The organism is Arenibacter antarcticus, from assembly GCF_041320605.1.
Classification (GTDB): Bacteria; Bacteroidota; Bacteroidia; order Flavobacteriales; family Flavobacteriaceae; genus Arenibacter; species Arenibacter antarcticus.
In genome coordinates this window covers 115343-173013 of the sequence record NZ_CP166679.1, presented here as the reverse complement: position 1 = coordinate 173013, position 57671 = coordinate 115343, and the positions used below count along the sequence as shown (strand labels likewise).

Sequence of the window (57671 nt, the reverse complement as noted above, 5' to 3'; positions counted from 1 at the left end):
ATGGGATTGGCAGAGCAATATACTGTTGGTTCTGGTGCATGGGAGGAAAGTGTTGTAGGTTATATGGCTAGAATAAATTATGGGTTCGACAGTCGTTACCTACTTACGGGTACCTACCGTAGGGATGGTTATTCAGGATTTGGGAAAAAGAATAAGTTTGTAGACTTCTTTGCGCTTTCCGCAGCTTGGAATGTTACGGAAGAAGTATTTATGAAAAGCACATCGGACTGGCTTAATACCTTAAAAGTGAGAGTCTCTCATGGTGAAAATGGTAACCAAGGGATTGGGGCGTACTCCAGTTTATCGAGGTTAAGTGCTAGATATTATGCGTTTGGTTCAGGGTCAGCCATTGGTACGCTTCCGACTTCTATGGGGAATGCCGGATTAAGTTGGGAAACCACTTTATCCACAAATGTTGGTTTGGATTATTCATTTGCAAATAACAGGATTTCAGGATCCATCGATGTTTATAAGGCGGATACAAAAAATGTGTTGGTGAATAGATCATTGCCAGGTGCCACAGGGTATAAAAGCGTATGGGCTAATATAGGGGAGATTGCTAATAAAGGAATTGAAGCTGAAGTATCGACCGTAAATTTGGATGGCCCATTGCGGTGGGAAAGTAGATTGGTGTTTTCGTTAAATCGAAATGAAATTATTGAACTCTATGGAGATGGTAGGGACGATGTAGGCAACAGTTGGTTTATTGGCGAGCCTATTGGAGCTATATACGACTATAAACGAACAGGTGGTGTATGGTCTGAGGAAGAGCTGTATGATGGAGAAACACTCGACAACTTTTATCCTGGTCAATTTAAATTGGCAGATCTGAATGGTGATAATAGAATAACTGCGGACGATAGGACCATTGTTGGGAATACGGAGCCTAAATATAGGTTCAGTATCAATAATAGCTTAGCATACAAAAACCTATCCCTGTCCTTCCTTATTAATTCCGTTCAAGGGGGGGATGGGTATTATATTGGAGATCTTAAGTACTTGCTAGAAGCCACATCCAGTTTTGATTATGCGCAAAGGGCCAATCAACCTGCAATTAGACAAAATTGGACACCTGATAATGGAGTTAATGATGCCCCAGCAGTATATAATTATCCAAGTGTATCCTCTGGAAATTATCAGGATAGAAGCTTTGTGAGATTACAGGACATCTCTTTAGGATATAAGTTTAACCAGAATATTTTAGACACCCTTAAGGCACAAGATTTTCAAATCTACTTGAGTGGGCAAAATTTGTACACATGGACCAATTGGGAGGGATATGACCCTGAAAGTGGGTACTCCTTAATGATAAGGAATATTAGTATGGGACTTAGGTTAAGTTATTAAAGAGAATGGAATTCAATAAGAAAATAAATAATTTGTAATGAGAAATATAGATATCTTAAAGGTTTTGGTTAGCAGTAGAGCATTGGCCGTAGCATTCATTTTGTTTGCCTTTTTTCTCTCTTGTAGTGAAGAAGAGTTTTTAAAGGAAGAGCCATTGGATTTTTTAACACCTGAAAATGCCTACAAAACGCCCGAAGGTATAGAATCTGGGCTTATAGGCATGTATTCGGACATTCGGGATAATTGGTTTAGATTAGCTAATCAGGCACATACATTACATGGTAATGGTACCGATGTGGGCTATGACGGGGAAACTCCGGGGGGGCAGCGGTTTTTAACAAATTATGAAACTAGTGTTACACCACAGTCACCAGAAATTAGAGATTGGTGGAACAGTGCCTACAGAAACATTCAGTCTGCCAATGTTCTCATTAGGGCAATAAATGAAGTTGATGGAGACTTGTGGAAAAACGATGCTCAAAAGAATTCATTATTAGCTGAGGCTATGTTTTTTAGGGCCTGGGCATATCGTCTTGCAGTTATTCTATGGGGCGATGTGCCTCTTATCACAGAGGTCATAGAAGAAGCGAAAGTTGATTTCATAAGGACACCCAAACAGGAGGTGTACAAACAGATGGAAGTAGATCTGACCTTTGCAGCTAAAAATTTACCTGCCCGTGGGCATGAAGCTTTACCCGGACGTTTAACCCAGGGTGCAGCGTATCACCTGTTGACAGAAGTATACCTTTCTCAGAACAAATGTGATCTAGCCATTAATGCAGCAACAACGGTAATTGAGAAATTAGGATATGGATTAATGACAGAACGATTTGGAGCACAAAATGATGTGTTGGGGTCTGGAGATGTTTATTGGGATCTTTTCCGATATGGGAACCAAAACCCGCCTTTAAATACAGAGGCGATTTGGACAATCCAATTTGAGCCAAAACTAGAACTGGGAGGCTCCGACCATTATTGGTCTGGAATCTATGGTCCTCGTATTTTTAGTTTGGGTGCCGCTCCGGATGGCAAACCAGCATTTATCAAAACTTTCTCCGATACATTAGGCAGACAGGTGGCTCGGACACGAGGGACTAACTTGGTGTTTTACGACGTTTGGAAAGGGAATTGGGATAACGATATACGAAATGCTGAACATAATATAAAGCGGAATTTCTATTACGAAAATCCGGAGTCCGAATACCATGGTAAGAAAATTGATCTTTCTGATTACGCACCAGGCTCCAGAAATCTATTGAAAGACACTACCAATTACATATATCCATTTTTCATGAAAGGCTGGGAACCAATAGTGCAGGCCACAATTGCCGATCCTAACCGAGGTGGCGGTGGTGCTGTTTCTACTGATTTCTACGCCATGCGCTTAGCGGAAACCTATCTTTTAAGGGCGGAAGCGCATTTGTGTAATAATAACGATCAAATTGCAGCGGCCAAAGATATTAATGAAGTCAGGGGTCGTGCAAACGCAATTCCTGTTTTACCAGCAGATGTAGATGTCGATTATATTTTAGATGAACGGATACGTGAACTCTATTTTGAGGAATGGAGAATTTTGACCCTTATGCGTACAAACAAGTTGATAGAAAGAACCAGAAAATATCATGATAATCCTATGTTGCCAGGGGCTAATATTCAAGATTATAATAATTTGTTTCCAATACCTCAAAGTGAAATCGATTTAAATATCGAGTCGGAATTTAGTCAAAACCCTGGTTATAATTAATTATCATCTAAATATTATAATAAACCTTGGAAGTATTAGATACAATCTGTAAATATGTAAATCAATAATTAAAAACTAATGGGAAATAATCGCCGTAATTTTATTAAATCAACAACATTGGCCGGAATAGGGTTAGGTCTCGCCGGTAACATTTCACTGTACGCCAATAGTAAAAGTACCTCAAAGGGAAGGATAGGGATCATTGGATTGGATACTTCACATGTCACTGCTTTTACTAAGTCCATCAATGATGCCGAAAGAGCTGAGTTTAAAGGGTTTTCCGTTGTTGCTGCTTATCCCACTAAAGGAAGTGCCGATATGCCAGCTAGCATAGATCGGTTGGATAAGTTTACTGAGGAAATTAGGGCTATGGGGGTCGAAATAGTCACTTCTATTGAAGAGCTTTTAACTAAGGTAGATTTTATTTTGTTGGAATCTGTCGATGGAAGAAGGCATCTTGAAGAAGCATTGCCAGTGTTAAAATCGGGTAAGCGAATGTTTGTTGATAAACCACTTTCAAACTCTTTGGAAGGGGCTGTAGCACTTTTTGAAGCTTCAAAAAAATATAATGCACCTATGTTTTCGGCTTCCAGTACTAGATTTGCTCCAGAATCCGTAGCTATAATTAAAGGTAATGAAGCTATTGGTGAGGTTTTGGGAGCCCATACCTATGGCCCTGCAGGAAAGCAGCTAGGGCATCTGGATATGGCATATTATGGAATTCATGGCATTGAGGCACTTTTCACTTTAATGGGAACGGGTTGTAAAGAGGTGACAAGATTTGACACCCCCAGCTCCACTGTGGTTACAGGAGTTTGGAGCGATGGTAGGATAGGGGTTTTTACTGCAACTCCCGAAGGTGGGAAAGCTTCATTTGGAGGAGTGGTCCACGGAAGCAAGGGAGTAGCGGAAAAGGTTAAGATCTTGGATGGATATGATCCGTTGATCGTAGAGATTATTAATTTTTTCAAGACTGGTGTAGTGCCAGTCAGTCGTACAGAAACCTTGGAGATTTTCGCCTTTATGGCAGCGGCAGACGAAAGCAAGCTAAGGAGAGGGAAGCCGGTTGTGTTGGAGGAAATGATGCGTAAAGCAGAAATGCAGCTACAGAAAAGGTAACAACCCAAAACGAATAAAGTAGGACTTTGTTGATGTCCGATTTTGTGTAGCGTGTTTTGGATTATACAGTCTACCTATATTTATAATGAACCATGGGGATTAGAATTAAATTATTGCTTTTGTCGATACTATTATTCAATAGTGGAATGGCGCAAAACCAGGAAAAATCGAAATTGGAATCAGGTGCTGCAAGGGTATGGGATATAATAGCCTCAGATTTCTCTGTGCCCGAGGTTTTTTCTGAAGATTATGGCCAATACCGATCGCCGTTGAAATTTTATAATGGAAAAAAGGTTAGGACACCTAAGGATTGGCAGAAAAGGAAAAAGGAGATTCGGCAAAGGTGGCAAGAAATGATGGGGCATTGGCCAGAAGTTATCACAAATCAGAAGCTTGAAATCTTGGATACGGTAAGGCGCGAAAATTTTATGCAGCATAGGGTGCGGTTTTATTGGCAACCCGGAGAGCAGACAGAAGGATACCTGTTGGTTCCTGATGGGGAAGGACAAAAACCGGCGGTCATCACTGTTTTTTATGAGCCAGAAACTGCCATAGGTTATTCTGATAAACCGTATCGCGATTTTGCCTATCAATTGGCTAAGCGGGGGTTTGTTACCTTATCGATAGGGACTACAGAAGCTACTAAAAATAAAACCTTCTCATTATACTACCCTAATATTAACAATGCACAGGTCCAGCCATTATCCATGCTTGGATACGCGGCCGCGAATGCGTGGGAGGTACTATCCAAAGTGGAGAAGGTAGATTCCGCTCGGATTGGTATTGTGGGGCATTCATTTGGAGGTAAATGGGCAATGTTCGGAGCTAGTTTATATGAAAAGTTTGCTGCATCAGTCTGGTCGGATCCTGGTATTGTCTTTGATGAGTCACGGGAATCTGTGAATTATTGGGAGCCATGGTATTTGGGATATCACCCCAAACCATGGCGGAAACGAGGACTAATTACAAAGGAAAATCCGGCAAGGGGATTGTATCCAAAATTAATAAAGGAGGGTTATGACCTAACGGAACTACATGCCCTTATGGCGCCAAGACCATTTTTGGTTTCTGGGGGAGCCGAAGACCCGGTAGATCGATGGAAAGCCCTAAATCATACCATTGCAGTTAATAAGCTATTGGGGTATGAGCATCGTGTAGGTATGACCAATAGGCCAGAGCATTCTCCAAACCAGGAATCCAACGAACATATATATCTGTTTTTAGAATATTTTTTAAAGTATGGTGCTCATCACCCAAAATAAATAAACAGGTATTTTAAAAATGACAAGGGTTAGAAGTATCAAATAATTTTGAACATCAAATATTAAAAAAGAATCACATGGAAAACAAAAGAAGGTCATTTATTAAAAAAACGGCGATAGGTGCATCTGCAGTCACAATTGGAGGTATACTGCCAGGGTTCAGTGCCAAGAGTTATAGTAATATTATAGGGGCGAACGAACGTCTTAAGGTGGCCAGTATGGGGGTAAACAGTAGGGGTCATGCCGTAGGTTCCAACTTTGCATTGCAGCCGAATTGTGAAGTTTTGTACTCCTGTGATGTGGATTCTAGAGCGTCCGAAAAATTCATCAATAGCATAGCCAAAATCCAGGGCAAAAAACCCAAACATGCCACGGATTTCAGGAAGGCCTTAGATGATAAGGATGTAGATATTTTAATTGTTGCGGCACCAGATCACTGGCATGCACCAGCTGCTATTATGGCGTGCAAGGCAGGGAAACATGTTTATTTGGAAAAGCCGGCGAGCCATAATCCTCATGAAGGGGAACTGGCAGTGGCAGCTGCAAAAAGGTATAATAGGGTGGTCCAGATGGGAAATCAGCGCCGTTCATGGCCAAATGTTATTACAGCTATCGGGGAATTAAAAAATGGAATTATTGGCCGTCCGTATTTTGCTAAAACCTGGTATTCTAATAATAGACCCTCAATAGGGACCGGAAAGATTACCGAAGTACCTTCCTGGTTAAATTATGATTTATGGCAAGGTCCCGCTCCTAGGGAGGCCTTTAAAGATAATATTGTTCATTATAATTGGCATTGGTTTTGGAACTGGGGTACTGGTGAAGCATTGAACAATGGCACTCACTTCGTAGATTTGGCAAGGTGGGGACTGGGTGTGGACTATCCAACCAAGGTAAGTTCTAATGGTGGTAGGTACCGTTACGAAGATGATTGGGAGACACCGGATACACAGGTTATAAATCTGGAGTTCTCCAATAATACCTTAATGTCATGGGAAGGGCGTAGTTGTAACGGACGCTCTGTTGAGGGAGCAGGCGTAGGGGTGATTTTTTATGGAGAAGATGGCTCTATGGTAATTGAAGGGGGCAATTCCTATAAAATTTATGATTTAAAGAACAAACTGATAAAAGAAGTCAGCGGAAGCCGGAAGATAGGCACAGGAAATTTATCAAATCCATCGCAGGATTTGGATGTGCTGCATATTCAAAATTTATTTGATGCCATCCGAAAAGGGACTCCCTTAAATTCAGATATTATTGGAGGACATCAAAGCACCTTGTTAGTTCAATTGGGCAACATCGCCTTGCGTTCTGGCAGTACGTTGAACATTGACCCCGAAAATGGACATATATTGAGTAATAATGAAGCAATGAAATACTGGAGTAGAGATTACGAGCCAGGATGGGAAAAACTCTTTTCCTAGTCTTTAGTGTCATTGGGAGAGTTTTAAGACGTTGGGAAGACCGCTTTTTGCCAATCTACTACAAAGGTGGGCTAGCTAGTGTTTGTTGCCTGAAATGGGTAAGTGAATCTAAAAATCACTTAATAACTTTATGAAGAATAATACATACGATGCTATTGTTATTGGGTCTGGCATTACCGGAGGATGGGCCGCTAAGGAGTTAACGGAAAAAGGGCTTGGAACCCTTGTTTTGGAAAGGGGGAAGGAAGTTCAACATCCTGAAGGTTATACAAATACGTATAAGGCCCCATGGGACTTTAAAAACTTTGGAGCGGTTTCACTTGAGGACAAAAAGGCCTACCATATCCAGAGTAAGAAGTACAATTTTAATACCGCGAGTAAGCCCTTTTTTGTAAATGATCTTGAGCATCCCTATACACATCCTGAAGATAAACCTTATAGATGGTTTAGAGGATATCAAACAGGTGGGCGCTCCTTAATTTGGGGACGGGGTGCCTATCGTTTTAGTGATCTTGATTTTGAGGCCAACCTAAAAGACGGGATGGGAGTGGACTGGCCAATAAGATATAAGGATTTAGAACCTTGGTATGATTATGTGGAACGTTTTATAGGGGTCTGCGGGTCAAAGGAAAATATTCATCATTTTCCAGATGGGCAATTCCTTCCTCCTTTTGAGATGAATCGGGCTGAAAAGGTAATAAAGCAAAGGCTAGAATCGCATTATAAGACCCGTAAACTAATACCGAATAGGGCTGCGCACCTTACCCAAGTAAAACCTGGTCAGTTTAAGGGGAGGTCGCAATGTATGACCCGTAATATGTGTCACACTGGATGTCCCTTCGGCGCCTATTTTAGTAGTAATAGTTCTACCCTTCCTGCAGCTCAGGATACGGGTAAAATGACATTGAAATCTAATTCTATCGTTATTTCCTTAATTTATAACGAAAGTAATAATCGTGTTTCTGGCGTTCGTGTCATGGATGGGAGTACCAAAGAAGTAACCGAATATTTTGCCAGAGTCGTATTCCTATGTGCATCTACCATAGCTTCTACGGGACTCTTACTAAATTCCAAATCGGAAAGTTTTCCCAATGGTTTGGGGAATTCAAGTGGAGTTTTGGGGCATTATTTAATGGATCATCATAAGAACATTTCTTCTTCGGGAACCCTTGAAGGCCATTTGGATAGTATATACAAAGGAAATAGGCCTACCTCGGTAGCACTTCCGAGATTTAGAAACGTAGACGGTAATAAAATGGATTTTCTAAGGGGATATGGTATGTGGGGATCGGCCCATAGAGTGGGTGTAAATCCAGATAAGGATGGGGTTGGAGTGGATTTTAAAAATTCTTTGGCCATTCCTGGACCATGGAAGATGTCTCTTTTAGCGTATGGGGAATGTTTGCCGTACTATGAGAATAAGGTGGAATTAGACCAAGAATTAACCGATCAATGGGGACTTCCTTTAATAAGAATATCAGCAGAATTTGGTGATAATGAAATGAAAATGCGCGAGGATATGAAAGAACAGGCGAAGGAGGTATTGGAAGTGGCGGGACTTAAAGAGGTTAAAGTCAGCGAAGGACCTAGTATTCAAGGAGATTCTGTACATGAAATGGGAACTGCTAGAATGGGACGGGATCCTAAAACTTCATTCCTTAATGCATATAACCAGAGCCATGACATTCCAAATCTTTTCGTGACCGATGGTTCCTGTATGAGCTCTTCTAGTTATATGAGTCCATCCCTTACTTATATGGCTTTAACCGCAAGGGCTTGCGATTATGCAGTAAAACAAATGAAAGACAATATATTTTAATGACAATTTAATGGGAAATCTAGGTTTATAGCGCATTAGGACAGCTATAATAATGAAACAATTATAAGATTATGGAAAGAAGGGAAGCGGTTATAAAAATATCATGGATTTTGAAATCTGTTTATTTGGCCCCCTCTATTTTTACAGGATTCCTAAGTTGTAAAAGTGAGGTTTCTAGTGCTAATCTTTATGTATTTAGTAAGGAACAGGACAAATTGGTAACTGCTATTGCAGATTCCATTCTTCCTAGAACGGAAACACCTAGTGCCTCCGATGTAAAGGTGAATCTATATTTGGATCTAATGCTTAATGAAGTATTTGAAGATGCGTATAAGAATAGTTTTTTAAAAGGACTGGATGAGTTTGATGAGAATTGTAAGGCTTTTACAGGTAATAATTTCCTTGAGCTTAACGAATCGGAAAAACAGGATTATCTCAATAGATTGGAGAAGGAAGCAAATGCGGTAGAAAAGGTCAATTTAGAACCTTTTTTTCGCAGATTTAAAATGCTTGTAGTTACTATTTACTTCTCAACAGAACAAGGGGTGAAACAAAACTTAGATTACGCTCCCATTCCTGGACCCTATCTTGGGGATGTTGAATTTACGTCAGAAACAAGGATTATGAAGGGGAATTAAGGATGCAACCAAATCATCTTTCCTTTAGAATAATTGCAAATATCATCCCTTTAGTTAGGCGGTACCAATAGGAAGATATGGTGTTGTGCTAATACTAGAATTACACCGACTAAAAATACCTTTCCTAGTTTTTCACTAGGTTTTTAAAATTAAAAATATATTTTTGGCGTCTCTTAAAATAGTTAAGCACTTGCACTTCAATTAATTATGGGAAGTGCAGAACTATTTTTTTGCCAACCAACCAATATGAATAAAAAGATTACTGCTTTTGTATTTATCCTGTTTTTCTGTATCACTTCTTTAGTAAAGGCCCAAGATCCATTTTTAGGTGAAATTAGAATGTTTGGCGGTAATTTTCCGCCACGTGGTTGGGCTTTTTGCCACGGACAACTTTTACCTATAAATCAAAACCAAGCCCTTTATTCTCTATTCGGAACTACCTATGGTGGTGATGGCCGAACTACATTTGCGTTTCCCGAATTAAGAGGTAGGGCCCCCATAGGTGCTAAGGAAAGGAATGGCGGGACCAACCAAAACCTCATGGTATATTTCTGGGGGGATTCAAGTTTTTGTACCTATAGCAAGCAAGAGTAAGGTTTCATCAGACAATCTGCGGTTAAGTGCTTATTACCCAGATATGAATATTGAAATAGACGATTTTCCAGAACATGGAATGGGGCAACTTCAAAACTGGTCTTACGAAACCGACAATCTATTGAAAATTGGAACTGCTTTAATAGCCGAAACAGGTATTGCTTTTGATATCTCTGATCGGTTTAAATTATATAGTGGAATTTATGCCGTCTACGGTTTATCCGATATGCGTAAAAATGAAAAATCCTCATTGGTGAGTTATCATACTACCAGTTTGGAAGGGAAGACCCAATAGTGCCATAGGTACAGAAGGAGTGAGCTCTGTATGAAAACCATTTAATCTAGGTGTTCAGTTGAAATTAGCTTTTGGAAAGTCCATAAGGTTAAAGGCAACAAAACAGGAAATGGAGATGAAGGATACTGAAGAATTGATCCTAGAAACTTCCAAAGGGGATCAAAAAAGTGAGTCTTCGATCATAGCACAGGATGAAACTGTTTTACCTGTGGAAAATGAAAAATTAATTACAGAGGAAGAGAAAGGGATTATTGAAAAAGAATTGATCTTTGGGACAATAAGTAATACGTCGCTCAATAACTCGCAAAGGGGAAATTTGGATGAGGTGTCTGATATACTGCAGCGACAGCCTGATGCTACTATAGAAATAATAGGACATACGTGCGCTATTGGAAGTCCATGGGATAATCATCTATTAGGTCTTCTTCGTGCAAAGTCGGCAGCAGATTATTTGATTTCTAAGGGAATTGCTGAGGATAGAATAACTGTTCTATCTAAAGCGGAAGTGGAGCCAATCGCTCCATATACTTATGAAAACGATCGTCGGAAAAATAGAAGGATAACCAAGTTTTTAAAATACGAATAGCCTTCCTTACTTTTATCTTAAATAAAGAGGTTATGCAAGAAGTTGGTTGGTCTTTGTCTTACAGAACTTTTGTGGGGATAGAGAAGAGTATCACCAACTTATCTTTAGGGACAGAGCAAATTAATTAAGAGCAAAAGAATGTAACTGCGAAACTCGATTCCCTTTCCACTAGAAGGCTATCAAGGAACAGATCGCTGAATTTGTGGCGCTGTTCTACAATATATTTTATCCGGAAAAGGAGCTAATTGAATAGGGAGGACGTTGTATGTTGAGCTAGGGAATCAAAGAAAGAAGGAGCTATTGGGCAACTTTTATTTTTTTTAAAACACTATTCAAGAGAAAATATTAAAAACAAATACATTCTTTTATGAAAATATATATACCGCTTTTGTATCTTGTTAAATTGATCCTGTTCGGTTTTATAGGAATCAGCGGAGAATTAAGATCTTAATAATTTGTGATTGTATTTTTTTATGAAATCCATATAACCTTTTGTCGAAGTCGACAAAAGGTTATAATATTAAGATTCTTTACGAACTCATGGATTTAAAAAAATGGAATAGTTAGATTTAAATATTAAATTATTACCATCAACGGACGATAACGCCTACATTTTAATAAATGAAATAAATTTAAGAAATGAGAATTATTACAAGAAGCTTACTCCTGACTCTAATCTTTGCATTGCTTTTTCTGGGATGTAAAACAAAAGTAGAAAAGGTAATGGTTACGGAGGCGAATCCCAAAAAACCCAATATTATATTTATTTATATGGACGATTTGGGGTACGGTGATTTAAGTGCTTACGGTGCAACGGAGATCAGTACTCCTAATATGGATGCCTTGGCTAAGGGAGGAATTCAATTTACCAATGGCTATGCTACTTCCGCCACTTGCACCCCGAGTAGGTATGGAATATTAACGGGTAGGTATCCCTGGCGCAACAAGGATGCCAGAATATTACCGGGTACCGCACCTCTGATAATTGATACGGCTCAAATGACTGTGCCTAAAATGTTGCAAGGAGAAGGTTATGCCACTGGTATTGTGGGTAAATGGCATTTGGGACTTGGGAGTGGAAATGTAAATTGGAATGAAAGGGTATCACCTGGACCAAATGAAGTTGGTTTTGATTATTCCTATATTATGGCTGCAACCCAGGATAGGGTACCAACGGTGTACATTGCAGACGGTCTTGTAGATGGGTTAGACCCAGATGACCCTATTGAAGTAAGTTATCACAAAAACTTTGAAGGCGAACCAACCGGCTTAGAAAACCCTGAATTAACTACTATGAAATGGCATCACGGTCATAATAACAGCATAGTGAACGGTATCCCTAGAATAGGGTTTATGAAAGGAGGGGAGGCTGCCAAATGGAGCGATATTGATATGGCCGATCATTTTCTGGCCAAGGCCCAACAGTATGTAAAAGAGCAAAAAAGTGCACCTTTCTTTCTTTATTACGCCTTGCAACAGCCACATGTGCCACGTACACCGCATCCGCGATTTGCAGGAAAAACCGGAATGGGTCCAAGAGGGGATGTTATTTTGGAGGCCGACTGGATCATAGGTGAATTCATGAAAACCTTGAAGGAGGAAGGCATTCTTGAAAATACATTAATCGTCTTCTCTAGTGATAATGGTCCTGTAGTCAACGATGGTTACTACGACGACTCCGAAGAAAAACTAGGTAATCATACCCCTTCAGGTATTTTACGAGGTGGGAAATACAGTTTATACGATGCGGGTACCAAGGTTCCATTTATCACGTATTGGAAGGGTACCATAACCCCTAGTAAATCTAACGCCATGGTATGTCAGTTAGACTTGCTGACCTCCTTGGCTGCCTTGGTGGGGAGTGAGGTAAAAGGAGAAGATAGTATAAATCTTTTGGATGAATTCTTGGGCAAGTCCAATAAGGGACGAGAGGAACTGGTTTTGGAAGCTACTACAAGAACGGCTTTTAGAAAGGGTAATTGGGCTATGATTCCACCGTATAAGGGAGCGGTAATAAACAAGCAGGTGAAAATTGAGTTGGGCAATTCCGAGGAATATCAACTGTATAATCTGGAAAAAGATCCAGGTCAAAAGGAAAATTTAGCCAAATCCAATTTAGATAAACTTCAAGAATTAGTTACTGATTATGAGAAAATAAGAAACTAGAACAATGGGGGGATCTAAGAATTAGACCTGAAGTAATGGCTTTTATATCCGAGTTAAATATTTGGAAGCGCTACTAATCTCTAGTGAGTTCCTCTTTTGGAAGCTGATGGCCAATAAGAAGGTTCTTTTTAAGGATATCGATTTTATTCCTTCTGTTAATTTCTCCTGTATTCAGGCAATGGAAAAGTAGGGATTTCGGATAAAGTTTCCAAGCTATGAGCAATGACGAGTGGAGATAATCTTTAAATAATACCATGCAGTTGTAGGCAACTTTATATCCCAAAATTACTCGTCCTCCTTCTTTACTGTCAAACATGGTATTCGTCCGGGCGGCTATATATAATCACTTTTAGGTTTTTTATCTATTGCGCTGATTACCATATATCTTTTTTAATCTTTTTACTTACCTTAGGTAACTGGTATTAGTAATATTGGTCAAATACTTCTCCTTAAAACATTGATTATTATAGGTGTTATCTATTTATGAAAAAGGATTAGCGAAATCACAACCGATGATAAAAAGGGAGAAATAACTTCCTGTTAATGTGTATTACTATAGCTTTTATACTTAAAAAAACAGGGATATGAAGAAAATTTTGGTGTGGTCTATTACGGCAGCTTTAGCGGGATTTTTATTTGGGTTTGACACGGTAGTGATATCCGGAGCCGATAAAAAATTGCAACTCCTATGGGGATCTTCGGATGTGTTCCATGGTTCCGTAGTAATGGCCATGGCCTTATGGGGGACCGTGGTAGGTGCATTATTCGGCGGAATACCTACGAATAGGTTGGGTAGAAAGAAAACCTTGTTTTGGATAGGTGTTTTTTATACCGTATCCGCCTTGGGTTCGGCTTTGGCAAATGACCCTACCACCTTTGCAATCTTTAGGTTTTTGGGAGGCTTGGGTGTGGGTGCTTCCACGATTGCCGCTCCTGCTTATATTTCTGAAATAGCCCCCGCAAAGGATAGGGGAAAATTGGTAGGCTTGTATCAGTTTAATATCGTCTTCGGGATATTAGTAGCCTTCTTATCCAATTACCTATTAAGTGGTATTGGTGAAAATGCCTGGCGATGGATGCTTGGGGTAGAGGCCATTCCTGCTGTGATTTATACCCTATTTGTCTTGACCGTTCCCCAGAGTCCCAGGTGGCTTCTGACCAAGTTGCGTACCACAGAAGCAAGAAAGGTACTTCAAGTGATACATCCAGGTCAGGATGTGGAAAAACTGATGTTGGAAATAAATCAGGAAAACGAGAATAAGGTTCCGGGGGAGAACATTTTTATGAAGAAATACCGGTTCCCATTGATCCTTGCCTTTTGTATGGCCTTTTTTAATCAAGCCTCGGGTATCAATGCCTTTTTATACTATGCCCCTAGAATTTTAGGAGAGGCAGGTCTTGGAGAAAGTACTGCCTTATTGAGCAGTATAGGAATCGGGGTTATCAATCTTCTTTTTACGCTCTTGGGCATTTTTCTTATCGATAGGCTGGGACGAAAGCAATTAATGTATATCGGTTCCTTCGGATATATAGTATCACTCACCTTAGTGTCATGTGCCTTTTACTTAGATTGGGAGGGGATGTCCGTAGCTATATTCCTCTTCCTATTCATTGCTGCACATGCGGTAGGACAGGGCACTGTCATTTGGGTATTTATATCCGAAATTTTCCCGAACCACTTACGAGGTTCAGGGCAATCTTTTGGTAGTTCCGTTCACTGGATCCTGGCGGCTGTTATTCCTTCCCTTATTCCTGTATTATTTACTGCAATAGGTGCAGGAACCGTATTTGCCATCTTTGCTTTTATGATGGTTTTACAACTGCTATTTGTGGCATTTTTTATGCCCGAAACGAAGGGGATTTCATTGGAAGTCCTTAGTAAATCCCTGAGTAGCTCCAAGGGGTCTAATACGGGGAAAGTAGTACTGCTTAAAAAAGATGAATAAGTTAAATTTTAAGCTCAATCTTTTAAAACATGAAAAATCATCACTTAAAATTTGTGCTAGTTCTTGCAGCACTTTGCCTAGTTTTAGCTTGTAAAGATCAAGGGAAGAAGGAGGATAAAGACCCCGCGGTCCATAGTGAGAATGCGTTGGATACGGAAGCGGAAATGTATCGTCCAAATTTTCATTTTACGCCAAAGGTAGGTTGGATGAATGATCCGAATGGAATGTTCTATTACAATGGATATTACCATTTATATTATCAGCATTATCCAGACGGTAATAAATGGGGGCCCATGCATTGGGGTCACGCCATAAGTACCGATATGGTAGCGTGGAAGGAGCAACCTATTGCACTTTATCCGGACGAAAAGGGATATATTTTTTCTGGAAGTGCGGTGGTGGATCTGGAAAATACCTCTGGCTTTGGCATAGGAGGGAAAGTGCCCATCATTGCCATGTTTACCTATCATAATACGGATATTAAAAAGGCCAAAGGAATAGATGTGGAATCCCAGGCCATTGCCTATTCCTTAGACGAAGGACTTACTTGGACCAAATATTCAGGTAATCCGGTTATAGAGAACCCGGGAATTAGAAATTTTAGGGATCCCAAGGTTTCTTGGAACAAGGAACAAAAAAAATGGATTATGGTCCTGGCTGCCAATGATAAAGTGATGTTCTATGGGTCCAAAGATTTAAAAAGCTGGGAGCTGTTATCGGATTTTGGCGGAGATTGGGATAGGGAGCTAGGAACACACGGAGGTGTCTGGGAATGCCCAGATCTTTTTCCCATTCCAGTAGAGGGTTCTGAGGAAACCAAATGGGTGCTCCTTGTAAGTATTAATCCTGGCGGACCTAACGGGGGTAGTGCCACGCAATATTTCATTGGTGATTTTGATGGCACAAAATTTATCATGGATACGGAATTTGAAGCTGTCCTGAATAAGGGACAGAACCATTGGCTTGATTTTGGGAAGGACAATTATGCAGGGGTCAGCTTTTCTAATGTCACCTCTAAGGACGGAGGAAAATTTTATATGGGCTGGATGTCCAATTGGGAATATGCCAATAAAGTCCCTACCGAAACCTGGCGTAGTGCCATGACCGTGGCCAGAGAAATAAAAATGTTCAAAGATGACAAATCTTACAGATTAGCTTCTCATCCAGTAGATGAAATTGATGCATATAAAGTGGGTAAGTATAAGAAAGAAAATATTCAGGTCGATGGAGAAACAGCTCTCATCAAGGTTGAGAAGGTTGATCTTTCACGCGCTGCGATCAACTTTACCATTTCAGAACTAAAAAAGGATAGTTTCACCTTTAAACTTTCCAACAAAGTAGGGGACGAGTTATCCTTTGGTTACGATGGGACCAACAATACTTATTTCCTCGACCGTAGTAAATCCGGCAAAACAGGATTTTCCACAACTTTCTCTAATAAGAGGAGTACTGCGGAACGGATTTCCAGTAGTAAACAACTGACTGGGACCCTACTTTTAGATAAGACCTCCATAGAGTTGTTTTATGACGATGGGTCGACGGTGATGACGGAAATTTTCTTTCCCAATGCACCATTCGAGACGCTTTCGGTAGCGTCGGTAAGTCAGGACTTTATACTTGATAATTTGGAGGTTAATCAGCTTAATAGGCACTAAATACTACATAATTATAAAGCTAAAACGCTCTTGGTGATAGAGACATTAAACTCATGGATGGATCAATTGTTTTTTTGTTGGTTAAAAACATAAGCGTTGGTTCTACGTAGTATCTATATGCGATGTTTATTCTCACAATATTTTTACAAGCGTTTGGTCTGGATAAACTGGCCATAATAAACCCAAAAAAGCACATATTTCATGATATTAATCTAGTTTATAAAGATATTTTATGAATATCTTAGCTTTAATATAATCATTTGTTAATTTTGGTTTTATCCTTTCAAAAGAGAAAACATGAAGCAGCTCGAAAAAATTCTGGTACCAATCGACATCAATGGCGATTACAGTGAACAATTGAACACGGCAATTAAAATTGCCCATGTTTATAATTCTGAGATTATTATTGTACATGTCCTCTCGGAAGAAGCTGGAAGTGGGAGTATCAGTATGAGAAAGATGCTGTTAGACAGTGTATTAGAGTCCTTGAACAAGATAAATGACACCCTGAAAAAGGAACGGATAATCACTAAGGATCCAATTATTAAGCACGGCAAGCTAATAGAAAATATTCTAAAAGTAGCCACTAAACAAGACGTTAATTTAATCGTTGCAGGATCTGGATATAGATTAAAAGACAAAGGTCATAAACTTGGCAATAATGCCGAAAAGCTTATGCGATACTCGCATATCCCAGTATGGGTAGCTACCACCAAAACGGAGTCGAAAATCAGCAATATAATTTGCCCAGTAGATTTTTCGGAGCCAGCTAGAGGCGCACTCAATAACGCCATTTCCTTAGCAGGGGATTTTAACGCAACCCTTAGGGTTTTGGGTGTTGTAGAACCTGTACTTAACCTTTCGCCAAGGTATCAGTTAGATGACTTGGAAGAGGAAAACACACGTAGGATGCAGCAGTTGGAAAAGGAAATGGGGGACTTTTTAAAAGATTTTGATTTTGCTGGTATAGACTACGTGGTAGACATTTATGCAGGAAATGTTCCTATGACTATATTGAATATGATTAAAAAGCACAACCATGACTTGCTTATAATGGGGACCACCGGGCGTTCTGGTTTAAAGCGCGTATTAATGGGGAGTGTTACCAATAAGGTTACCCGAGAACTTCCCTGTTCTTTTATCACTACAAAATCTAAAGACATTCTGCATTTACGGTTTTATAATGAGGTAAAGGAAATAGAAACCCATTTTAAAAAGGGTGTTAAATTGGCCGACAAGGGAGAACATAAAGGGGCAATACGGGAATTTACTGCCTGTTTGCGTATCAACACCATGTATATCCCGGCCATTTATAAACTGTCCGAAGTTTATAAACTTATGGGAGACGAAGCAAAAGCTATTTATTATGACAATATGGCTAAGGAATTATTAACCCGACTTTGGGACGAAAAACTAGAGGAAAAAATAAGGAAGCACTATAAATCCTCCTTAAAGTAATCGATGTTTTTCGGAATTCTAAGTTTTTAAGACCTCTATTTATGGGGTCATTACGTGATGCATCAAATTACCGTTATGTCTTCTTCAAAAAAAGACTTTTGTACGAATTAAATAGTTAAGTCTTTGAGCTTTTTAAAGTGAAATGCTGTAGAAATGATTCGTTGTCCATAACTGGAAATTAAATTGTTAGTCGCGTTTGTACTTATAAAATGAGGTTTATTATATAATATACTGGAGTTTAACAAGTTGGTTATTAGGTATTTCTTATCTTAGGGGTAGTGTTAAAGTTTTGTGTTTCCCCACCCTGACTGTCTCCCTGAGGTAGTCGATTACGATACTAATCTAATATTCCTAATTATGACCTTACCGTATCTTCCATACAATTCCTGGAAAGACACCAGGATTACCATACATTTAATTTTGCAAATAATTGGAAAAATAAGACTCGCCATCATGCCAAGAAAAAACCATTGGTGGTATGTTACCGAGTATGTTTCAATAGCGGGGTTTTCTACACATCCTATCCCGATGAATGACGGGTTAAATACCTTTGAAATCACCCTTAATGTTCATAAAAAAATGGTCCAATTTAAAAATAGTAAAGGGGAATATCGGGAGATTCTTCTGCAAGACGGCTACTCCGTAGGTCAATTTTATACTGATTCCATGGCAATTTTAAAGGGATGGGGGGTAACGCCCAAGTTCATAAATAAACCATTGGATATGGGCGTCGAGAAACCTTTTGATGAAATTTCTGAATTCCATCATTATGATTGGGCATCCATACACACCTTTTGGCAGATGATGCTTTGGAATGATGGCGTACTAAAAGAGTTTAGTGGCTTATTTTATGGTAAGACCTGTCCAGTACATATTTATTGGCATCACATGGATCTTACAGTCACCAGATTTTCTGGTAAATTGGCACCGCCTATGGATGTCAATGCAAGGATACTGGAAAAAGATGCTTATTCACATGAAGTAATTAGTTTTGGGTTCTGGGCCGGTGATGATAATATGCCCGAACCTGCGTACTATTCCTATACTTTTCCAGCGCCACCGAAATTGAAAAAAGAACCCCTAAAACCAAAAAGTGCTTTTTGGATGGATGCCAATGGAAGTCCAATGGCCATGTTAAAATTTGGGGATATTATAAATAGCAAGGATCCAAGAAATGAGGTTTTAAATTTTTTGGAAAGTGCCTATCAAGCTGGGGCAAAATGTGCCCAATGGGAGGTAGAAGACTATAAGGTTCCGCCTTTAAATGCCTTTTAAATCTATTCCCGAATTTCAAATTTCTTCCAACACTGATGCTATGGCATTCAATGCGTGTGGATTTATAGAATTATCAAAGGCAACTATCGTATTGTTCCACTTATCGTTTAAAAATCCAAAATCTACCCCATCAACAAATTGCCATTCCCATTAAAGTTTTTTTATCTTAGGGATCTCATAGGATATTGTAAAGCACAATAGCCTACTGCTGAATTTTAATGTAATAGATATAATGAAAGTAAAAGATTCTTTTGGTCCTAGGCCTTATAAGGCCGATGATACACGATACAACACAATGCAATACCGCCGTTGTGGTAATAGCGGCATACTATTGCCCCTTATCTCCTTGGGATTATGGCATAATTTTGGTCATACCAATGATTTGGAAACAGGACGTAGTTTACTGCGCTGTGCTTTTGATAATGGGATTACCCATTTTGATCTGGCCAATAACTACGGTCCCCCATACGGGGCTGCCGAAGAAAATTTTGGTCGGATTTTTAAGGAAGATTTTCAGCCCTATCGCGATGAACTTTTGATTTCCAGTAAAGCTGGCTGGGATATGTGGCCTGGGCCTTATGGAAATTTTGGTTCCCGTAAATATCTGGTAGCCTCCTTAGATCAGAGTCTTAAACGTATGGGGCTGGATTATGTGGATATTTTTTACCATCACAGACCCGATCCAGACACACCCTTAGAGGAGACTATGGGTGCGTTGCACCATTTGGTGCAAAAGGGAAAGGCACTTTATGCGGGCATTTCACAATACCCGGCAGATCTGACTGCCAGAGCAGCTAAAATAATGAAAGATCTAGGGACCCCTCTTTTGATCCATCAACCGAGATATAATATGCTGGACCGTTGGGTAGAAGATGGATTGTTGGGGGAATTGGAAAAACAAGGAATGGGGGCTATTGCATTTTCTCCCCTAGAACAAGGGATACTCACCAATAAATATCTAAACGGCATTCCAAAGGACAGTCGCGCAACTAAAGACGGACGATATTTAAAGGAATCCCAAATTACGCCTGAACTTTTGAAGAAGGTAGGTGCTCTGAACAATATCGCAAAAAATAGGGGACAGAGTCTTGCCCAAATGGCCATCGCCTGGTTGTTAAAAGATGAACGAATTTCTACGGTTCTAGTAGGGGTAAGTAAGAAAGAGCAATTGCTCGATAATTTGGAGGCCTTGAAAAACATAAAATTTTCTGAGTCCGAATTAAAAGAAATAAAATCAGTATTGGGATAGGAGCGAAGTGAAGGCGTAAGGATTTGTGTCTAGTCAGCTAGACCTTGACTTACGCTTTCTATCCCTTTCCATGCCTTTCTTTTGTACGTTATCAATTATCAGTACATATTTTTAAGATTTTCAAAGCTATTTCTATATGCCATATTTAACGTTCCTACGGAATAGTTGAATTAAAATCTTTTGTTAAAAAAAATAAAAAGAGACAAATTCCTTTCCTTTTAAGAGCCACACCTATAAGTCTGCTGAGGTACAGCGTTTTAAATTAAACATCCAAAAATCTTATAACACCATTAGGAAGTGACCATGCATCTTATTGTTTTAAAGATGATATATGTCATTCTTTAAGGGGTTTTTAAGCCTGTAATTTGCATCATAATACTAAAGAATACTATTATGATGAGATTCAATTTAAGCAGAATCGTAACAGGGGTTTTATTTATGTTTTTACTGTTTGGCAACAGCCTTACAGCACAAAAGTACCAATTGGTAAATGGGGAATCGTCCTTACTAGTACTCGGTACTTCCAGCATACACGATTGGGAAATTGTCGCTGAAAACCAGGCAGGAGTCTTGATACTTAAAAATGCAGAGACCGGGGAATTGGACCACTTAAGTCTAGAGATAATTACCGAAAGCTTAAAAAGTGGTAAGTCTGCAATGGACAAAAACACCTACAAGGCATTGAATACGAAGAGCCATAAAAAGATTCTCTTCCAACTATCCGAAGTAAAAGAAGTGAAACCAAACGGTAGCGGCAAATTTAAGGTAAAGGTATTAGGAGATCTGACCATTGCCGGTGTAAAGAGAGCTACTTCACTGGATCTTGATATGACAGTAGCAAGCAATAAGGTTACTCTTGTTGGAGCAAAGAAAATAAAAATGACAGATTTCAAAATTGACCCGCCTAAAGCGCTATTGGGAACTATTACCACCGGTGATGACATCACCATAAAATTTAATACCGTTTTAACTAAATAGAATTATAATCAATTAAATATAGAAGTATGACATCAATAATTAAAAATGCCGTTTGTGCAGTAGTAGTTTTAGCCGGATTCGGTTTAAATGCACAGGATCGTAAACTGGATAATTTCAGACAACCCGATAAAAGTGGAATTAATGTATTTGAGGCACCAAAGGATTCCGTCTCCACATTCGATGGGGTAAAAGTAAGAATAGGGGGATCGTCCACCCTACAATATCAGGCCGTAGACCATAGTAATTCTGGTGCTGTAGCCCTAAAGAGTATAGGTTATAATTTTAATTTGGCAACTGCCAACCTAGATTTGGATGTTGCTTTGTTTGATGGGGTAAGAATGCACTTGAGAACTTATTTGTCCTCAAGACACCATCCTGAACCATATGTTAAGGGAGGGTATTTCCAAATAGATAAACTAGATTTTATCCATGAAGGGTTTATGGAAAACGTTATGCAATACGTTACTATTAAGGTAGGGCATATGGAGAATAACTATGGGGATGCTCATTTTAGAAGAACAGATAATGCTCAGGCCATGTACAATCCATTTGTAGGAAACTTAATTATGGATGCCTTTACTACAGAGGTAGGAGGGGAAGTGTACTTCCGTAAAAATGGTTTTATAAGCATGTTGGGAGTTGCCAATGGTAAATTAAATCAGGCTGTGAATAAGAGCGACGGGACAACTGGTGGTGCCTCTTTCATGGCGAAATTGGGATACGACAAGCAAACCAGTGAAGATTTAAGATATCGGATCACTGGATCTCTATACACTACTGGGTATGTGCAAACTTCTTACTTGTATAGCGCAGACCGTGCGGGATCTAGGTACTATTTCGTGATGGAGGATGAAAACGCTTCTACTAGTGGTAATTTCAGGTCAGGAAGATATAATCCTAACATGAAAAACCAAGTAACAGCGGTTATGATCAACCCATTTGTTAAATACAGAGGATTGGAATTTTTCGGAACTTTTGAGCATACTAGCGGAAAAGCGAATACAGAAACCTCCAACAGAACAGCAACGCAATACGCTGGTGAATTGATCTACAGATTTGGCCAAGATGAAAATTTATTTTTGGGAGGCAGATATAATGTGGTAAATTCAGAGGAAATGAGTGGGGATGAAATCGATATCTCAAGATTCCAATTAGGAGCTGGATGGTTTATGACGAAAAATATTCTTGCCAAACTAGAATATGTAAATCAACAATACAATGATTTCCCAACTGCTAGTATCCTAAATGAAGGAGAATTTAAAGGATTGATGCTAGAAGCGGTTATTAGTTTCTAAATAGTATTGGGTCTAACCCAAAGACATAGTTTTTATTATAGTTTGCCCGGGCACAAGAGTAGGATAATGCTCGGGCAAACTTTAAAAAGCAGATGAACAACTTCCTAAACACAGATAATGAAAAAGGTATTGGGCTTCACTACAATTTTATTACTACTTGCTTTTAATTTCAAAGATTCTCCAGTAAACCATTCGGTAATTACCATTGCACCGGAAAGTAGGTTAATGATATCTGGGACTACCAATATCAATACCTTTAGCTGTGATTTTGACACCGATAGATTAAAGGAACCTATCCCTGTCCATTTCGAAAAAATTGGTGAGAAATATATTTTCCAAAAAGCTACTTTAGTATTGAACAACTTTGGTTTTGACTGTGGTAACAGAGGTATAAATAGAGACTTCCACGATCTTTTAGAATCTGAGGAATATCCACAGATAGAATTAAAACTCAAAGAGATTATAGGAGACATATTAAACGCTTCGGCATTAACGGCTGTGGTAGAAATAAAAATTGCAGGCATCAAAAATTCTTATAGAATTCCAGTCGCCATAGCGGATAACAAACCTAGTTGTGTTTCAGGTGCATTAAAATTAAGTTTGGGCGACTTTAAGCTCAAAGCCCCTAAAAAAGCACTAGGTCTTATTGTGGTCCACGATTCCATTACCATTAATTTCGATTTGGAATTACAAATGGGATAGAATTCCGGTACTACTAGATTGGCCAAGTATCAAAAGCCAATTACGTTTATGGTGAGCAAATCTTCCCTATTTCAGCTATTGTAAAGGCGGTTTTAAATACTACTTCTCAATAAAATAACCTTGAGATTACTTTTGAATAGATAGAATTAGAAAAAGCAGTACTTTTTTATAAAACGATATCGGCTTGAATTTCTTTATGGAAGTTCAAGCCGTTTTGTTTTACTGCTCTGAGTCCGATACCAGGAAGGCGATGCTACATTCTCACCATTTTGGGTGTGACTCGGGCATATTCGTATTTACACCTAAAAGTTAGGCTTGCCTGTGAAGGGTTGCTTTCTATGCGCATCATGTTGGTGCAGGGAAATTAGATTTAGACATGCCTCGGTGAGACCATACCCCTGTTGGATAGGCACTTTTTTAGAATGAAAGGACTCCATTAGATTTAAGGGGATTTGAAGATTTTTATTTTATACAAAAGGGTATAGTTCATATTTTATTTTTCTTAAGCTCACTCAACAAATAAACAATAGATTTGAGGTAAAACTTAAAAGATGAATAGATTAAAGGGTAAAGTGGCCGTGATTACTGGAGGTGCAAATGGAATTGGGAAAGTAACGGTGAACAAATTTTTGGACGAAGGTGCCATAGTTTTCTGTTGGGATATCAACACCGAGGCAGGAAATAGGTTGTTGGAGGAAAATAAGGGCAGAAACTTAAAATTTAATAAAGTCGACACCATAAAAATCACCGAGGTAGAAAAGGCCGCTGCTCAAATTATGGAGGAATATGGTGCCATAGATATTCTAATCAATAATGCTGGGATTACTAGAGATGCTACCTTAATGAAAATGACCCAAGACCAATGGCAGTCTGTTTTGGATGTTAACCTTACTGGGGTATTTAATTGTACTCAGGTAATTTCTGGACATATGGTGGAAAAGGGAAGTGGAAAGATTGTTAACGCTTCTTCCGTTGTAGGACTGTACGGAAATTTTGGACAGAGCAATTATGTGGCAACAAAAGCGGGAGTTATTGGACTTACTAAGGAATGGGCTAGGGAATTGGGTAGAAAGGGGATCAATGTAAATGCCGTTGCCCCCGGATTTATTGCTACCGAAATGGTAGAGACCATTCCCAAAAAGCTAATTGCCGATCTAGAGGGCAAAACTCCGCTTGGGCGTTTGGGTAAACCTGAGGACATTGCCAATGCCTATGTTTTTTTATCGTCCGAAGAAGCCAGTTTTATTAATGGGACCACCCTAAGCGTGGATGGAGGACTGGTCATATAATTTTATAGGAAGTATAAAGTACTCGCAGCCTATGATCTGGATGCAGTTGCGATGAAATGAATGTAGTACCTAGAACTACTATAAGTGTTTAAATTACTTGGATAATAAGGTTAAGCTAGGTACCGTTTCCACCCAATAGGGGAACGCCCAGAATAAAACTATTATTAGAACGCGTGTTATGTGACCTTCTAGCAGAAAATATTCACTTATAAAAAATCCTTGGGATGCGGATGTTTCCAAGGTGCTCGGTACTCCCGTTGTAAAAGAGCGGTCGCTTCCTGATCGTTCACCACTATAATTTTATGGGGATCATAGATTAACGGGCGGCCGGTGGCCATGGAAAGGTTGGCCAAAATACAGCTGGCGGTAGAGATATGGCCTTCACGGATATCAGCAATGGGCAAGGTGTTTTGGTCTATAGCCGTCAAGAAATCCAACATATGCCCCCTAGTAGCAGGAGCCGCATTTAATTCTATGCCCTTTTCCGTAAGATCTTCAGGATATTTCTCCTTTTCGTAGACTACATCCATATGTATTTTTTTTCCTTCGCCATGGGGAATAAAATCGTACTTCATAGTACTGCCCATAAGGGTACCCTTCTCGCCATATAATTTAAAGGACCATGGATACTCTGGATCTGCAGGGGTGCCCCAGGATCGGTGCTGCCAAACGCAATTTAGTTCTTCAAACTCGAAGATAGCGGTTTGGGTATCGGCAATGTTAGATTTCCCCTCCTTTTGCACGTAGATACCGCCGGTAGAGCTTATTTGTTTTGGCCAATCCAACGCTAGCATCCAGCGCACGGTATCTAGCATATGTACACACATATCGCCCATAATACCATTTCCATATTCCATAAATGTGCGCCACCACCTTGTATGGGGAAGGCCGTCATAAGGTCTTAGAGGGGCTGGGCCGGTCCACATTTCATAATCCAAATACTCGGGGATAGATTGTATGGGAGGGTTGTCATTGGCTCTCATATGGTAATAGCAGCACATCTCTACATGGGACACTTTGCCCAAAAGGCCTGCATCTACTATGTTTTTCTTGGCGTCTATTAGGTGGGGCGTACTTTTTCGCTGGGTGCCCACCTGTACAATTTTATTGTATTTACGTGCTGCGGCAACCATGGCTTCACCTTCTACAATATCGGTACTTATAGGTTTTTGCACATAAACATGGGCGCCAGATTTCAGGGCTTCTATGGTCTGTAGGGCATGCCAATGGTCCGGAGTACCAATGATTACAATATCCAGATCTTTTTCCGCGAGCATGTTTCGGTAATCCCCATACATTCTTGGCGTTTTGCGCGATTGCTGCCTTTGACTGATTAGGGTAGCGGCTTCGGTGAGTAATTTTCGGTCTACATCGCAAATGGAAATTACCTCTACCTGGGTCACCTGCATCAATCTAAAAAGATCGCTCTTTCCATACCAGCCAGTTCCAATAAGACCAACACGCCACGGCTTTGCTCGGTGCATCAATTCAAAGCCATAGGCGCCAAAAGAAGAGAGCACCATGGCAGCTGTGGTCCCTTTTAAAAAATGTCTCCGATTAATGTTAAATATGTTTTGGTCCATACTATTGTGGTTTTAACTTCCTTGCAGTTGATTTAGAAGATGGTTATTTTTTAGTATTTAAATACGATTACCTAAAAGAAATGAAACGTTGGGTCTTTAGCTTTAAAGATACCGAAAAATTAAATTAAGCGGATAACAGCACTTATAGTTTCTGATGCCCTTTAATTTGAACCATAATATCATTCATCATTTCTATTTGAATTTGCTGGATGGTTAATAATTCTTCCTGTTGATGAATGATTAGGTGGTCTATTTTTTCATGAAGCACTCGGATCTCCAACTCCGATTTTAGGTTGATCATATAATCTTGTTTTGCCCGTTCCCTGTCTTTTTCCTCTTGTCTGTTTTGGCTCATCATAATAACCGGGGCCTGTAGGGCAGCTAAACAGGACAAGATTAAATTTAATAGGATAAAGGGGTAGGGGTCAAATCCCTTGTTGAATAAGAATATTATATTGATCAACATCCAAATAAATATGAAAATTCCGAAGAGGATAATAAATTTCCAACTCCCTCCAAAGGTGGCTACCTTATCGGCCAAACGTTGTCCATAGGAGTAATTTTCCCAATCATCCAATCCGTCCCTTTTGGTGGAAATGGTTTTTTCATTGTGGATGGTTTGTAGCACGTCTTCTTCTAAAGTGCTTAGTTCACCAACTTCTCGAACAAGGTATTCCGAGAGGTATTTTTGTCGGTATTGATTAAGTTCGGATACGGAAATACAACTTTTATAAGTTAGTTTAGGGTGCTCCTTTTGCATTAAAATAAAAATAGACTTTCTAATAGTCTTTGCGGGAATCAGCTCGCTGATGGGATATTCTTTTTCTGAAATTCCGCTTATAAATGTTTTCATAGGTAGCTATATATTGTTCTTTAACGGTCATACTTCGACTGCCTTCGGCAGGTAAACTCCAGTACAGGTAGGTAAACTTGCCTAACGACAGTTAGGTTCGCATACCTTCATTTGTATTTGCGACCAATTTTTGGTCATACTCATTTCGTGATCAGATGTTTTATACTTTAAATGTAATGCATTTTTAAGCTCTAATAACCTTTATGTCATTGATTTACCCGTACCTTTAAGTAGGAATTCTTTTCTGTAATCGGTTTGTAGATGAAGAAAAAACTCAATGAACTTGAAGCTACCGCAATTTGCGGCAATGATATAAGCTCTTCCTGTTTGTATGTTTCCGCTTTGGCCATTGTCTATGCAGGACAATATGCCTGGATATCCCTTTTGATGGTGGCAGGGGTTTTATTTCTATTTCGGAGGATTTATGGAGAAGTAGTAGGTGCGCTCCCATTAAATGGGGGAGCCTATAACGCCTTATTGAATACCACCAAAAAATCTACAGCCTCATTGGCCGCTTCGTTAACCGTGTTATCCTACATGGCCACCGCGGTCATATCTGCCAGCGAGGCGGTAAAATATGCCTATAGTATATGGGATGTTTTTCCAGTAGTCCCCGTAACTATAGGTCTCTTAGCAGTCTTTATGGGACTGGTTATTATAGGGATCAGTGAATCTTCAAAAGTAGCTGTAGTCATTTTTATTTTTCACCTCTTTTCATTAACCCTCTTATGTACTTTCTGTATCGTTTTTTTTGTGGAAAATGGATTAGACATCCTTCTGTTAAACTTTAGAAGCCCCATAAAAGGAAGTATTTTAAATGCGTTGTTTTTAGGATTTTCTGCAGCCATGCTTGGGATAAGCGGTTTTGAGAGTTCCGCTAACTATGTAGAGGAACAACAAGATGGGGTATTTCCTAAAACTTTGCGGAATATGTGGGTGGTAGTAACCGTTTTTAATCCGTTGATTGCTTTTTTGGCCTTGGCCATTGTCCCAATGACTGATATCAACTCCAATCAAGATGCATTGTTATCCTATTTAGGGGGTGTGTCGGGTGGCAATTGGCTATCGCTGCTTATTGGCATAGATGCGGCGCTGGTGTTAAGTGGCGCTGTGCTTACTTCTTTTGTAGGGGTAGGTGGATTGATGGAACGTATGGCGTTGGACCGTATTTTACCCAAATTTCTCTTGAAGAAGAATAAAAGGAAGAGTCCTTATATGATCCATATTATGTTCTTTTTGTTATGTATATCCATCTTATTGGTAACTAAAGGAAACCTCGCAAAATTGGCAGGGGTTTATACCATTGCCTTTTTGTCTGTTATGATCCTTTTCGGAATCGGAAATTTGATGCTAAAGATAAATCGTGCAAAATTACCACGTCCCGAAAGGGCTAGCTGGCTAGGACTTCTAGTGGCTATACTTGCAGTAATTGCAGCATTGCTTGGGAATATTATCTTAAACCCCTATTATTTGGCGATTTTTACGGAGTACCTGATCCCTACGCTAGTGGTAGTGTTCTTTATGTTATACCGGACCGCTATCTTTAAAATTATTTTAGTAGTCTTAACCTATATTTTCCCCGATAGGGGCCCCTTATTTAAAAAGCTGCACCAACATACCCAAAGGGTATTGACCTCGATAAGAAAACAACAATTTGTTTTTTTTACCAAAAATGACAATGTAGCCACCCTGAACAAGGTTATGCTTTATATTACCCAGAACGAACCTACCAGAAACTTGAAAATTGTTGCTGTATTGGATAAAAATGATACCATCCCTATCCGATTAAAGCAGGATATAGATGTATTAAATAGGGCCTATCCAGAGATCGATATTCAATTCATTGTGGAGGATGGGGTGTTTGGTCCCGCCAAAATAAAAGAGTTTTCCAAGCGATGGGACATTCCCACTAATTTTATGTTTATTGGTTCTCCTAGTAATAAGTTTCCCTATAAGATTCAGGAATTGGGAGAGGTTAGGATGATTGTTTGACCGAAGCCAATAACCTTTTCAAATTGTAGCCCTGCTCTGGCCCTTTGGATTAGGGTAAATACCTCCGCTTAATGGGCTATTACTGGTCTATCTGTGTTTATGGATAATTACTTCCGACTCCATTAGTGTAATTCTATAAAATACACGGTAAAAGGTATTTCCTAATTTTGTATATTTATATAGAGGTGGTCTATGAAGTTATTTTTCCATAAAGAAGGATGGTATAAACCACCCCAAGTCCAAACCAGTATTAATAAACCATATACAGTATGAGCTTTGTATCAGAAAATGTAATTCCTGGAAATCATGGTAAAATCTTTGGAACGGATGCCAAGGAGAAAAAGGATTTGGACATGATTAAACAGCAATTGATGAAGATAGAAGGCATAAAGGAAGTGCTCTTTAATGATGGTTTTCCAAAAGAATTTAGAGTCCACACCTCCAAAGTTGTGCAAATAAGCGATATTGAGCGCAAGGTAAGCGCCTTGGGTTTCCATGCCGTACGCAAGAGTTTCTTTTCTCTTTAATCTATTCAATTCTTACCGCCCCATATTTCTTAGGGCTCTGTTGGGCCTATCAAAAAATAACGATGAGCATTAACCATTAAAAATATTCATTAATGCACTCTTTCTTGGTGATGATATAGCGTTATTTATGGTTTACAGCAGTGCTTATAGGTCGTGTATATTAAAAATAACGCCACTTAAAAAGTTGGTTTTAAGTGGCGTGTACATCTAATATTAATCTATATCTTTTAATAAATTAGCAACCAAGGCAGTCCACCCTGTTTGGTGAGAGGCACCGGCTCCCCTGCCATTATTCCCATCAAAGTATTCATAAAAAAGGATCAATTCCTTAAAATGTGGGTCTTGGTACTTCTCTTGGTGTAATTTATGAATAGGACGATTGCCCTCAGAATCCTTTTCGAATATTTGGATCAACCGCTTTCCTATCTGGTCACTTATATCTCTTAAATTAAGGTTGTTATCGTTTCCTGTTGGGAAATTAAACTTAAGTTTATCGCCGAAATAACTATGATATTCCCGTAATGAATCTATAAATAAATAATTCATTGGCATCCAAATGGGCCCACGCCAATTAGAATTGCCTCCAAAGAGTCGTGTTGAAGATTCTGCAGGTTCGTAGTTAATACTATAATTGGTCCCTTTTATAGAGATGTTATACGGTTTTTCATGTACTTTGGACAAGGATCGTATACCGTATGGGGACAAAAATTCTTTCTCATTTAAAACACTGCTCATCAATATGTTTAATCGTGCTTTGGGCACTAGTGACAACAGCACATCTTCCCCTCTAGTGTACTCCTCCATTACTTGGTATTTGGAGTTTTCTATCCGGTGTTTTCGGAACCACTCCATACTTTTACAGAAGCGCGGAAGCTTTTCTAAATATTCTTTTTTAATATTCAATACCGCCGCTAAGGAGAGTAGTCCAGATATAGACCTTACCTTTATGTGGAACGATTCTCCAGTGGGTAATATTAGGTTGTCATAGAAAAATCCGTCGTTTTGGTCCCATGAGCCTTTATATCCTTCTTTTATAGTATTCAAGGCTTCTGCTATAAATACAAAGTGTCCAAAATATTTCATGGCCATATCTTCGAAGGACTTGTCTTCCAAGGATATTTCCAAGGCCATTTCCAACATATTAAGACAGTATAGTGCCATCCAAGATGTGCCGTCTACCTGTTCTAAGACACCACCTCCGGGCACCCCGTTGCTTCTGTCAAAAACTCCAATATTATCGAGGCCTAAAAACCCGCCCTCAAAAACATTTTTCTCATCCCTATCTACCCGGTTCACCCACCAGGTAAAGTTCAGGGCCAATTTGTTGAACATCCTTTTTAAAAATTCAACGTCGCCTTTTCCTGTCTTCTTTTTTTCAATTTGGAATACCTGTAGGGAGGCCCAAGCCTGTACCGGGGGGTTAACATCGCTAAAATTCCATTCGTATGCGGGAATTTGACCACTAGGGGACATATACCATTCCTTGGTAAATAAAAGCAATTGGTCTTTGGCAAAATTGGAATCTACCAGTGCAAGGGAAACACAGTGAAATGCAGTGTCCCAGGCTGCAAACCAAGGATATTCCCATTTGTCTGGCATGGCAAGTATATCGTGGATCCTAAGTGTTTTCCACTGGTTGTTCCTACCGTTTAATCGATTTGGGGATGGAGGAAATTCTTTAAAATCGCCCTGAAGCCATTTCTCTACCTCGTAATTGTAGTATTGTTTAGACCAAAGTAGTCCTGCTACGGCCTGTTTTTGGAGTTCCAAGGCTTCTTTGTCCGAATTTGGAAAAGTTGCTTCCAAAAACTCTTGAGATTCCGCTATCCTTTTGGCGAAAACCGAATCGAATTCATCGTCAAAAGGGGTTTCCAAGGTGCCGTTGGTAAGTCTTACTTTAATTGTTTTGGTTTCCCCTGCCTCCAACTGCATTTTATACATGGGCGAAAATTTGGTGCCCTCCTGTTTCTTTTTCGTTTTAGAAAAATCCCCATTGATTACCATATCGTGAAAAAGATCCTTTTTATAGGGGTGATCATTGGCCTGAACATAGATTTTTTCCATGTTGGTCTCGTTCTCGGTAAAGAGCAATTGGGAAGGCTCCTCAAAATACATATTGTATTTGCCAACGTAGATGTGGTCTATGGATACATAGGGAATTCCCTTGTGAAGTTGTTTTTTTATACTGGGTTTTTCAGGCATTCCAACAAAACTCCAAAAATTGCGTATCCATAAGGTGGGCAATAAATAGAGTGGGGCTGGTTTTGAACTTCTGTTACTGACAGTTATTTTTATCAGTATATCTTGGGTATCGGCCTTGGCGTATTCCGTAAAAACATCAAAATATTCGTTATTGTCAAAGATACCGGTATCCAAAATTTCGTATTCCAGATCTTGTTTCCCTCGTTTACCGTTTTCCTCTACCAATTCTTTGTAGGGAAATTCATTTTGTGGATACTTATAGAGGTGTTTCATATAGGAATGGGATGGCGTACTCTCTAAATAGTAGTAGAGTTCCTTTACATCTTCCCCATGGTTCCCCTGCGGACCTGTCAGTCCAAAAAGGCGTTCTTTAAGGATACTGTCCTTTCCATTCCATAGCGCCACTCCAAAGCAAATATTGCAATATCTGTCCGAAATTCCTGCAATACCATCCTCTCCCCATCGATAAGTTCTACTACGAGAGCTATCATGTGAAAAATAATTCCATGCATCTCCATTTGGACTATAGTCTTCCCTCACGGTGCCCCATTGACGCTCACTTAAATAAGGTCCCCATTTATGCCAATCTTTAGAATTGATCAGGTTTTCCTCTAAGCGTTTTTCTTCTTCAATAATCTTTTTCTTTGCCATCTATGTTTTCTCTCTATATAAAAAGGTATTCCCCTGTAATAGAAGCTTTCTAGGTCTCTAATTTCAGGAATCAAAGATACTATTAGTTTAACAATATAGAAACCTAAAATTTATGTGGCACTTGAATATGTCGGAAATTATCCACTGTGTTGGCTTGTATTTATTAGTTGGTATTCTCGGGTCTTACACAAAAATATCATTGCCTAGGGTATTGTATTTGATCATCTGTAAAGAAGTGAAATGCGTAAAAAGATCTGATTTCCAACAAGGGCTAATAGGGGGTGAATAAAATTTAAATGTAAATTGTACGTTTCCCAATTAATACCTACCTTAACTGCTTGTATTATGCCTTCATGGTCTTAGTAAAAATCATTCTGGGTATATTAGGTGTTAAATAAATAAACCTTAATAGATGAAAATTGATAATAATTCTAAAGAACCTACTGCTAACACGAAAAATAGCAGAAGGGATTTTTGTAAGAGTAGCGCTTTGGTTACAGGGGCTATGATCTTGCCTGCCATGCAAATGAACGCCATGGTAAATGGTGCCAACGATAAAATGTTGAAAATAGCCTTGGTGGGTTGCGGTGGTCGAGGTACTGGTGCTGTAATTCAGGCTTTAAATGCTGATCCAAACACGGAATTAGTAGCCATGGCAGATGCATTTGAAGATAGGTTAGAGGGAAGTTTAATGAACGTGAAAAAGGCATTTGACGGTACCAAAAGAGTAAATGTTCCCAAGAAAAATCAGTTTGTAGGCTTTGACGGAGCGGAAAAAGCAATGGCGCTGGCCGATGTGGTTATCTTGGCCACTCCTCCAGGATTTAGGCCTCAACATTTTGAATTTGCCGTAAATGCCGGGAAACACGTGTTTATGGAAAAACCGGTAGCAACAGATGCGCCCGGGGTACGCAAGGTATTGGCAGCAGCAAAAATAGCTAAGGACAAGAAGTTAAATGTAGTAGTAGGGCTGCAAAGGCATTACCAAGACAACTATTTGGCTGGACTTCAGCAAATAAAGGAAAATAAGATCGGAAAAATAGTTTCTGGACAGGTATATTGGAACAGTGGAGGTGTATGGGTTCGGGAGAGACAGCCTGGACAGTCCGAATTGGAATACCAGATGCGTAATTGGTACTATTTCAACTGGTTATGCGGGGACCATATTTTGGAACAACATATTCATAATATAGATGTGGCCAATTGGTTTATTGGAGAGTACCCAATTTCCGCCCAAGGGATGGGAGGTAGACAGGTCCGTACTGGAAAAGACCATGGGGAAATATTTGACCATCACTTTGTGGAATATACCTATCCTAGTGGTGCGGTAATTGCCAGTCAATGTCGTCATCATCCTGAAACAATGAGTAAGGTAGCCGAGATGTTCCAAGGTACTAAGGGTACTATTGAGACGTATGGCGACAATACTTTTGTTAAAGACTACGATGGAGGAGAAGTATTTACCCATAGGGGCAAGGACGATCCTAATCCATATCAGGTAGAACATGTAAAACTTTTTCAATCCATTAGAAACAATGGGGTAATTAGTGATGCGGAAAATGGTGCCAAGAGTACTATGAGCGCAATTATAGGTCGTATGGCCACCTACTCTGGGAAAATCATTAAACTGGAAGAGGCTATGGGGTCTAACATAGATTTGGCTCCGGATGATCTTACCTGGGATTCCCCAGCTCCAGTACAGCCAAATGCAGATGGAACCTATACTATTCCAACACCAGGAAAGACGGTTGTAATATAGTTTGGACTAATTTATAAATTAAAAATCCCAAGTAATCTTACTGTTTAAGAGGACTTGGGATTTTTTTGTTTAATCGCAGCATACTACTGTCCAAGCAGTACTATACTAGGGCCTGATAAAATAAAAAGCCGCTACGTATTTAATACGTAAAGGCTTTTCTAACTATCTCAAAAGGATAAATGGTTTAGTTCTTCAACTAATTAAATTTTTTACTTGATAGTTACTGTACTGAAATTTCTTTTCGTTCGCCATCATAGCCAACTGCAAATATTTTGTCGGTAGGGCTAAAAGAGGTAACGGTAAAGGCATCTCTAGGTGATATATGTATAACAGCACCCCCTCGCTCTTGTTGATAAACTGCAGCGTTATTTGTTCCAGAAATAGTAATCTTTTTATTAGATACATATGCTTTTCCAACACTAAGAGCTCCTTTGTTTTTAAAAATATGTAAATTTTGTTCATGTAAAAATTGCAATTTCATCTCAGGTTCTGGATAGCCTTTAGATTGGATATAGGATATGGCTTCATCTACCATAGACTGTGTTACGGTAATGGTTCCTTGACCATAATCATCTAGATCAGCATTTACTGCTTTAAGAAAGCCCCAAGCGGTAAAGAACGCTGTTAAATCTGTTTCTGCAATATCAGAACAAATTTTAGCAAACTCAACTTGTGCAGCCCCATGAGAAGATGGATTGTCGCTTACTCTAATTCTTTCATGTACGTCTTTATAAAAATCTTCGTTACCTAATACATTTGAAAAATATAGTTGTAATTGCCAAAATGGTACTAGTTTACAAAACACATCGCCATGCTCACCATGAGCAAGATTATCAGCTATAATTTCTGTAAAAGCCTTTTCATAACGATTGTTGTATGGATTAAGCTGCTCTGCATCAATTCTGGCATCATTTCCCCAGGTGGTCTGTACATAAAGGCTATAAATGTTATTGGAAACTTCGGTCATTCCCAACCATCTTAATCCAGGTCTTGTTTGATTTACATGCCCTACCTCATGTGCAGGTCCCCAAGGTGACGCTTTTAATGTACTGGGGTTACAAAGTGCTGGCATGGTTCCTTTATGATACTCAGTTCTATACGAAGTTGCATACATATACATATCCTGATGCGTATTGGTTCTAAAATACATACGCGTCTTATTGGCTCTATCGTATTTGTATAGGCCTAAAAAGTCTTGTTCTAAATCAACTATATCATCATAAAGACCAATGAGTTCTGTAATATCGGGAGTATGTTGACGAAGATCGTCCGTAGTAAATGTTAAGTGTGCAAATTCGCCTAACACATCAAAAAAGCTATACTCTGCATTCGTAATTAATTCTTTCCAATCATCATTTGTATGTTGGGCAATATCAAAATAACCGTTGATTTTACCTGTGGCAAAGTTGGCCTTTACTTCGTATTCATTTTCATCTTGATACATTAAATAAGCAAGTCCTTCCGTATCCACTTTAAAACGATTAACCCCAGGTTGCATTACATAATCTATACCGCCAAAGCCTTCATTATGGTTAACAACACGTAAGGATATTTCTCCTTCAAAGTCATCCATAAAAACTACCATTTCCGTACCCCGTCTAACGTAAATACCAGTAACATTATCATAAATACCATAGGTGCTTGTTTTGTTTGTGCTAGCAATAATTCCGGGATAAGGATAACTTTTAAAGTTGCCTATTCTGAATTTATCATAAACCTTATTGTAAATAGCAAGCGCCATGTTTTGAACAAATTTATTCTCAATCGCCATAATATCGTCTTTAGTGATGCCCGATTTTAACTCAGTACAAGCCTTGTCATTAAAAACGCTAAGACTAGCTTCTAAAGAAGTATTTCTTTTGTAAAACTCTATTTCAGCTAAGCTCACAAAGTCATTAACTCCTTTGGTAACTGATAATTTAATAGCTCCTGGGTTTTCAAAACCTTCAGGAAATGTTATGATCTTTGGTGTGTTTCCACTCTTAAATACAAAATCCTTAAATTTTTTGAATTCACTTTCTCCTTGAGCTTTAGTATAAACCGTTACCTCTAGGATTATTCCGTTATTACTATCACTTCTTGGGTAAAGCACAAAATAATCAATCTGTTTGTTCTTTTCTTCAAAATTATAGATCAGATCAACGGGGTATTTGGTTTGGTTTCCCCATCTACTGTGATAGATAGTTTTTTTATCTCCATCAAGTGTCTTTTCTATATCTGATCCATTTTGATGTTCGCTAGATGATGCTGTATTCGCAGATATCAAGTCATCTTTATCGATAGCACTTGCACTAGTGGGTGCATAATAATCAGGGTCTTTTAGAGAAGCAGAATTATCTGTTTCCGGTTCAACTATTGGGTCGCTCTTATCTGAGCAACCAATGGAAATAAGGAATACTGTTAGTAGTAAAAAGAATAGTTTGGTTTGCATTTTATTTTGGTTTTAAATTTGAAAAAATGTACATCCGTATTGTAGTGTAATGAGGTCGGTGTATGATTTGGAAGTTCATTGTAATGAAATCGCAGGGAAAGTTTGGTATTTTAGCACAGGAATTGCTCCCTTAAGAGGAAGCAACCACTTTAAAATTGCTAGAATTGTAGTTCCTTAAACTATGGATGCAATTGCTGTTACCCAGCAAGGCTCTAAACTGTGTGCGATGTTTTTTTGATTTACAAGGAATTATCTATCCCTTTATTGCTGTCTTAGGGGTTTCAACTTCTATTTCTAGTACACTTTCCTTTTTTAGCACCTTTCTACTCGTTTTAAATGCTATTCCGATAAATATTAGGATGATACCAAATATAAGGTAGTCCCATTCTCCCCCCACTCTAAGGTTAGGTAAATTTGAATTCCGTCTCATTTGGGAAAAGATTACACTGATAATATTAGCGATCACAAAACCGAATCCGCCTATGAAAAACAATTTATTCATGACGATTAAAAGTGTGGTGAAATCTTGCTTTTTAGGTTCAGTTGTTTTATTGATGAATTTGTCTCGCAAAAAATTCAAGATTGAAAGGAGGGTACAAAATAGGATGATAGTGAGTACTAATTTCACAAAAAGCACATCATATCCTTCTATAAAAGGCACATTCATGTTAAAGGATTGTTGTTTTTCCATGATAAATAATGGTTATAAAAATTTCAGGAAATGTTGGTTGTTTTAAATTTCTGTATTTATAATGACAATGGTAAGCGTGTCCACTTTTCATCTATCCAATCAATATCATTAGGACTCCATGACATCAATAATGTTTTACTGTTAATCAATTCAAATTTGATAGTACTGTTTTTTCCATTCAATTTAGGATTCATGGTATGTTCTATGATTTGCTCGGCCATAAGGTTTTCAGAAGTAATTTCATAAGTACCATATTGTGCGATTGTGGTGTCGTTTGTTGGATTTCCAGTTCCCCATGTTATAAAAGTATAATAGGTGCCATCTGCATTGAGTACCTTATAATTACCGGTTTGAACTTCCATTATTTTTCCGGTTTTGGGATTGGTTATACCAGTCTGTTTCCAGATCCCAACTAGGGTGTTGGAGACGGGAATGTGGGTTTCTTTTATCTGTGCCGTTAATGGTAGTGATAATGAAACAAGTAGAAATAAAGTAAATATGTTTTTCATTGATAATCGATTTTTATTTGAACTCCTATAATTAAGACTCAAGCTTCATGCCTAGATTTAGACAAGGTAAGCGCCCTATGGTAAAGTTTAGTTTCCATGGTTTTATATGGAGAACAGAATGTAATTTTTTATAAAAAAATGGGGAGAGACCTAAATCACTCCCCATTCTTAATAAATGGTATTAATTATTCTAAGCCATACACATTTACCTCACCCAAGTAGGCGAAATTGGTAGGGCCTTCCACTGCCACATATCTAAAATATCTGGCTGTTGGTGCAGATTTGATAGCAGATACCTGCCCATCATTAGTTTTGGAATCCACACTAAACTCCCCTAGATCTGTCCAAGTCTCTCCATCGGTACTTATTAAAAACTTAATTTTCGTTTGTCCGTTGCCGTTTCCTTGTCTTCTAAAGGTCTCAAAACTTGCAATCGTTTTTTCGGCTCCCATGTCCACAGAAAAATGATGTGGGAATGGTGGAGAGGCGCCTCCCCATTGTGTATGCCAAAATGTATTTACATCACCATCAATAGCTGCAGTAGCATAACCATTAACTAGGCCTTCGCCACCGGCTTCCTCTGATGAGAAATCAAATATTGTCCACGCACTCTTGTCCAAAAGCTGAGCTGGTATTGGGGTTACCGTAAAGTCTTTTGGTCCAAAGGAGTTTCCATAAGCATCGGCAACGCTAACGTTTATAATCTGTTCTCCCTCATCCATTCCAGATACAATGGCTTCCCCGTTAACATCTGAAGAGTTGATCGTTTGGGTTTTTATTACGCCATTAACCGTATATGTTATAGTATAAACTAAGACCGCACCATCTGGATTAGACCATTCCATCTCCAAACCACCTAGAACTGGGTTAAATACTACGCTATTAAGTACATTTCCAAAACTAGGCACTACCAGAGTTTCCCAGTCTGACTCAAATTCATCAATTGTAGATTCAATGCCTTCATTAGCTGCTGTAGGTACATAAAACGTGCGGTAGGCTATTGGGCTGTTAATAGAAACATTCTCTAAAAGCACATTATTTTCCTCCCTCACCACTGTAGTAATTATTTCTTCATTATCGGTGTTAGTATATTTCACCTCTGTTCCTCTTTGAAGCTCGGTGCCAAGCCCCATTAGGACCTCCATGTTTGAACCATCAAAAGAAAGGTGGTTAATTGTCCTTGCTTCTAAATTGGAGCGGTACCTTTCTCCGTAAGCAGTACCAAATGCTATGTTGGCTACGGAAAGATTACCATCTGCATCCCTACTAGTCACTTTAAATTCATAGCTATTTTCTTCTAATTCGGTAACTATAAGGGCTAGTGAGTCCGTGTCCTGAGTAGATTTGTTATAGGGAAAGATTTGTTGGCCCTCACCATCTTGCCATGTTACTACTATCTCATTAACGTTAAAGGCCCCTGTGATGTACCCTTTTATCTTTACTCGGTTTTTCCCTCCAAAAGTAGACAACGAATCTACCTTGTTAGTATATATAATTTCCCCGTCCTTGATATATTCTTCATGAACCTCGTTCATGTCCTGGCAAGATATAAATGCCCCGGAAACCAAAAGGAGAAACAATTTAAATGTATTATATATTGTTTTCATCTGTTTATATGTATTTGATTGTTTTACTCAGACCTGCCCGACTACGTCATTCAGGCGGGTGAAATTCGTCATGTTTATCATTTCTTAACAATACTTATTGGATCGAAATGATAAACTCTTATGACTCATTTCATTTTATTTTTCCTATTAGTTAGTGATATTTCCCCAGAAGGTAATTTGGGATGCATTAATATAACCTGCACCATCCCATGTGTCTTCTACGGCCATCCTAAAATATCTTAGCTCTGGTACTTCCAGTTCAAAAGTATATTCATCCCCTAAGTCTAGCTGCGCAATATCTTCATCGCTATTTTGACCTATAGGTAAACCTGAAGGCTTAACGGACTCACATTCCTTTAATTTGATCCAGCCTTCAAAACCACCACTGTCTGCCGGTAATTCCTTGGCACCATAAAGTGTATATTTCTTAGGATTACCATGGGTGAAACCAAAATGGGTTTGTGGGGTGTAACGTTGGTGTACAATAAACCTGCTTAATTTTACCGTAACGCCTAGGTCTATAGTATAAATTTGAGGAAACGGATGATCTCCTTGGGTATGTACAATGGTTTCCAATTTATCATCAAAGAAATGGTAATAATCGCCTTCCCATGCATCCCAATTAGTATCATCGGCAAGAACAATTTTTTTGAACTTAGTTTTGTCCAAGCGTTCTTCAAATAGGGGCGTTAACATTTTATCGGTTGTCCCCGGGTAGATGGTATCGGTAGTATTGTCATACCTATCCCTGATTAGTGCGGCAAACTTCGTAGGAACCGATTCAAACCCTCTAATAGCGGTACTGGTTTCCGATTGGGAAGTGTACACCGTCTGAACTTCTTTCCATACCCCTTTATTATCAGCTGTGAACAACAATATTGAAATAGGTGTTTTCAACTCATTGATCCAATGAAATTTGGCTCCCCCAAAATCTGCCGAAATGTCCATTGATTCTTTAATGACGTTTACAGGTGATTCTAATGGTTGCGCTTTAAAGGTGACAGGCTTGGACACGTTTTCGGACCGGTCCACTACATAAACATCTATGGTTCTTTCGGAAGTATCCCCAAACCCTAAAATTTGAAGCTTGTTATTGTAGGCTGATGCCCTTACTTCTGAAGTTTCCCCTTTAGTGTTAACATAGGTGGCTTTTACATAGAGAACATCCTTGTCTGAAGGAATATCATAGGATATATTAAATCCACCATGTATGGGTTCGTACTGTAAATTCTCTATCTGCTTGGGCGCAACGCTATCTTTGGCCGTGGGTAAATGTTCGTAATCTTCTTCGCAACCAGCCATAACAAAGAAGCTGATCAATATAAGGCTAACTATTTTTTTCATTTGTTTATATTTTAATGTTTTTGTCGTTAGAGGTCCTAATATTTTTCGGGACAGTATATCTAACATCTTGTTCAGTATCTAAATGGAATATGTCCGATTTCATAATTTATGCAATTAGAAAATTAGGGATTACCATCCTGGATTTTGCTGAAGGTTGGGGTTATTGATCAATTCTTCCTCCTTAATGGGCCACAAATAATCTTTTTGATTAAAAGTGGGATTATGTAATACCCTAACCGTATAATAATCGTCTAGGTCATTTACCAAAACACTCCAGCCTCTGATAGGTTTGTTCATATACTGCTCCAATAATTTCCATCTTCTAAGATCCCAATACCTATTCCCTTCAAATGACATTTCGATCATTCGTTCGCGCCGAATAATATCTCTCATCCCTTCTTTGGTTGTTGGTTTACTAGGATCTTTGGAAAATTGCGCCCAACTACTCACTACTCCGTTCAAGCCAGCTCTTTCTCTTACTAGGTCTATATACCTGTATACCTCATTGTCTGGCGCTCCTTTTACCTCGTTTAATGCTTCAGCATAATATAAGTAAAGATCTGCCAAACGTATTATAGGGAAAGCGTATCTGTAAGCACTAAAATCGGTACCGCTTTTTACGGTAGTTTTCATGCTAACCAATTTCTTGGGCCAATAACCGGTAACGGAATGGTTGTTAATCTCAAAAATAGAAGCAAACTCTCCTCTTCTTGCCCGTATATACCATGGGTCAGTATCCAATTCCCTTCCGTTGCCAAACCAAACACCTCTGTCAAATGAAAGATCTGCATAGAATCTGGTTTCCCTATTAAAGTTTAAAACAGCTGTTTTCTGTCCTGGCTCAATATAAAAGCGGTCCTTACCAGATGCTTGTTTGGTCTTATATCTATTGGTATAGTCATAGTTCACATCTTCCTCAATAGGCACGCCATTTTCGGTATAATACATTTCAGCAATCCTCAAAGTAGGAGCATGGTTTGAAGCCACTGGATTGGTAGTATATGGATACAATCTAGGCATTGCTGAAAATTGTAGGAACGAACTAAATTCAGTAGATCCCCAAATTATTTCTTTGTTCCATCTTTCTGTAACCCTGCTTCTTAGGGCAGATTTTAGCAAGGTGGTGTCGTTCTGTTCCAAAGGATCTAAATAATCTTCTTTTTGAAAAAGCGAAATCCCAACACTTTCTGCCAAATCAATGGCCACTTTAGTTGCATCTGCGGCTCTTTGCCATTTAGAGGCATCAAAGCTAGTAGGGAACATTTGTTTGCCTTCTGCATTTTTAACACTGTTATAAACAGGATTCCCGTTGAACAGGGGGCTTGCATACTCCATTAAAATCCTTGCCTTTATTGCCGCAGCAATAGGCTTGGTTATACGTCCCATTTCCTCATCTTCAAATTGTAGGGTCTCGGGAAGACCGGTAATGGCCTTATCCATAGTAGCAATAACATACTCAAAAGATTCTTCCAAGGTATTCCTATTTACTCTTGTATCTTCAGTAGAAGCAGATACGGATATTGCCTCGTCGTTAATCACGATGGGCCCGTACATCCGTAGCAAATAGAAATGGTAATACGCTTTTAGAAAATTCACCTCTGCCGTCCATTTGGTTTTTACAAATTGATCCACTCCAGGTACACTTTCTACATTCTCTAAAAATATATTACAATTTCTAATCGCGATATATAAAGATTTACCACCCCAACTACCGACCCAATAATCAAATCTTGGGTTGCTAATGTTTTGGAAACCTTGGGCCACAGTGGGGCCATTAGAGTTCCTTTGGGTATCTGGATACCAAATTTCATCTCCCGAATTTAATGCCGGATTTTGATTTATACCGCTTTCATTTGGCAAATAGCTATAACAGGTAGCCAAGTATTTTTCTGCGTTGTATCGGTTAGAAAAGGCTAGATCTACAGTTGCCAGGTTATCTGGAACGATGTCCAAATAATCTTTATCGCACGATGTTAACAAGGTGACGAAAAAGAAAATTAATAAAGACTTATTATTTCTCATGATTGTTTTTTTTATAATGATATTTGAATACCTGCATTAATAACTCTTTGGATGGGATACCCTAAACCATTTCCACCCATTTCTGGATCCCAAAGTTTAAATTGGCTGAAGGATAATAAATTATTACCCGTCATATAAATTCTAACTTGGCTCATTTTCATTTTATTCAGTAATTTGTCCGGAAGGGTATAACCTATTTCCAAAGACTTTAATCTTAGGAAGGTACCGTCTTGCATAAACCAAGTACTGGTCTGGGTATTATTTCCTATGTTAGAGGTAGACAATCTAGGCCACTTGGCATATATATCTCTATTGTCTTCAGACCAATAACTGTCTGCCCAAACTTGAAGCAACTGATTGTTTGCATTTCCACCAGGGAAAATATCCACAAAGGGTGCTGTGTTGTATGGGTTGATCCAGAAGGATTCGTTTCCTATACCTTGAAAGAAAACAGAAAGGTCAAAACCTTTATAACCTGCAGATGCCCCAAATCCGTAAACGATTTCTGGTGAAGTTGGGTTTCCAATAGGCACCCTGTCTAATCCAGAAATCCTTCCGTCGCCATTAATATCCTTATACTTAATATCACCTCCAGCATACTCACCAAAAGATTGTACGGGAGAATTGTTTACTTCATCTTGATCAACAAACAAACGTTCAGCTACATAACCCCATTGTTGGTTAATAGGTTGTCCTACACGTGAAAGCCATGGGGTGTCCGTATAATCAGGCTCCTCCATTTTTGTGATCTCATTAGTAGAATAGGTAAAGTTAGCCCTTGCCTGCAACCAAAATCCGCTGCTAAAACTATTATTGTACACCAATGAACCATCAATACCACTACTTTTAGCTTCACCAATATTGGCTTTAACACTGCTCTCCAATCCCATACTGGCGGTTATGATACGGTTGGCCAAAATATTGGACCTATGCTCGGTAAAATAATCGGCTTCTAGCGTAAATTTATTGAAGAGTCCAACTTCAATTCCTAGGTTAAATTTCTCTGCCGTTTCCCAAGTGATATTTTCATTGGGATATCTTTGTATGGAAACCCCAGTAGAGTAATTGTCAAAATCAGTACCGGAAACAAACCCGTAACGAGAATCGTTTAAGTTTACTTGTGATAAATAGAAAAATCTATCGGCAGCACTTCCAATCTGATCATTACCCACTAAACCATAAGTGACCTTAAATTTCAACAAGTTGACTTTATCTTTATACTCTTCAAAGAAATCTTCGTTAGACACGATCCAGCCAGCAGCTAAAGACGGGAAATAACCCCAACGTTCCTTTTTGTGAAAACGTTCAGATCCATTGTATCCAAAGGTGAACTCCCCAAAGTATTTATCGCGACTAGAGAGCGTAAAACGTCCTGCCAATCCCATATTCCTATAAGGTAGGGACTCCTGAAGGTTTCCAGCACCGGAAATCCTTCTGTTGTTCATAGTATATACAAGCATCCCGGAAACATCGTACAAATCGTTGATGTTTTTGTTATACGTTAAAGAAGACTCTAGGTAAGAGGAAGAATGTACAAACTTTCCTGTTTCTACATAATCCAAATATTCCGTACCAAACTCCTCATTTAATGGGGTTAAAATCATCTTATCGGTTACCGGATTAATTCTTGGCTCGTAGAAATATGGTCTATAGGACCTATTTACACCATTTCCGGATTCCCTATTGGCATTTACCACTACTTTCCCCATTAAACCATCAACAACTGCACTTAGGTCTTGCTCCAATTCAATTTGGGAGATAATTTTGGAAGAACCTGACTCTTTGTAGCCCTTAACCATATCGGCATAAGGGTTCAGGTAGTTCCCATTATCATAATTCCCAAAAAGAATATGGTTTATATAGGAATTGGTTTCATCTTTTTCATAAAAAGGCCTAAATAGGACTGGGTTACTTCTCATTACTTTCCCATAAATGTCTTGTCCAGAATCCAGAGGACCTGAATAATCATCATAATTCCCAATAAAGCTCAATTTTAATTTGGTGGTTTCCGTAAGGCCTATATTTGTATTGGACCGTAACTGAAATTGCTTATAATCTATATTGCTATTAAAATTGCTCACTTTTGGCACATCTAAAACACCATTATCTTGGCTAGCTGCTAATGAAACATAGTATTTGGCTACTTTACCACCACCATTAATACTGAAATTAAAGCGTTTGTTAATGGTATAGTCCTTAAATAATTCCTTTTGCCAATCTGTACTTGGATAAAGGATAGGGTCCACCCCAGCAATTGTTTTATCTATTTTTTCTAGGGAGTATTTGGATATACCCAATGGGTCCCTAGTTTTTATAGCCTCATTGTGCATCCTCATATAGGTAATGGGATCTGCAAAATCTATGTTTTGGGTGGCTTGAGACATGGTGGTCTCATATCTTGCGCTAATTCTCGCAGGACCTTCAACACCTTCCTTGGTAGTTACGTAAATAACACCGTTGGCACCACGGGCACCATATAAAGAGGTGGCCGTTGCATCCTTCATGATGGAGAAAGAAGCAATATCATCTGGCTGTAAGCGCGCTAAATCCTGAGTGGTTAATTCTACACCATCTATAAGGATTAGAGGACTATTTCCATAACCAAAAGAAGTAACCCCCCTAATAAAGAATTGGGCGTTATCTGCACCCGGTTCTCCAGATCTTTGGTAGGCAATTACCCCCGCAACATTACCAGCCAAAGCGGTAGTTAAGTTACTGGAAGGTATTTTTAAATCTGCCGGCTTTACGGTAGAAATGGACGAAATTACACTGGCCTTCTTTTGCTTACCAAAACTTACAAGGACAACTTCATCTAGGGCTTCGGCATCTTCGGCCATTACTATGTCTATTACTTCCTGATCAGCAATAGTGATTCTTTTAGACTGCATCCCAATATAGGAGAATTCTAAAATATCGCCTTCATTGGCTTTAATTTCGTACTCTCCATCAAAATTGGATTGAACTCCTCTTGTAGAGCCTAGAACTACTACGTTTACTCCAAAAAGGATACTTCCATTTTCGTCGGTAATAGTTCCTTTTATAGTTCTTAACTGTTGAGTAAGGTCAAAATCATCTTTCGCTTCCGCAACTGAACTGTAGGCATTATTAATGGGTAATAATAATAAGGCGGTTATTAAGGAGGCAAGTACAAGATCATACCTCCCTCGTTTTTTTATAGAGACCAAATGGGGGCTCTTTTTATAAAAAATTGTTCTTTGTTTCATAAAATTAGTTTGTTTTTAGCTTAATATTTGGTCAATTTTAATAGGGTTATTAATTTATTTAGGTATGCTCTTTATATTGTTTAAAATTTAGTCTTGGGAGCGGAAATGGGCATTTAAGAACGAGCGTTAACGACACTCAACAATTTTTCTCACAGAGACTTAATAGGTATCCTTGATCCAGTTATACGGTTTTCTCTTGATCCAGTTCCCTCTGGTGAAATCTGGAAAATCTTGAGGCTCCCCATTATTCTCTATAGAGAGTTCAGATAGGGGAGTTACTGCGCTCCATGCTGCTGCATCGTATGCATCCATCGGTGGGGCAATATTTTCCTTGGCAGATTCTACAAAGGCATTTATAACAAAGAAATCTATTCCTCCATGACCGGCTTCGGTAGCGCCATCACCAAATTTCTTCCATAACGGATGATCGTACTTCTCAAACCAGGTGTCCATATCCTCCCAGCCTTGTCCTTTTGTGACTCCTTCTATATGAATCCTTTGGGTGTGGGCATCAAAATCGGTCAATCCCTGTGCGCCCTGTACCTTAAACCCTAATGAATAGGGGTGGGGATTGTTAACATTATGGGTAACAATAATGGTCTCCCCATTAGCAGTCTCAATGGTGGAGGTAATGATATCACCTTGCTTAAATTTTAATTTGGCATTGGGATGGTCTTTCCCTCCAGTCTCCACAATATATTTGTTCAATCCTACACCTTTGGTTGCGTGTGAGGTTAGGGAAAGTAATCTGTTGCCCCTGTTTACATCGGCCATAACAGCTATAGGTCCCAAGCCATGGGTGGGATATACATCTGCATTCCTAAGTAAGGAATGTTGGGTACGCCATGCGGATTCTGAAATTCCCTCTTTGCCAAATTCGGCTCCCTTACCATAGGCGGTTTTCCCATCGTTGAATTTTACACCCCTTAAATCGTGCTGATACCCACAGGTGAAATGCAACAATTCCCCAAACACATTTTGCTTCACCATATTTAATACGGCCAAGACATCCCTTCTGTAGTTTACATTCTCCAGTAACATTAAATGGCTCCCGGTTGCTTCATGGGTATTTACCAGATCCCAACACTCCTCTAGAGTATTGGCGGCAGAGACTTCCAAACCGGTATATTTACCTGCCTTCATACTGTCTACGGCCATTTTAGTATGCCATAACCATGGGGTTGCTATAACAACGGCATCTACTTCTGCTAAAGCCAAGAGGTTCTTGTAATCCAAGTCGTTCTTCCCAAAAGCTTTCACCTTCTTATGTCCAGCTTTTTCAATGTGTTGCTGTGCTAGATCAATTCTAGTCTGGTCTATATCGCAAATAGCGGTAACCAATACATCATCTCTTTTTAAAAGGTTCTCCAAATGATTGGTGCCTCTTAGGCCTACCCCGATGACACCTACCCTTAATTTTTGGGCTGCTTTCCTACTAGTATTCCCTAAGGATAGATTAGGCAGGATGGCGAGGCCAGCAGAGGTAATTGCCGTTTTTTTAATAAAGTCTCTTCTCTGATTCATAGTTCCCTAATAAGTATTCAACTGATTTGTGTTTTACAAATATTAATATTGTGTTAAATAGTAAAGTGGCTTATTTTCGCTTTCTAGGGGTGGTTTTTGGGATCTTTTGGCGTTCTGTAAAATTATTCCCCCTTTTTGCTGAATTTACCCCCTGTCAGATGTTTGTTTATTAGGGAAATTTATAAGAATAGAAATGCTTATATTAAGAAAAGTTTATGATGCACACCAAATTGGAATCAGTAGTATGGAAAAGGCGTCTTATTGTGCTGATAATGCATATGTGCGGAGTGTTTCTTTTTTCGCAAAACCCTTCCAATTTCGTAAGACTACCATTTAATATAAACAACCAAAGTGTTAAGGTCACCCATTCGGTTCAAGATGATATGGGGTATATCTGGTTGGCCCATGCCTCCGGAATATCCAAATACGATGGTTATAATTTTGAATTTATCCCCAGAGACCGCATTTTTAACAACGCGGTTTCCTCCGATGAAGTGAAATCTGTTTTTAGGGACGGTCTCGGCGTAATTTGGGCACTTTCCCTTAACGGAGACCTTTCTTTCTTGCAAAAGAATGGGACATTTTCACCCCTTGATCAACATATACAAGGATTTGCAAAGAATTATTCTATAGAGGAAGTATCTCCCGATGGTGATAAAATTTGGATGGCTACGAAAACGGGAGTAGTCTATTCTTATGACCATGCCCAAAGAAAGATGGATAGTATAACCAGCATACCAATTACAGGACATGGTAGGTATGGGATAAGCTCTATGGTAGTTAGACAATCTAAGCAGTTGATCCTAAGCACTTATAAGGGGCCCATATATTTGTATGACTTACAGGATAAAACCAAGAATATATTGAATTTCCCGTATGATTACTCCTTATCCGACAATACCTTGTTGCTCTTAGATAAGCAAGATCGGTTGTGGGTAGGATCCTCTTATGTTAGCTTGGGGATTTTAGTTTATGATTTTGATAAGGAAGCCTTTGTGCAGAATACGCTTTTTAAAATCCAGCCAAAGGGCCAAATTAATGAGCTGTTCAGTGCCATGTATTGTGACGTGGATGGTTTTGTATGGTTGGGTACAGACGGTAATGGGCTATATAGGGTAGACCCCATATCTGGAGCAGTGAGAATATATAGGCATAATGACCTAAACATGTTTTCTTTAAGTACCAATACGGTAATCCATATAAATGAAGACCTAAGGAACAATTTGTGGGTGCTAACCAATTATGGAGATATAAATGTACTTAGGAAGTCGGACAACCACATAAATTATCATCCTGGAACGGTCAGTTTAAAACCAACAAGAATATTGTCGTCTTATAAAGCAAATGACGGAACCCTTTGGATAGGTACGGATGGAGAGGGGCTGTCCAAGATACCCGAATTTGGGTCTAGTAATAAATTTTTCGAGAACACATTGCTTCATAAGGGATTCTATATCCATTCTATTAACGAAGATAAGGATAGTAATATTTGGGTGGGTACGTATCAAAATGGACTTCACATTTATAATAGCAGGCGAAATAGCTTCCAGAAAAAGGTGTTGGTTGATGCAAATGGACATAGTGTGCAAGATGTCCGTTTTATATTCCGTGATTCCCAAAATAGAATGTGGGTAACAACCGATCAAGGGTTATTTGTCTTTTTGGATAGTAATACGCTCTTGGCTGAGTTTGGAAATAACTCTAATGGACTAGTGGGGAATATATCCCAAAGTATTGTGGAAGATACAAGTCAAAATATTTGGGTGGCTACAAATGGTGGTGGCTTGTTTAAGTTTAATGAAAACAAAACAGATTTTTCTAGGTCTAGCTTTAGGCGATATACGAACTTAAACGAGCAAGAATTGACCAATAAAAATAATGATATTTTGGCAATGGCAAGTGTTGGGGATGAAACTATTTGGATGATATCGGTTAATGGACGATTGGCTAAATTTAATATTGACAGAGAACAAATTCAGTTGGTGAAGTTGCAAACTTCTGCGAATAATGGTTTTGATAACAGTCCAAAGGCCCCCGTTTTTAAATCGATACTGCAAAAAGATCAAGATAATATATGGTTGGGGTCTACTACTGGGCTATGGCATTACAATATAGCAGACTCTATTGTTAAGGTATACCAAGAGAGAGACGGCCTTCAGAGTGATTTTTTTATGCAACGGAGCGCACATAAGGGGAGTGACGGGTATTTCTATTTTGGGGGCTTAAATGGTGTTAACTATTTTAAACCGGAACTGATCCGGAAAGAAGAATTTTCTGCAGAATTGGTTATAGAAGGTATGGAGATTTTGAACCAACCTGCCATTGCAGTAGTTCCTGAACAACTACAGGATGGTCTGGAGAAAATAGAGCAATTGAATTTGAAATACGATCAATCCTCCTTTTCCTTACGGTTTTTAGCCATCGATAATATTCTTTTTTCCAATTATAATTACGGGTATCGACTGAAGGGCTTTAACGATTCGTGGATTTTTGCTGGGAATGAACGCTTGGCAACCTATACTAACATTCCACCCGGAGATTATATTTTCGAGGTACGGGCGGGTACCAAGACCGGAAAATGGGATATCGAGCAAAAATCTGTTGCCATCCGCATTTCAGAACCTTTTTGGAATACTGGATGGGCGCATTTATTTTACTTTATTTTAGGGTGTGGGCTACTATATGGTATATTTCTGTGGGCCCGAATTAGAAATAAGATGCAAGCGGAGAAATTACAGCACCATCATGAAAAGGAAATATACGCCCTAAAAATGAACTTCTTTGCTAAAATGTCGCACGAGATCCAAACGCCATTAACCTTGATTTTAATTCCGCTAGAAGATATGATGGCACGTGCCATGAAAAATGGCAATGAATTGTTGCAGCAGCGACTCCGGTTAATTTCTAACAATGCTAAAAGATTGTCGCGCATTGTTTTTGAACTCACCTCCTTACGGGATAAAGAATTGGATAAGTTGGTGCTCCGTCCTACTCAGGTAAATATAATAGGCCATTTAAGAGAAATAGCAAATGCTTTTAACGAACAGGCAAAATTTAAGGGAATCAGTTTTAAATGTAACTATCCCAAAGAAGATCTGGTGATGTGGTATGACAGGGATAAATTGGAGCATATTGTATTTAACCTTTTATCTAACGCGTTTAAATTTACGCCCAAAGAAGGGGCCGTTTTGTTTGAGGTTGAGGTGGAAGAAGAGAATAGAATGATTAAAATAAGCGTTACCGATTCAGGCCCTGGAATCCCAAAGAGTGAATTGGATAATATTTTTCAATTATTCTATCAGGCCAATTCCGGAAAGGAGAGCCTAGGGACCGGTATTGGTTTGGCATTGACCAAAGAACTCGTTGATCTCCATGAGGGGAAGATCGATGTTACATCTGAAATCGATAAAGGGGCCTGCTTCTCTATCTACTTACCCATAAAAGAAGGAGAGATTATTGCATCACAATCTATAGAGCATGAGTCAATATTAGAATATCCCATTGACAAAGAAAATATAGACTTTAGTATTCCTAAACCACAAGAACATTCTAAGAAATTGACTAAAACGCTATTGATCGTAGAGGATAATTTCGAATTGCAGATTTCCTTACGCGATATATTTTTGGGGTATTACAATGTACTATTGGCTGAAAACGGGGAAGAAGGGTTGCAATTGGCCATGGAAAATCAGCCGAATATTATTATCACAGATGTGATGATGTCAAAAATGGATGGTATAGAAATGAGTGCCAACCTACAGAAAAATGAGGCAACCGCCCATATCCCAATTATAATGTTGACGGCGAAAAAGACGCACCAGAGCAAGTTGATGGGACTACGTGCAGGAGCTATAGAGTTTATTGGGAAACCTTTTAAGATTAACGAATTGATCCTGAAAGTGAATAATATTGTCACTAAAAACGATCGCTTGGTCCTTAAGTATAAGAACGATCTAATAAGTACGCCTAAAGATGGGCCTACTATATCGCAGGATGCAATATTTTTGGAAAAACTGGTGGCCCTGATAGAAGAAGAAATTAGTAATCCTGATTTTAAATTAGATGACCTTTCCGCTAGTCTAAATATGAGCTATTCTGCCATTTACAGAAAATTTCAGAGTTTAACCGGTAAAAAAATAGTAGATTTTGTGCGGACCATGCGCTTAAAAAAAGCAGCTATTTTACTTGCCGAATGTAACTACTCGGTATCTGAAACTGCTTTTTTGGTAGGGTTTAACGATCCTAAGTATTTCTCTAAAGCATTTAAAAAGGAACATGGGGTAACCCCCGGGAAATATAGGGGTAAATCGGACTTAATAAATCCGACCGATCTTATCACTAAATAATTTTTTCAAGGGAGATATAGTGCATCCATTTAATCGATTACCACCTCTACTAGGCTCTCTCCATATAATTTGGCTGCGTATTTGGTATTTGGGCGGAGGACAAAACCTAAGGAAAAAGTCGGTTTTAATAGAACTTTTGCTATGTTTTTGGAGTTGGATTAGCTAGTTTTGAAAAGTAAATATGCAATGGTACAACCATGTGTAAACACGCAACTATCCATACTTTATAATTAACAGATACAATTTATGTTTAAGATGATGACCTTCAGCCCGAGAAAGAGTGCCATTTATTATTGGATGACTAATAAGCAGCTTGTCTCCGTTGTAATTGGAGCGATATTTATTTTGGGTTCTTCCTGTAACTCCTTGCCAAAGAATATGGAGCATCAAGAAATAACCACTAAGCCCTTGGAACTCCCTGTTGCTATAAAACCAGGAGGGAATAGTTGGGTAGTACGTAATTTGGAGCAAAATCATAAGCTCATATCTGAGGCTGGAATACGTAACTGGCAAAATTCGGATGATATAATAAGGACCTACTTTAAGACAGAAGAAACCGGAGATTTAAATGTTGGTTTAAACTTAAAAGTTCCTTCTGGAACTTCGACGCTAAAAATTACTGTGGGAGAAGACTCTAAAACTATTGAAGTTTCTAACGCCGATTTTGAAACGGTTGAAGTTGGAAGGTTTAGGATAAAGGAACCTGGATACCATTTTGTGGAAATTGAAGGCATAGAGAAATCGGGCGAAAGTTTCGCAATGGTTACCGATTTTCTTGTTGGCGGTGCGGCAACGGAAGGCGAATTTACCTATGTGAAGGAAGATTTTTATTGGGGACGAAGAGGGCCCTCTGTACACCTTACCTATACGCCCCCTCAAGAGAAGGATATCCTCTGGTTCTATAACGAAATAACCGTTCCCGAAAACGAAGATATTATTGGATCTTATTATATGGCTAATGGATTTGGAGAAGGCTATTTTGGAATGCAGGTAAATTCTCCCACGGAAAGAAGAATCTTATTCTCCGTATGGAGTCCCTATGAAACACAAGATCCAAAAAGTATCCCCGATGAGTATAAAATTATTATGCTTGGGAAAGGAGAGGGAGTTACCACTGGCGAATTTGGCAACGAAGGTTCCGGCGGACAAAGTTATAAGGTGTTTAATTGGAAAGCAGGAAATACGTATCGATTTTTATTGAAAGGGGAACCCTCCGAAAATAATTCCACCGACTATACTGCATATTTTTACGATACGGAAACCTCGGAATGGAATTTAATTGCCAGTTTTAGAAGACCTCATACAAGCACTTATCTAAAAAGACCACACTCTTTCTTGGAAAATTTCAGAACAGAAATGGGACCCGTATCCAGAATGGCAGTCTATGGCAATCAATGGATATTGGATACCAATGGGGATTGGCATGAGCTAACAGAAGCTAAATTTACAGCAGATGCAACGGCAAGAAAAGGGTCTAGGGATGATTATGCCGGTGGGGCCAAGGGGAATGCCTTCTTTATGAAAAACTGTGGATTTTTTGATGAAATGACCACGGTAGATACCTTTCACGAAAGAACCGCCAATGGAACTCCTCCAAAAATTGATTTTTCATCCCTTGAAAAATTATGATGTACCAATGTACCAATGGATTGATTTGCAAATTTACCAATGAATTAATTTGGTAACTGGGAAAATACTAAATGAAATCATAGGCCTTTGACATTAGACTTTGAACTTTTCGACTAAACTGGCTACTGAAAATTGCCAACCGAAAACTGAATACTGAACAACCTGAGCTTTTTAAGCGGACTAAACAAGAAACTATATAATTATGCGTAAGTCAATTTTTATAATTTTAATTTTCCTTGTACTTTTTTCTTGTAAGGAACACAATGAAAATAAGGAGGTGGTAACCAACGCAGCTAGACCAAATATCATTTATATTCTGGCCGATGACCTTGGATATGCTGAAATTGGGGCCTATGGTCAAGAAAAAATAGAAACCCCAAATATAGATGCCTTGGCAAAGGAGGGAATGTTGTTTACCCAACATTATACCAGTGCCCCGGTATGTGCACCTGCACGATATATGCTGCTCACCGGGACTCATTCTGGGAAGGCTTATATAAGGGGCAACGACGAATGGGGAGATAGGGGACAGGTGGGGAGCTATACCGCCATGGCCAAAGACTCTACTTTAGAAGGTCAACGTCCTATGCCCGATAGTACCGTTACCATAGCCCAGAAATTAAAGGAAGTAGGCTATACGACCGCTATTTTTGGTAAATGGGGACTTGGTGCCCCACATACCAATTCCATTCCAACAAAAATGGGATTCGATTACTTTTTTGGATATAATTGTCAAAGACAGGCACATACCTACTACCCCTTGCACTTGTACAAGAATGAAAATCGGGTGCATTTAAACAACGATACCATTGCTCCCAATACGAAGTTGCTACAAGGGGCAGATATTAATGATCCCAATAGTTACGCTGCTTATACTTTAAATGAATATGCCCCAGACCTCATGTTCAAAGAGCTGAGTGGTTTTGTAGATAGGAATACCGAAAACCCCTTTTTTGTGTATTGGGCAACACCAATTCCCCATGCGGCAATTCAGGCCCCTAAAAATTGGGTAGATTATTACATAAACAAATTTGGAAAGGAAGAACCCTATTTAGGGGAGAAGGGATATTTCCCCCATCAAAATCCGCATGCTGGCTATGCCGCTATGATATCCTATTTGGATGAAAATATTGGGAAGCTTGTGGCACAGTTAAAGTCAGAAGGTATCTACGACAATACCTTAATAGTTTTTACTTCGGATAACGGGCCTACCTTTAATGGAGGGTCAGATTCTCCATGGTTCAATAGTGCCAAGCCTTTTAAAAGTGAACGCGGTAAGGGCAAGGGGTTTGTATATGAAGGAGGCATTCGAGTGCCTATGATCGCTACTTGGCCCGGACATATAAAACCGGGTACCACTACAGACCATATTTCCGTGCACTATGATGTGATGGCTACCCTAGCCGATATTGCGGGGTATGAAAAACCTGCACATACAGACGGAATTAGTTTTATGCCTACCTTATTTTCCGACAACAAACAGAATCAGCACGACTTCCTATATTGGGAATTCCCAGAATATGGAGGACAACTGGCCATACGTATGGGGGATTATAAAGTGGTTCGGACAGGCCTAAAGGATCCTAAAAGTGAGCCAACTTTAGAACTATATAACCTTAAGACAGATATTGGGGAGACCCTGAATATAGCTGACCAACATCCTGAAGTTATTGCGAAAGCTGCCAAAATCATAGATAGCGAACATACCGAACCCGAAATCGATAAGTTTAAAATTCCCGGTCTAAAGGAAGGATTCATAAATTAATTTGATGATTTGGAAATTAGTTAATATGAAAATGTATCAATGAAGTAATGTGGAAATGTAACAATGGATCAATGAATCAATATATCAATTGGTTAATATAGCAATTTGATAATTTGGAAATGAGTCAATTTGGTAACTGGGAAAACACTAAATGCAATCATAGACCTTAGACTTTGAACTTTTCGACTAAATTGGCTACTGGCCACTGCCAACTCTTTTCTTTCCTCTCTATTCTTACAGAATGGGAAATAATGGTAATTTTACCTACTTAAAAAAGAGTGCTTTATGTATAAGGAGTTTTACCGGAGGAGATTTTATATCACCTTGTTGCTTATTGGTCTAGGAGTGAATTTTTTAATCGCTCAAGAAGAAATCACAGAAAAGGAACTTAAAGATCATATTGTTTTTTTAACGTCCAATAAAAACTCGGGTCGCTATCCTGGTGGAAAAATCAATAGAAAAATTGTATCCTATATTATAAAGGATTTTAAGAAAGCGGGCGTCTCATCTTTCAATGAGTCCTATAAACAAACTTTCACCGCTAAACTTCGAGTGAAAAAGGGGGCAATACCAAAAAAAGAGGTGAAGACTTGGAACGTAATTGGCCTAATTGAGGGGAACGATCCCGAATTAAAAAAGGAATATGTGGTGTTAGGGGCACATTACGATCACTTGGGAACTGGTGGAGGGCCTTCCTCCAAATCCGATAAAATTGCCATTCATCACGGAGCAGACGATAATGCCAGCGGAACTTCAGCCTTATTGGAAATTGCGGAAAAACTAATGGCAAATAAATCAGCATTAAAACGCTCTGTGCTTTTAGTAGCCTTTGGGGCCGAAGAGCAAGGATTGTTGGGAAGTAGGTATTTTGTGGAGAATTCAGTGGTGCCCTTATCCCAGATCAAATTAATGATCAACATGGATATGGTGGGTAGGTTAAATGGCGAAAATCATGTTTATATGGGTGGGGCAGGTACTTTTCCTAACGGTGTAGAATTAATGAAAGAGCTGGGGCCGCCTTTAAACCTATCGCCAATTGTACATGCTGGATCGGTTGGTGGGTCTGATCATGTTTCATTTTATGAGAAAAACATTTCAGTACTCGGGATCCATACTGGTGGACATCCACAATACCACACTCCTGAAGATACAGTGGACCTAATTAATTTTAAAGGGCAAAAAAAGGTTTGCGAATACGTGTATAGTACCATTATGAAAGTGGCGGGAAGTGACTATAAAATGGAATTCATATACCAAGAGTAACTTTATAATCCAGTATAATTATAACGATAAGTAGCACAAACGTTAGACCAAATTTCGACGCTTATCCGGCGGGAATTTATTGTTTTTAATTTTGGTTCCTTCTGTTCTTTGGAGTGCCAACAGTAAGTCTTTACTAGGTGGTGGTAATGGGTTGTGAAAAGGGAATAGTAATAGAATCTACTTGTTCATATGATTTTAAATTTAATCTTTGTAAAAAATAGTGTAATGCAGAATATAAAATTAATAGGTGTTTTTCTAGTGCTTGCAACCATGGTACAATGCAAGGAAAACAATAAGAATGCAACACCAAAGGAGGAGAAAAGCTCGGTAATGGTAGAGAACACTCCCACTATAGGAGATAAAGTGGAACTGTTGATAGCGCAACCCGAAGAAGTAAAAACGCCAAAAGGTATGGTTTGGATTCCCGGTGGAGAATTTACCCAAGGAGCTGTTCCGCAAGACGAGACTGCCATGCACCATGAGAAACCTTCACACAAGGTTGGGCTCGATGGTTTTTTTATGGATATAACGGAGGTGACCAATGCCCAATTTGCAAAATTTGTTGAGGAAACCGGGTATGTAACCGTGGCGGAAAGAGCAATAGATTGGGAGGAAATGAAGCATCAAGTGCCTGAAGGCACACCAAAACCCCACGATTCTATTTTGCAACCTGGAGCACTTACATTTAAAAAGACAAAGAGCTCTGTACCCAATTTGTACGATTTCTCACAATGGTGGCATTGGACCATTGGTGCCAATTGGAAACAGCCCAACGGTCCGGGAAGTTCAATTAAAGGAAGGGAAAATGAACCTGTAGTACAGGTAGCTTATGAAGATACTCAAGCTTACTGTGAATGGGCTGGACGACGCTTGCCTACCGAAGCGGAATGGGAAAGGGCAGCACGTGG

The 57671-nt window shown here is 39.1% G+C and carries 38 protein-coding genes and 1 pseudogene (2 of these 39 running past the window's edge); 28 read left to right on the top strand and 11 right to left on the bottom strand.

Features of this window, described 5'->3' with window-relative positions; translation table 11 throughout:
- The 20 genes and pseudogenes from KCTC52924_RS00765 to KCTC52924_RS00670 form a co-directional block, all read left to right on the top strand.
- Nucleotides 1-1347, top strand: partial view of a TonB-dependent receptor gene (locus KCTC52924_RS00765; protein WP_251808665.1) — the end only. Its footprint begins 1788 nt before the window's first position; the window shows 1347 of its 3135 coding nt (coding positions 1789-3135); its start codon lies off the left edge, out of view; the stop codon is at nt 1345-1347.
- Nucleotides 1348-1384: 37 nt separating this feature from the next.
- The gene (locus KCTC52924_RS00760) at nt 1385-3091 is read left to right on the top strand and encodes a RagB/SusD family nutrient uptake outer membrane protein (RefSeq protein ID WP_251808666.1); all 1707 of its coding nucleotides are present in this window, start codon (nt 1385-1387) and stop codon (nt 3089-3091) included.
- Between the two features lie 78 nt (nt 3092-3169).
- Complete coding sequence (locus KCTC52924_RS00755) at nt 3170-4210, top strand: Gfo/Idh/MocA family protein (protein WP_251808667.1); 1041 nt, start codon at nt 3170-3172, stop codon at nt 4208-4210.
- A 119-nt stretch (nt 4211-4329) separates the two neighbouring features.
- Nucleotides 4330-5472 carry an alpha/beta hydrolase family protein gene (locus tag KCTC52924_RS00750; RefSeq protein WP_251808668.1) on the top strand — a complete coding sequence of 381 codons (1143 nt, stop codon included), beginning with the start codon at nt 4330-4332 and terminating at the stop codon, nt 5470-5472.
- Nucleotides 5473-5549: 77 nt separating this feature from the next.
- Nucleotides 5550-6896 (top strand): Gfo/Idh/MocA family protein, encoded by a 1347-nt coding sequence (locus tag KCTC52924_RS00745; RefSeq protein ID WP_251808669.1) that lies wholly within the window; start codon nt 5550-5552, stop codon nt 6894-6896.
- A 130-nt stretch (nt 6897-7026) separates the two neighbouring features.
- On the top strand, nt 7027-8715 hold the full coding sequence (locus KCTC52924_RS00740) for a GMC oxidoreductase (RefSeq protein WP_251808670.1): 1689 nt from the start codon (nt 7027-7029) through the stop codon (nt 8713-8715).
- Nucleotides 8716-8786: 71 nt separating this feature from the next.
- On the top strand, nt 8787-9353 hold the full coding sequence (locus tag KCTC52924_RS00735) for a gluconate 2-dehydrogenase subunit 3 family protein (RefSeq protein WP_251808671.1): 567 nt from the start codon (nt 8787-8789) through the stop codon (nt 9351-9353).
- 339 nt (nt 9354-9692) lie between these two features.
- Nucleotides 9693-9855 (top strand): annotated as a pseudogene (locus KCTC52924_RS00730) (phage tail protein); the annotation flags it as partial.
- A gap of 135 nt (nt 9856-9990) precedes the next feature.
- Nucleotides 9991-10242: a hypothetical protein gene (locus tag KCTC52924_RS00725; RefSeq protein WP_251808672.1), complete on the top strand. Its 252-nt coding sequence runs from the start codon at nt 9991-9993 to the stop codon at nt 10240-10242.
- A gap of 58 nt (nt 10243-10300) precedes the next feature.
- On the top strand, nt 10301-10828 hold the full coding sequence (locus KCTC52924_RS00720; protein ID WP_251808673.1) for an OmpA family protein: 528 nt from the start codon (nt 10301-10303) through the stop codon (nt 10826-10828).
- Between the two features lie 639 nt (nt 10829-11467).
- On the top strand, nt 11468-12994 hold the full coding sequence (locus tag KCTC52924_RS00715) for an arylsulfatase (RefSeq protein WP_370671495.1): 1527 nt from the start codon (nt 11468-11470) through the stop codon (nt 12992-12994).
- Nucleotides 12995-13578: 584 nt separating this feature from the next.
- Nucleotides 13579-14940, top strand: a complete 1362-nt coding sequence (locus KCTC52924_RS00710) for a sugar porter family MFS transporter (protein WP_251808674.1) — start codon at nt 13579-13581, stop codon at nt 14938-14940.
- 29 nt (nt 14941-14969) lie between these two features.
- Nucleotides 14970-16595: a glycoside hydrolase family 32 protein gene (locus KCTC52924_RS00705; protein ID WP_251808675.1), complete on the top strand. Its 1626-nt coding sequence runs from the start codon at nt 14970-14972 to the stop codon at nt 16593-16595.
- Nucleotides 16596-16892: 297 nt separating this feature from the next.
- Nucleotides 16893-18053, top strand: a complete 1161-nt coding sequence (locus tag KCTC52924_RS00700) for a universal stress protein (RefSeq protein WP_251808676.1) — start codon at nt 16893-16895, stop codon at nt 18051-18053.
- A gap of 357 nt (nt 18054-18410) precedes the next feature.
- Nucleotides 18411-19328, top strand: coding sequence for a DUF5996 family protein (locus tag KCTC52924_RS00695; protein WP_251808677.1), 918 nt, complete (start codon nt 18411-18413; stop codon nt 19326-19328).
- Nucleotides 19329-19560: 232 nt separating this feature from the next.
- Entirely contained in the window at nt 19561-20577 is a 1017-nt protein-coding gene (mgrA, locus tag KCTC52924_RS00690) for an L-glyceraldehyde 3-phosphate reductase (protein WP_251808678.1), read from the top strand.
- A 393-nt stretch (nt 20578-20970) separates the two neighbouring features.
- Entirely contained in the window at nt 20971-21555 is a 585-nt protein-coding gene (locus tag KCTC52924_RS00685; protein WP_251808679.1) for a YceI family protein, read from the top strand.
- A 26-nt stretch (nt 21556-21581) separates the two neighbouring features.
- Complete coding sequence (locus KCTC52924_RS00680; protein ID WP_251808680.1) at nt 21582-22850, top strand: hypothetical protein; 1269 nt, start codon at nt 21582-21584, stop codon at nt 22848-22850.
- Between the two features lie 117 nt (nt 22851-22967).
- Entirely contained in the window at nt 22968-23552 is a 585-nt protein-coding gene (locus KCTC52924_RS00675) for a YceI family protein (RefSeq protein ID WP_251808681.1), read from the top strand.
- A gap of 551 nt (nt 23553-24103) precedes the next feature.
- Entirely contained in the window at nt 24104-24841 is a 738-nt protein-coding gene (locus tag KCTC52924_RS00670; protein WP_251808682.1) for a beta-ketoacyl-ACP reductase, read from the top strand.
- Nucleotides 24842-25047: 206 nt separating this feature from the next.
- On the opposite strand, the gene KCTC52924_RS00665 is transcribed toward KCTC52924_RS00670, so the two are convergent.
- Both KCTC52924_RS00665 and KCTC52924_RS00660 read right to left on the bottom strand, forming a co-directional pair.
- Nucleotides 25048-26424 (bottom strand): Gfo/Idh/MocA family protein, encoded by a 1377-nt coding sequence (locus tag KCTC52924_RS00665; protein ID WP_251808683.1) that lies wholly within the window; start codon nt 26422-26424, stop codon nt 25048-25050.
- Nucleotides 26425-26566: 142 nt separating this feature from the next.
- Nucleotides 26567-27277 (bottom strand): DUF1003 domain-containing protein, encoded by a 711-nt coding sequence (locus tag KCTC52924_RS00660; RefSeq protein WP_251808684.1) that lies wholly within the window; start codon nt 27275-27277, stop codon nt 26567-26569.
- A 261-nt stretch (nt 27278-27538) separates the two neighbouring features.
- Between KCTC52924_RS00660 and KCTC52924_RS00655 the strand changes: the two genes are divergently transcribed.
- The gene (locus tag KCTC52924_RS00655; RefSeq protein ID WP_251808685.1) at nt 27539-29269 is read left to right on the top strand and encodes an APC family permease; all 1731 of its coding nucleotides are present in this window, start codon (nt 27539-27541) and stop codon (nt 29267-29269) included.
- A 269-nt stretch (nt 29270-29538) separates the two neighbouring features.
- On the top strand, nt 29539-29796 hold the full coding sequence (locus KCTC52924_RS00650; protein WP_251808686.1) for a heavy-metal-associated domain-containing protein: 258 nt from the start codon (nt 29539-29541) through the stop codon (nt 29794-29796).
- A 213-nt stretch (nt 29797-30009) separates the two neighbouring features.
- Here the strand turns inward: KCTC52924_RS00650 and KCTC52924_RS00645 are convergent, their stop codons facing one another.
- A complete protein-coding gene (locus KCTC52924_RS00645; protein WP_251808687.1) occupies nt 30010-32649 on the bottom strand; it encodes an MGH1-like glycoside hydrolase domain-containing protein in 2640 nt (879 codons plus the stop codon).
- A 412-nt stretch (nt 32650-33061) separates the two neighbouring features.
- On the opposite strand from KCTC52924_RS00645, the gene KCTC52924_RS00640 reads away from it, so the two are divergent.
- The gene (locus KCTC52924_RS00640) at nt 33062-34408 is read left to right on the top strand and encodes a Gfo/Idh/MocA family protein (RefSeq protein ID WP_251808688.1); all 1347 of its coding nucleotides are present in this window, start codon (nt 33062-33064) and stop codon (nt 34406-34408) included.
- Between the two features lie 220 nt (nt 34409-34628).
- Here the strand turns inward: KCTC52924_RS00640 and KCTC52924_RS00635 are convergent, their stop codons facing one another.
- From KCTC52924_RS00635 to KCTC52924_RS00600, 8 genes are all read right to left on the bottom strand, one after another.
- On the bottom strand, nt 34629-36839 hold the full coding sequence (locus KCTC52924_RS00635) for a M60 family metallopeptidase (RefSeq protein ID WP_251808689.1): 2211 nt from the start codon (nt 36837-36839) through the stop codon (nt 34629-34631).
- A 253-nt stretch (nt 36840-37092) separates the two neighbouring features.
- Entirely contained in the window at nt 37093-37530 is a 438-nt protein-coding gene (locus tag KCTC52924_RS00630) for a hypothetical protein (protein WP_251808690.1), read from the bottom strand.
- A gap of 56 nt (nt 37531-37586) precedes the next feature.
- A complete protein-coding gene (locus KCTC52924_RS00625; protein WP_251808691.1) occupies nt 37587-38039 on the bottom strand; it encodes a DUF4488 domain-containing protein in 453 nt (150 codons plus the stop codon).
- A 185-nt stretch (nt 38040-38224) separates the two neighbouring features.
- Complete coding sequence (locus tag KCTC52924_RS00620; RefSeq protein WP_251808692.1) at nt 38225-39646, bottom strand: DUF4998 domain-containing protein; 1422 nt, start codon at nt 39644-39646, stop codon at nt 38225-38227.
- A gap of 147 nt (nt 39647-39793) precedes the next feature.
- Nucleotides 39794-40990, bottom strand: a complete 1197-nt coding sequence (locus KCTC52924_RS00615; RefSeq protein ID WP_251808693.1) for a DUF5000 domain-containing lipoprotein — start codon at nt 40988-40990, stop codon at nt 39794-39796.
- 129 nt (nt 40991-41119) lie between these two features.
- Nucleotides 41120-43012, bottom strand: coding sequence for a RagB/SusD family nutrient uptake outer membrane protein (locus KCTC52924_RS00610; protein WP_251808694.1), 1893 nt, complete (start codon nt 43010-43012; stop codon nt 41120-41122).
- Between the two features lie 11 nt (nt 43013-43023).
- Nucleotides 43024-46236: a TonB-dependent receptor gene (locus KCTC52924_RS00605; RefSeq protein ID WP_251808695.1), complete on the bottom strand. Its 3213-nt coding sequence runs from the start codon at nt 46234-46236 to the stop codon at nt 43024-43026.
- A 159-nt stretch (nt 46237-46395) separates the two neighbouring features.
- The gene (locus tag KCTC52924_RS00600) at nt 46396-47760 is read right to left on the bottom strand and encodes a Gfo/Idh/MocA family protein (RefSeq protein WP_251808696.1); all 1365 of its coding nucleotides are present in this window, start codon (nt 47758-47760) and stop codon (nt 46396-46398) included.
- Nucleotides 47761-47975: 215 nt separating this feature from the next.
- Here KCTC52924_RS00600 and KCTC52924_RS00595 point away from each other — a divergent pair, with 215 nt between their 5' ends.
- The 5 genes from KCTC52924_RS00595 to KCTC52924_RS00575 form a co-directional block, all read left to right on the top strand.
- On the top strand, nt 47976-52106 hold the full coding sequence (locus KCTC52924_RS00595) for an ATP-binding protein (RefSeq protein ID WP_251808697.1): 4131 nt from the start codon (nt 47976-47978) through the stop codon (nt 52104-52106).
- A gap of 246 nt (nt 52107-52352) precedes the next feature.
- Nucleotides 52353-53735 (top strand): DUF3472 domain-containing protein, encoded by a 1383-nt coding sequence (locus KCTC52924_RS00590; protein ID WP_370671494.1) that lies wholly within the window; start codon nt 52353-52355, stop codon nt 53733-53735.
- A gap of 202 nt (nt 53736-53937) precedes the next feature.
- Nucleotides 53938-55500 carry an arylsulfatase gene (locus KCTC52924_RS00585; protein WP_251808699.1) on the top strand — a complete coding sequence of 521 codons (1563 nt, stop codon included), beginning with the start codon at nt 53938-53940 and terminating at the stop codon, nt 55498-55500.
- Between the two features lie 285 nt (nt 55501-55785).
- Nucleotides 55786-56763 carry a M28 family metallopeptidase gene (locus KCTC52924_RS00580; RefSeq protein WP_251808700.1) on the top strand — a complete coding sequence of 326 codons (978 nt, stop codon included), beginning with the start codon at nt 55786-55788 and terminating at the stop codon, nt 56761-56763.
- A gap of 225 nt (nt 56764-56988) precedes the next feature.
- A protein-coding gene (locus tag KCTC52924_RS00575; RefSeq protein WP_251808701.1) for a formylglycine-generating enzyme family protein crosses the window boundary here: on the top strand, nt 56989-57671 show its 5' portion. Its footprint extends 454 nt past the window's final position; 683 of the gene's 1137 nt are visible here — the first part of the coding sequence; its start codon is at nt 56989-56991; its stop codon lies beyond the right edge, outside the window.

Bases quoted from the DNA above. Each gene is read 5' to 3' on its own strand.
- KCTC52924_RS00665 (WP_251808683.1), bottom strand. From the start codon at position 26,424: ATGGACCAAAACATATTTAACATTAATCGGAGACATTTTTTAAAAGGG.
- KCTC52924_RS00655 (WP_251808685.1), top strand. From the start codon at position 27,539: ATGAAGAAAAAACTCAATGAACTTGAAGCTACCGCAATTTGCGGCAAT.
- KCTC52924_RS00755 (WP_251808667.1), top strand. From the start codon at position 3,170: ATGGGAAATAATCGCCGTAATTTTATTAAATCAACAACATTGGCCGGA.
- KCTC52924_RS00640 (WP_251808688.1), top strand. From the start codon at position 33,062: ATGAAAATTGATAATAATTCTAAAGAACCTACTGCTAACACGAAAAAT.
- KCTC52924_RS00635 (WP_251808689.1), bottom strand. From the start codon at position 36,839: ATGCAAACCAAACTATTCTTTTTACTACTAACAGTATTCCTTATTTCC.
- KCTC52924_RS00740 (WP_251808670.1), top strand. From the start codon at position 7,027: ATGAAGAATAATACATACGATGCTATTGTTATTGGGTCTGGCATTACC.
- KCTC52924_RS00580 (WP_251808700.1), top strand. From the start codon at position 55,786: ATGTATAAGGAGTTTTACCGGAGGAGATTTTATATCACCTTGTTGCTT.
- KCTC52924_RS00605 (WP_251808695.1), bottom strand. From the start codon at position 46,236: ATGAAACAAAGAACAATTTTTTATAAAAAGAGCCCCCATTTGGTCTCT.
- KCTC52924_RS00585 (WP_251808699.1), top strand. From the start codon at position 53,938: ATGCGTAAGTCAATTTTTATAATTTTAATTTTCCTTGTACTTTTTTCT.
- KCTC52924_RS00705 (WP_251808675.1), top strand. From the start codon at position 14,970: ATGAAAAATCATCACTTAAAATTTGTGCTAGTTCTTGCAGCACTTTGC.
- KCTC52924_RS00660 (WP_251808684.1), bottom strand. From the start codon at position 27,277: ATGAAAACATTTATAAGCGGAATTTCAGAAAAAGAATATCCCATCAGC.
- KCTC52924_RS00700 (WP_251808676.1), top strand. From the start codon at position 16,893: ATGAAGCAGCTCGAAAAAATTCTGGTACCAATCGACATCAATGGCGAT.
- KCTC52924_RS00650 (WP_251808686.1), top strand. From the start codon at position 29,539: ATGAGCTTTGTATCAGAAAATGTAATTCCTGGAAATCATGGTAAAATC.
- KCTC52924_RS00735 (WP_251808671.1), top strand. From the start codon at position 8,787: ATGGAAAGAAGGGAAGCGGTTATAAAAATATCATGGATTTTGAAATCT.
- KCTC52924_RS00630 (WP_251808690.1), bottom strand. From the start codon at position 37,530: ATGGAAAAACAACAATCCTTTAACATGAATGTGCCTTTTATAGAAGGA.
- KCTC52924_RS00600 (WP_251808696.1), bottom strand. From the start codon at position 47,760: ATGAATCAGAGAAGAGACTTTATTAAAAAAACGGCAATTACCTCTGCT.
- KCTC52924_RS00725 (WP_251808672.1), top strand. From the start codon at position 9,991: ATGAATATTGAAATAGACGATTTTCCAGAACATGGAATGGGGCAACTT.
- KCTC52924_RS00710 (WP_251808674.1), top strand. From the start codon at position 13,579: ATGAAGAAAATTTTGGTGTGGTCTATTACGGCAGCTTTAGCGGGATTT.
- KCTC52924_RS00680 (WP_251808680.1), top strand. From the start codon at position 21,582: ATGACATCAATAATTAAAAATGCCGTTTGTGCAGTAGTAGTTTTAGCC.
- KCTC52924_RS00625 (WP_251808691.1), bottom strand. From the start codon at position 38,039: ATGAAAAACATATTTACTTTATTTCTACTTGTTTCATTATCACTACCA.
- KCTC52924_RS00670 (WP_251808682.1), top strand. From the start codon at position 24,104: ATGAATAGATTAAAGGGTAAAGTGGCCGTGATTACTGGAGGTGCAAAT.
- KCTC52924_RS00595 (WP_251808697.1), top strand. From the start codon at position 47,976: ATGATGCACACCAAATTGGAATCAGTAGTATGGAAAAGGCGTCTTATT.
- KCTC52924_RS00745 (WP_251808669.1), top strand. From the start codon at position 5,550: ATGGAAAACAAAAGAAGGTCATTTATTAAAAAAACGGCGATAGGTGCA.
- KCTC52924_RS00620 (WP_251808692.1), bottom strand. From the start codon at position 39,646: ATGAAAACAATATATAATACATTTAAATTGTTTCTCCTTTTGGTTTCC.
- KCTC52924_RS00645 (WP_251808687.1), bottom strand. From the start codon at position 32,649: ATGGCAAAGAAAAAGATTATTGAAGAAGAAAAACGCTTAGAGGAAAAC.
- KCTC52924_RS00675 (WP_251808681.1), top strand. From the start codon at position 22,968: ATGAAAAAGGTATTGGGCTTCACTACAATTTTATTACTACTTGCTTTT.
- KCTC52924_RS00590 (WP_370671494.1), top strand. From the start codon at position 52,353: ATGTTTAAGATGATGACCTTCAGCCCGAGAAAGAGTGCCATTTATTAT.
- KCTC52924_RS00695 (WP_251808677.1), top strand. From the start codon at position 18,411: ATGACCTTACCGTATCTTCCATACAATTCCTGGAAAGACACCAGGATT.
- KCTC52924_RS00685 (WP_251808679.1), top strand. From the start codon at position 20,971: ATGATGAGATTCAATTTAAGCAGAATCGTAACAGGGGTTTTATTTATG.
- KCTC52924_RS00760 (WP_251808666.1), top strand. From the start codon at position 1,385: ATGAGAAATATAGATATCTTAAAGGTTTTGGTTAGCAGTAGAGCATTG.
- KCTC52924_RS00715 (WP_370671495.1), top strand. From the start codon at position 11,468: ATGAGAATTATTACAAGAAGCTTACTCCTGACTCTAATCTTTGCATTG.
- mgrA (WP_251808678.1), top strand. From the start codon at position 19,561: ATGAAAGTAAAAGATTCTTTTGGTCCTAGGCCTTATAAGGCCGATGAT.
- KCTC52924_RS00615 (WP_251808693.1), bottom strand. From the start codon at position 40,990: ATGAAAAAAATAGTTAGCCTTATATTGATCAGCTTCTTTGTTATGGCT.
- KCTC52924_RS00610 (WP_251808694.1), bottom strand. From the start codon at position 43,012: ATGAGAAATAATAAGTCTTTATTAATTTTCTTTTTCGTCACCTTGTTA.